Below are 57,671 nucleotides of genomic sequence, written 5' to 3' on the forward strand. Positions count from 1 at the left end.
GGCATCGATATCGAAGGCAAACGGATCGACCTGATACCGCTGCTGCGCCAGCTCATCGCCGATCCCGCATTTCCGCTCGCGCCGAAAAAACGCGAAGCCGAAAATGCCACCTGGCCGGTGCGCATCGACGCCGAGCGCCACACCGAGATTCCGTTGGCGTCATTGCGCGCGCTGATCGAACCCCTGCTGGAATGGCTCAGCACCGAGCCGCACGGCAAGCCGCGCGTGCACGGCAGCGACATTGCCGCGCTGGAATCCAGCGGCCTGCCGTGGCACGGCGGCGAAGCGCTACGCGCGCGGCTGGCCGAACTACGCCAGCGCCGGCCGAACCCGCTGCCCAAAGGGCTCAAGGCCAGCCTGCGGCCGTACCAGAAAGACGGCCTCGCGTGGCTCGATTTTCTCGGCGCCGCCGGCCTGGGCGGCATCCTGGCCGACGACATGGGCCTGGGCAAAACCGTGCAGGTGCTGGCGCACATCGTGGGCGCAAAAGAACACGGCGAGCTCGCCGGCCCGGTGCTGGTGGTGGCGCCCACCACGCTGGTCGGCAACTGGCAGGCGGAAACCGCGCGCTTTGCGCCAGGCCTCAAGGTGCTGGTGCTGCACGGCGCCGACCGCGCCACGCGCTTTGCGCAAATCGACAGCCACGACGTGGTCATCACCACCTACCCGCTGCTGCCGCGCGACGAGAACGCGCTGACCAAAGCGCACTTTGCGCTGCTGGTGCTGGATGAGGCGCAGGCGATCAAGAACGCCGCCAGCGTCACCGCCAAGGCAGTGCGCAAACTGCACGCCACGCGCCGCCTCGCCATGACCGGGACGCCACTGGAAAACCATCTCGGCGAGCTGTGGGCGCAGTTCGACGCAGTGGAGCCGGGTCTGCTCGGCAGCGCACGGCAGTTTGCCAAGTACTACCGCACGCCGATCGAAAAACACGGCGACACCGAGCGCTCCGCGCGCCTCAACCGCAAGCTCGCGCCGCTGCTGCTGCGCCGGCGCAAGAACGACGTGCTCACCGACCTGCCGGCCAAGACCGAAATCGTGCAGCAGGTGGAACTCGAAGGCGCGCAACGCGCGCTGTACGAAACCCTGCGCGCCGCGCAGCACGAACGGGTGAAACAGGCCATCGCCGAACGCGGGCTGGCGCAAAGCGGCATCGTCGTCATCGACGCCCTGCTCAAGCTGCGCCAAGCCTGCTGTGACCCACGCCTGGTGAAACTGCCCAGCGCCGCCAAGGTCAAGGCCAGCGCCAAACTCGACGCGCTGCTTGAGCTACTGGAAAGCCTCATCAGCGACGGCCGCCGCGTGCTGCTGTTCTCCCAGTTCACCGCGATGCTCGCCCTGATCGAAACCGCGCTCGACCAGCGCCAGCTGCGCTACCAGACCCTCACCGGCGATACCCCGAGCGAGCAGCGCAGCGCCCTGGTCAAGCGCTTCCAGCAAGGCGACGTGCCGCTGTTTCTCATCAGCCTCAAAGCCGGCGGCACCGGCTTGAACCTCACCGCCGCCGACACCGTCATCCACTACGACCCCTGGTGGAACCCTGCCGCCGAAGCGCAAGCCAGCGACCGCGCCCGCCGCATCGGCCAGATCAAACCCGTCTTCGTCTACCGCCTCATCTGCACCGGCACCGTCGAAGAAAAGATCCAGGCCATGCAAACCCGCAAAGCCGCCCTCGCCCGCGCCGTCCTCGAAGGCGGCGGCAGCAGCGCAAAGTTGCGCTTCGACGAGGGGGATTTGGAGGCGTTGTTTGGGGGGAAGTAACGCCCTGGGCCTTTGCTCGGGCTTCGGCTTCGAGGTCGGTACGCGACAAGCGGGCACCGCGCAAAATCTCGACATATGAGACCAGCCTGTGGCACAACAAGAACGGCGGACCCGTCATACGGGTCTGCACCAGCTACAGGGGATGCACATGGACAGGCTCGTTCAACCGAATCTCACACGTGCCGACCCTCGGTCGGACATGCCGCGCCACTGTGCGCCCAAGCCGCCGTCACGGGCGCCAGCGAAAACTTTCTATTCATCCACTCGCCGTCACGGCCTTTGATTCCGCGACGACGAATGCCGCTGCATGGGAAACTCATATGGACTTTGAAACTTTCTTTGGCAACGCACTCGCCTTACCTGGCGGCAACATCTCGCCCTATGCCTTCCAGCAAGCATTGGCCGCCAACCCCTGGCCGGACGTGGTGGATGTGCCCACCGGCATGGGCAAGACCGGTGCCGTGACGCTCGCTTGGTTGTGGAAGCGCGGCTGGCGGCTTGGTGATCGCTCTGTACCGGCCGATTCAGGCACGCCGCGGCGCTTGGTCTGGTGCCTGCCCATGCGGGTACTGGTGGAACAGACCCGCGACAGCATCGAGCGCTGGCTGACTCGTCTCGGCATCCTCGGCAAGACCGGTGAAGGCAAGGTTTCCGTCCATGTGCTCATGGGCGGCGAGGACGACCTCGCTAGCTGGGCCGAACACCCAGAAGAGGACATGATCCTCATCGGCACCCAGGACATGCTGCTATCCCGCGCGTTGATGCGTGGCTACGGCATGAGCCGCTACCAATGGCCAATCCACTTCGCGCTGCTGCACAACGACTGCCTGTGGGTGTACGACGAAGTGCAGTTGATGGGGGCGGGTCTCGCCACCTCGGCCCAGCTCGAAGCCTTTCGGCGCACTGCGTTCCCCTTGGCAAAAAGCAGCCGTTCGCTGTGGGTATCCGCCACGCTGCGCACCGCATGGCTGGACACGGTCGACCTGCGCCCACACCTCGGCACCCTGAAGCGCCACACCCTAGGCGATACCGACCGCGCTCAGGCTTGCGCACGCCTGCAGGCGGCCAAAGCCTTGCAAGCCGCCGTCACGCGACTCGACAAGGACAACAGCAAGCAAAACGCCAAGGCGTACATCGACGCGCTGTGCGCGGAGGTGCTCGCGCAACATGACCCAGCGGCGCAAACCATCGTCATTCTCAACAACGTCGGTCGCGCGCAACAGCTTTTCCAGTCGATCAAAAAGCGGCGCGGTGGCTGCGACGACCTGCTGATCCACGCCCGCTTCCGCCCCGCCGAGCGCAGCGAGCTGACGCGAAAACTGCGCGAAGGGCCAGGTGTCGATCGCATCGTCGTCGCCACCCAGGCCATCGAGGCCGGCGTGGATATTTCCTCCAAAGTCATGTTCACCGAGCTGGCGCCATGGGCGTCCCTGGTGCAGCGCTTCGGCCGCTGCAACCGCGATGGCAGGCACAACGCAGCAGGTGCACGCGTCTTCTGGGTCGACATCGAGGCCGATAAAACTCTGGCGCTGCCCTACACCGCCGAGGCGCTCGATACCGCCCGCGCCACTCTGGCCGGGCTGACCAGCGCCAGCCCCGGTGACCTGCCGGCCACCGATGAAGCCCGCCCGCTCACGCCCGTCCTGCGGCGCAAGGATTTTCTCGACCTCTTCAACACCGACGCCGATCTGTCCGGCTTCGACGTCGACGTTTCCGACTACATCCGCGACAGCGGCGCGCCCGGCGTGCAGCTGTTCTGGCGCGACTTCAAGGACGACCCCAATACGCCCGACACGCAACTGCAGCCCGCACGCGACGAGCTCTGCCCCGTATCGATAGGCCAGATCGCCGCCTTCGCCAAGCGCAAGGACATCGTGCTCTGGCACTGGGACACGCTGGACGGCCAATGGACCAAGCTGTCGCACGACCGCAAGCTGCGCCCCGGCATGACCCTACTGGCACGCAGCCAGGATGGCGGCTACAGCCCGGACATTGGCTTCGACGGCATCGCCAAGCCCCCCGTACCGATTGGCCCTGAAGTCGCCAGCAGCGCCAGCCGCCGCGACTACGCCGACGACTGGCGCTCGCAGCAGCCGCGCCCTGTGGCGCTCGCCAACCATCTGGCGCACGTGGCCGCGCACGCCGCCCGGCTTTGCGATGCCGTGGGCGAAACCACGCATTTGGTCAACGTCGTGCGCGCCGGGCGCTGGCACGACCTGGGCAAGCTGCACGAGGTCTTCCAGCAGTCCATGTACCGCTGCCACCTGCCTGCCGACCCGGCGCAACCGCTGGCGAAGTCCAGTTGCACGGGGCCGATGCGGCACAGCCGTGCATTCTTCCGGCATGAGCTGGCTTCCATGCTTGGCTGGCTGGCGCAGCATAACGGCGAGCCACACGCCGACCTCATCGCTTATTTGATACTCGCCCACCACGGCAAGGTGCGCATGAGTCTGCGCGCCATGCCGACTGAAAAGGCCGAACCCACCGTCAAACGCTTCGCGCGCGGCATCCACGAAGGTGACGTACTGCCCGCACTCGATTTCGATGGCGAACACAGCGCCGTAGCCACGCTCAAGCTCGCCCTGATGGAGATGGGTCTCGGCGAACAGGGCGCCTCCTGGGGCGAGCGGGCGTTGCGCCTGCTGGAGCAACACGGCCCGTTCCAACTCGCGTGGCTGGAAACGCTGGTACGCCTGGCCGACTGGCGCGCCTCGGCGGCCGAACAAGAGGGGAATGCGGAATGAACGAACTCCTGCTCGAAGGCTGCACGGCCACGCCGCTGGCCAGCTACCTCAAGGCGCTGGGCGTGCTGCGACTGTTGTCGGCCCGTTATCCCGAAACACGCGGTAGCTGGCGCGGCGACCGTTTTGTGCTGATGACGTCGCTGGATCGCGAAGGCATCGAGCGGTTTTTTCTGCGCGAGTACGCGCCGACGCCGATCATGTCGCCGTGGAACGCGGGGAGCGGGTTTTATTATCAGGAGAGGAAATCAAAAGAGGTCGACCCAGCAACAGGCAAAAAAGCGAAACTCGGTGTGTTCGATCAAAAAACCACTGCTACCGAGATCGTAGCCGTCATCATTCAGAGCAAAGATCACCGGCTCGCACCTTATCGACACGCCCTCCTTCAGGCACAAGAGGTCGTGAGACACCAAAAGCTCACGACGGCCCCCGAAAGCGGTGAAGCAAAGGATCAATTCATACTCTCGCTCCGTGCCAACCTGCCCGATGAATGTGTCGTCGCGATGGACGCTGGGCTTGTTGTCTCTGGCGGCTCAACGGACTTTCCGCCTTTGCTCGGCACGGGATGGAACGATGGGAACCTCGACTTCACCAACAACTTCATGCAGCGCATCCTCGACGTGCTCCCATCGGATGACGAAGGCGCGGTGCAGGCGTCCCTGGGCTGGCTGCAAACCTCGCTGTTTGCCGAACCGGCACCCGGGCTGACCAAAAGCGCCATCGGCCAGTTTGCTCCCGGCCAAGCGGGCGGCCCGAATGCCAGCACGGGCTTCGATGCCGACGCGTCCATCAACCCCTGGGATTTCGTGTTGATGATCGAAGGCGCGTTGCTGTTCGCCGCGGCAACAGTGCGGCGCAACGCCGACGATCCTTTCGGCGTGCTGAGCTACCCCTTTACCGTACGTGCCATCAGTGCGGGCGCGGGCAGCCTTGGCGAAGGCGATGCAGGTAATGCGCGCGGCGAACTCTGGATGCCCCTGTGGCCGCAGTTCGCAACGCATGCGGAGGTGCGTGCATTGATGAGCGAAGGCCGCGTGGCGCTGGGCCGGAAACCGGCGCGGGATGCGTTCGATTTCGTTCGCGCCGTGCAACATCTTGGCGGCTACCGCGGCGTACGAAGCTTTCAGCGTTACGGACTGCTGATGCGTTCGGGCAAAGCCTATCTGGCGACGCCACTCGCGCGAGTCGATGTCAGCGAATCGCCGGCTCCATCATGGCTGGACGAACTGGACACCCACGGCTGGCTGGAAAAATTCCGCCGCTTCGCCAACGACGGCAACACCGCCACCCGCTTCAAGACCCTGCGCAAGCGCCTCGAAGATGCGCTGTTCGCACTCTCCGGCAAAACCCCAAGCATGGCAGAGGCGCAAGCGCTGCTGATCCTGCTTGGCCAGATCCAATCCGCTCTCGCAGCGAGCAGCAAGGCACGCGAGGCCGTGCGGCCGGTTCCACGCCTGTCCGAACGCTGGATCATCGCCGCCGATGACGGCACCCCCGCCTTGCGTATCGCCAAAGCCCTGGCCGGCCTGCGCGGCGTGGACGAAGTACCGCTACCCATCCGCGCCCAGCTCTTTCCGGTCGAGCGCCGCTTGGCCAAATGGATCACGCCAGAATCCGACGAAAGCCATCGTCTCTGCGACGGATTCGAAGGCCGCCTGGCCGATACGCTACCCACGCTGCTTGCCCGGCGACTGTGGCTGGCCGAGCGCTTCGGCATGGACGACAAGCCGCTGGAAAGCCCGGCGGGCGCGACGCTGGCCGACCTCGCCGCCTTCCTGCGCGACGACGGCATGGATGCCCGCATTGCCGATCTGCTGCCGGGCCTCGCGCTGTGCGAAATCCCGCAGGAGATCGACCGCAGCGGCGGCGAGGGCGGCGTACCAGCGGCCTTTGCGCTGATGAAACTGGCGCTAACCCCCGAACGCACCTTGTGCTCGCTCGGTGCGCTGGCCGATGGACAAAGCCCGCCGGTACCCGCCGGCATGCTGGCCCAGCTCGCCGCCGGCAATCACGGCAACCGTGCCGTAGCCATCGCGTGGCGTCGCTTGCGCGCCTCCGGCTTGTCGCCGCGATTCACGCCCGACGCGCTGCCCACACTGGCCGGTATCGACCCCAAACGCGCCGCCACTGCCCTGCTGATCCCGCTGCGCCACGGAGCCACCGCAACGCTGGCGCGCAGCATCACGAAACAGCCCGAACCAGACTTCGCCTGACCACGGATACCAAGGAGAACACCCATGAGTCTCGACCTGTCCGCCCTCGCCCATGCCCCGCGCCTGCTGCTGCGCGCCAAGCTCAAGCCCTTGCAGGGCACGCGCTTCCAACCCACCGGCTTTCCCGAGATCGGCGCCGCCCAATACGAAGGCCCGGACGGCACGCCCACGCTGCTGGTGGAGTCCGCGCAGAGCATGGCCAACCGCCTGGAAGCCGTGTGCTGGGACAAGGTGGCCGACGACTGGGTGGCTCCGCTCCGGGGGCTCTCCGTCATCAAGGTCAAGGACAAGGACGACAAGCCGCTGACCAACTCGGTGCTTGAGGCGCACCGGATCAATTCGCCGTACATCCTCGAAGCATCCGATGGCGACGTCGTTCGCCTTCTGCAGGCCGATTTACACGCCCTGGAAGATCGGCCCATCGACTACCAAACCGCGGCCAAGACGCTCCTGCGCTACGACATCGGAAGCGTTATTCACGGGGTCTTCCTCGTAAAGAAAGGCGACAAGTGGAAGACCCTTTCCGAAGGAAGAATTCGTACTCCGCGAGCACTGTCCGCGTTTATAGAAGCAACGAGCGTAAGGGTTGCCGCAAGCGGTGGCGTAAAAAACGACCATATCAAGTCAAGCAAGGGCGAAGAAGGGAAAACGTCAAAAGAAGGCTTCGGCAACGTCCCCTTCTCCCGTGACGAATTCGTCTCGCCCGATATTGCCGCCTACTTCAACCTCGACCTCGCCCAACTGCGTGGCTACGGCTTCACGCCGGCCGTGCTCGACCTGCTGGTCGCGCTGGCGCTCTACAAGATTCGCGCCTTCCTCGAAACCGGCTTGCGTCTGCGCACCGCTTGCGATCTGGAGTGCGTGGCCCTCGACGTGCAACGACCAAGCGGATTCCAGATTCCCACGCTGGAAGCGCTCACGCAGGCGCTTCCCAGCCTCATCAAGGCCGCTGCCGCTGATGCCCATTTCCAGTCCACCACGGTGACTTATACCGGCGGCGGTAAGGCAACGAAAGACAAGAAGGGCAAAGATGCTGCGGAACCTTCCAACGGCGCAGGGGATTGAGCCATGCTCGCGCTTGCCTTCACCTTTCCCGCCGGGCGCTATCACGCCACGCCGTGGGACCGCCACGTCAACGAGGGCGCGGTGGCCTGGCCGCCCGAGCCGTGGCGCATCCTGCGCGCGTTGATCGCCACCTGGCACCACAAGCTCAAGCACGATGGCAGGCACAGCGACGCCACGCTCCAGGCGCTGATTGAATCCCTGTCCACCGAGCTGCCCGAGTACAGCCTGCCAGCGGCCAGCCATAGCCATACCCGGCACTACCTGCCGCAGTTTGCGGCGGGCAAGACCTCACTGGTTTTCGATGCCTTCACCGCTGTGGATCGCAACGAGCCCTTGGGCGTCGTCTGGCCCCAACTGACACTTCCCACTGATCAGCGCGCCCTGCTGGACGACTTGCTCGCCGTCATGGGCTATCTCGGCCGCGCCGAATCCTGGGTGGAAGCCAGGACACTCGAAACGGCCCCACCGGTCAATTGCCTGCCCGGCGACTGCGCGCTCGACACGCAAACCGGCGAGGTCAAGGGCGAGCTGGTGACGCTGTATGCGCCTCTGCCCCGCGCCGATTACCAAGCGCTGCGCGGACGCTTTCTGGTCGACAAGAAAGCACAGAAGAAACTGGGCGCCACGCTGCCGGAATCCCTGCTCGATGCGCTCAGCGTCGAGACCGGCGACCTGCGCAAGCTTGGCTGGAGCCAACCGCCGGCTGCGCGCAAGGTGAATTACCTGCGTCCCGTCGATGCGCTGCGCCCACGGCCAACCATCCGTCGTGCCGCGACGCCTGCAGTGACGGCCGTCAGCTTCATCCTCGACGGCAAACCGCTGCCTCGCGTCGAAGACACTTTACGCATCGGCGAGCTGATGCGTGTCGCCGCCATGAGCCAATGCAAGCGCGTCTTTGGCGAAAACCACATACCGCCGATTTTTTCCGGCCACGATGTGCCTACTGACCACCTCTACCGGCATGCGTCCTATCTGCCATGGGACAGCAACGGGGACGGTCGCCTCGACCGTATCCTGGTGTTTGTCCCTGATGGTATGGATCACGGCCAACAACAGGCACTCACCGGCGTCACCAGACTCTGGGATCGGGACGGCAGCGAATGGCGCTTGGCGCTGGAAGCCAGTGGATCGGCTGACATTGCCCCGGCACTAACGGACTGCGACGCGGACGGCTGCACCACGTGGGAGTCCGTCACACCGTATCTGCATCCGTGGTACGTCAAGCGCCGCTTTGGCGTAGAGGATCAGCTTCGCCGCGAATGCCATAAGCGTGGCCTGCCTGAGCTCGTCAGGATGGAAGCGCTCAACGAAGTGGATGTCGGTAGAAATCGCAAACGCCGCCCCATCCATTTCCATCGCTTCCGCAGCCGCCGCGGGATCACGCAACCCGATCGCCTCGGCAGTTTCTGGCGATTGGTATTTGCGGAGCCGGTGACGGGCCCACTGGCCCTTGGATTCACCTGCCATTACGGACTGGGATTGTTCAAACCCATCCATTCCGACTAACTCCTTTATTGAGGAAAAACTCGAACCACCTCTCCCGCCCCAAACAAGTTCGACTTGCCCCCACCGGCGTCCCTTGCTAGAACGGGCACCAGCGCCGGCGCAGGGGGCCGGCGAGGGGCTGCCATGGATACGGGGAAGATCGCGACAGACGCGCGGGTGCGCGTGGCGCTTGAGGTGCCGTTGCTTGATCGCCTGGCCCAGGACGCCAGGGTGGCGCTGATGGGGGTGCAGCGCGCGGCGCCCGAGCCGGAGGCCGTGCGGCGGCAATTGCTCGGGCGGGCGGTGCGGCTCACCGCGACGATGGCGCCCGCCGCCACAGCTGCCGCGAACGAGGTTCGCGATGCATTCGGCTTGCAGGCCGCCGTGGAGATTTACCAATCGGCCGGGCAGGAAAACGCGGCAATGCACTTGCTGCGCGAACCGATATTGATGGAGATTCAGGGGCGCCTGCTTTCCCTGCTCGACGATGGCGCACTGCATGCCGTGATCGGCCACGAATTCGGGCATTTCATTGCGCATGGGCCGGATTCCCCGCACGCACAAATCGGCGCGCTGTCGAACTCTCTCGCGGTGGCGGAAGGGGTTCCCGCGGAAATCGCGCTGCTCGCCTCCACGCTATCAATGGCACATGAGCTGACGGCCGACCGTTACGCCCTGCTCGCCACCCGCGATCTCGATGCGCTGCTGCGCCTCGAAATGGTGGCGACCACGGGCCTGCCGGCCGAAGCCCTTGGCGACGATACGGCGGGATACCTCGCGCAGTGCCGCGAGCTGGTGGAAAGCTGCCTGGCCGATGGTGACGGCGCGCAGGGTGTCACGCATCCCGAGCATGGCGTGCGCGCCTGGGCGGCGTGGCTATTCAGCGAATCGGACCTGTACCACGAACTGACCGGATGCGGCCCCGCCACGCGCGCCATGGCCGACGTCGATGCGTTGATCGAGCGCGTATTGCGCCGGCCCGGGCTCGACGGCACGTTCCAATATCTCGAACCGCCGCCAGCGGAGTTGCACGAACTGGCGCTGGCGGCGGCCGTGCTGGTCGCCATGGCCGACGAAACGCTGAGCGACGACGAGGCGGAGATTCTGGAAAGAACCTTTGCGCCGCTGGTTCCCGATTGGCGTCGCCTGCTCGATCCGCAAGAAGCGGCGCGACGCGTCGAGGCGCTTGCGCCCATCGCGAAGGCCTGGGGGCCGGCTTTCCTGCGGCCGCTGTTCAATCTCCTGCATCACGTGTTGATGGCCGACGGCGTCGCGGACGCGCGGGAACTCGCGCGCGTGATCGAGATCGGCCGCCTGCTCGACGGCGAGGAACTGTTCGGCACGCTGATGCGTCCGGTCATGCGCCATATCACCATCGAACGGCGCGAGGAAACCGCGGCAAAGCCCCTGCCTGTCCGCACGCAGGACGCGGTGCCGGCGCTGGACGCCTACCTCACCGCAATCGCACGCCGCCGCGGGGCGCAAACCACGCTGCGCCGTCTGCTGCGCATGCTCGGCGGCAGCAGCCGCAGCGACGGCGTGGTGGCCCAGATCGCCACGGCGCTGGATCGCGCTGCGCTCGGAACCGAGGCCAATCTCTCCACGATCGACCTGGACGACGCGTTCACCCTGACACCCATGCACGCCGCGCCGGCGGCACCGGAGCCACCGCCGCCGACACGCGACGCATTGCGCCGGGCGATCCGCCGCCTGCGCGACGAGCTGGTCAGCGGCGACGGGCACAGCCCTTCCGTGCGTCTGCGCGAAACCCGCATCGGCCGCGCTTTCGACCTCGCCGCGCTGTCGCGCGTCATGGTCGGGCACGGCGATCGTTGTCTCGTACTCGCGCAAGAGGGGCACCGCGTCATGCTCCTGCGCGGCGAACAGGCCGGCCAATCGAAGGACGCGGCCGCGCTGCTCCGCCAGCTCGTCGAACTGCGGCGCGAGCACCTTGCCCGACGCGAGGAAACCGGCGCGCGCGACCTGCATCTGGGCACGGGCTTCGTGCGCGGCGCGGTCGAAGGCTACGTGGTCCGCGCGCCGCTGTTGCTGTACCCGGTGGAACTGGAACCCGAGGGCGACGGCGGCATGGCGCTGGTGCCCGTGCGCGACGAACCACCCGCCGCCAACCAGGCGCTGTTTCGGCTTATCCATCTCAAGGCCAACCTGCCGTTTCCCGACGAGCTGGCACACCGGCTCGATGCCCTCGCAGCGGATGCGGGCGCGGGCGCCCTGGCGCTGGCCGAGCACCTGCGCCAGATCGGCGTGGATTTGTTCGAGGTCGATGCCGACCTGCATCCGCTCGATCCGCTCGACGACGACGTGCCGACCTGGACAGGACGCCGGCTGGAACTCGAAGCCTGCGCCGTCGTCGGCCTGTTCCCGCAATCCCGCTCGGAGCTGCTGTACGACTACGAGCAATTGCTGGCTGATCTCGACCGGCCGCACGCGGACGTCGGCGCCTTGCTCGGCTGCGCGAACGAACTCCTGCCGACTTCGCTGCGGCAAGCCGGCGCAACGGTGCCTTCCGCAACCGAGACGCGGCCGCCCGCCTTGGTGATCGGCGCCGACCCGTCGCAGGTCGAGGTGGTGCGCATGGCCCGCGCCTTGCCGGCCCTGGTCATCGACGGGCCGCCCGGCACCGGCAAGAGCCAGGTGATCGTGAACCTGGTCGCGGATGCCTTGTCCCGCGGCGAGCGCGTCGCTGTGGTGTCGGAGAAACGCGCCGCGCTGGACGTGGTGGCGAACCGCCTGGCCGGCATCGGTTTCGACAAGCTCGTCGGCGTCGTCCACGACGTGGTGGACGACCGCAAGGCGCTGTTCCGCAAGATTCACGCGCGACTGGAACCGCAGGCGGAAGAAGCCGCTCCGGCACCGGCCGTGGCGGCGGACGACCCCGCGCCGCACGCGGCACAGCTGCGCCCACGCATCGCCCATGTGCGCTTCGCACCCGTGGGCGAACCGACGCTGGGGCAGCTTGCGACCTGCGCGGCGGGTATCACGGCCATGGTGCCGCCGGGCATGCCGTCGCTGGTCGATATGCCCGCCGCATCCGCATTGAAGCTGGCGCACGCAGTGGCGGCCTGTCGCCCGTGGGCGGATCTGCTGGCACCGGGCAGTCCATGGCGCCTAAGCGGAGACAAGACGCGCTCGTCATTGGCTGCGACCTCGCGCGAGACCCGCGCCACGTTCGCGCAAGCACTGGGGCGCGCCGCGCAAACGGCCGCATCCGTGGAAGCGCTCACTGCACGCCAGCATGTCGACCCGGCATCGAGCGAGCGGCACGTCGACGCCATCCTGGCCAGCAACAAGGCCTTGCAGTCGCTGAAACGGATCGATGCGCTGCGCACGGCACTGCTGGAGGCCCGCGACGATCTGTGCGAACCGCTGCTCACCCTGCATGCAGCATGGATGAGCGAATCCACTGCCTGGCAAGCACACACCGCGCCGGTACGCACGAACGCCGGCCCGGCATTCGTGCAAGGCGTGCACACGCTGCTGGCGCGCAGCACTTCGCCACTGCGCTTCCTGTCGCCGGCATGGTGGAAGGCACGCGGCACCGTCGTGCGGCAACTGCCCAGCGTGTGGCCCGATGCCCTGGGCCGGCGCGTCGATGCCTCCCTGCTACGTGATCTGCATCAGCGCTTGCGGCTCGCCCAGCTATGGGCGCGCGCCGATGCCGTGCTGACCGAGACCGGACTGGGCCATCAGCTCGGTGGCGACGCGAAGCGGATCGCGCAGTCGCTGCAGGACGTGGCCGACACCACCGATGCCCTGCGTGCCCTGCGCCACGCGCGCAGCGCGCTGGAATCGCTGGGCGCGTGGCTGCCGCAGGACGCGGGCGCATGGCAAAAAGCCGTGCTTGAACGCTTCGCCGCCGTGCAGGCCTGGCGCAAGCATGTCGCCGCCATCAGGGATGCCGCCCGGGTCTTCCATCACCTTGATGCCCGCACCCCGGCAGCCGAGTTGCACGACCTGCATCGCTGCTTCGTCGAACAATCCGACCGCGTGGCCGCGCTTGACGGATGCCTGGCCGAGGCCTGCGCGATCGACAGCCGAGGCGGGCCGATCGCCATCGCCTGCGCCAACACGGGTACGACCCAATGGGCGGATCTCGTGCTGAAGGCATGGGCAAGCCAGCGTGTGCGGGCCGCCGAGGAGGCGTTCCCCCCACATCTGCAAGGCGGCCACATCGACGACAACGCAACGGCGCGCCTGAGCGAGGCGCTCGAAGCGCAAGCCCTTGTCACCCGCCAGCGCGTGCTGGAGCGCGCGGACGCGACACCGCTGCTCAAGGTGGCCGCGGCCGGAAAGTACGCCCGCCGGACGCCGGAACAGGTTGCCCGCGAAAAGCTGCAACACGAAACCTCGCGGCAACGCGGCCTACCGCCGCTGCGCACCTTCGTGCGCAACCACGCCGAGCAAGGCCTGTTCGATGCGATCCCCGTCTGGCTGCTGTCGCCGGAAACGCTGGCGGTGCTGTTTCCGCGCAAGCCCGTGTTCGACATCGTCATCTTCGACGAGGCTTCGCAGTGCACCGTCGCCAACGGTTTCCCTGCCTTGCTGCGCGCGCGCCGCGTGGCCATTGCGGGTGACGACCGGCAGATGCCGCCGACGGCCTTTTTCAAAGCCGCACGCAACGACGGCGAGATCGAAGCGGACACGCAGGACGCGCCCGCCGACTTCCTGGAATCCGAATCGCTGCTTACCCTGGCGCGACAACGCATGCCGGCACGGCGTCTCGGCTGGCACTACCGCTGCCGCGACGAGGATCTCATCGCCTTTTCCAACCACGCCATGTATGGCGGCACGCTGATGACCTGCCCCGCCTCAGCCAGGCCGCCGGTGCCGCCAGCCCTGCGCTGGGTAGCCGTGCCGGACGCACATTACGAGGACGGGCGCAACGAGGTGGAGGCCGAGAAAGTAGTCGACCTCGTCCACGAACTGCTGGGCAGGCCGCAGCCGCCGACCATCGGCATCGTCACCTTCAACCTGTCGCAGCGCCTCGCCGTGCTCGACGCCATCGACCGGCGCCGCGCCGCGGACGACGAGTTCACCCGCCGCTATGCCGCCGCGGAGTCGCACGAGCGGCTCGACGACCGCCCCTTCGTCAAGAACATCGAGAGCGTACAGGGCGACGAACGCGACGTGATCATGTTCTCGCTCGGCCATGCACCAGTCGAACGCGTACACAAGACGCGCGGCGTGCAGCGCTACGTGCCGGCGCGGTTCGGTCCGCTCGGGCAACGCGGCGGCGAGCGGCGATTGAATGTCGCCGTGTCGCGGGCACGCGAGGAAGCCATCGTCGTCGCCTCGTTCCACCCGGATCAGCTGAGCGTGGCGCGCGCCAAGAACGACGGGCCGCGACTGTTCAAGGCCTATCTCGAATACGTGCACCAGCTGTCTTCCGGCGCGCGCACACTCGCGACCCGCACACTCGACCTCGTGCGCTCGGCGTCGGACACCCCGGCAGTGGCGAATGCCGCTTTTCCCTTCCCTGGTTACGTACCACTGGCCGGACAAGTGGCCGAGGCGCTCCTGGCACGCAGCATCGAAGCATCCGTGCACGTTGGCGCCTCGCGCTTCAAGGTGGACGTGGCACTTGAAGGCAGCCTCGACGGCAAGCCGTACCGCGTCGCCATCCTGTGCGACGAGGGCAGCGAGGACGATGGCGCCTACCGTCGCACGCAACGCGCCACGGCACTCCGACAGCGCGACTGGCGCGTCGTGCACGTCGACGGCATCGAATGGCTGTCCGACCGCGAGGCCGTGCTAGCCAGGATCGAGAGGGCAATGTCATAACCAGCGATGGGGCGGGTAATGCCCTGTAACCAGTGGAGAAGCGCAAATGGAGCCGAAACAGGGGGATCTCGAGCTTCCGTTCCCGGATCTGGGTGGTGACCAGCCACCGATCCCGATCCGCATGCTCAACGAGCACGTCTACTGCCCGCGCCTCGCTTATCTGGAATGGGTGCAGGGAGAATGGGCCGATTCCGCCGACACCGTGGACGGCCGCTACAAACATCGCCGTGTGGACAAACCGGCAGGCGATTTGCCTGACGCGGAAACAGCCGCCGAGCAACAAATCGAGATCCACGCGCGCTCGATCATGCTGTCCTCCAACCAGCTCGGCCTGATCGGCAAACTCGATTTGATCGAAGGTGAAGGCGACATCGTCACTCCAGTCGATTACAAGCGCGGTAGCCGACCGCACATTGCCCGTGGCGTTTACGATCCCGAACGCGTGCAACTGTGTGCGCAGGGCCTGCTGCTGCGCGAGCACGGTTACACCTGCGATGGGGGCACCATCTACTACGTGGCCAGCAAGGAGCGCGTCGCCGTGCCGTTCGACGACGAACTCCTCGCCATGACGCGCAACGCCATTGCGGAACTGCGCGCCATGGCGGCCGGCGGCCGCATCCCGGCGCCGCTGGTGGACAGCCCAAAATGTGCGGGCTGTTCGCTGGTCACCATCTGCCTGCCGGACGAAGTGCAGTTCCTGCATCGTGGCGAATCGACTCCGCGTCCGCTCGCCGTGCCGTACCACGAGGCGCTGCCGCTCTACATCCAGCATTACAGTGCCAAGCTGGCGAAGAAAGGCGAGGTGTTGGAAGTAACCGACAAGGATGGCCACCTGCTCGCCAGTGCTCGTCTGCGCGAAGTGTCACAAGTCGTCATCCAGGGCAACGTCTACATCACCACACCGTGCCTGCAGGAGTTGATGCAACGCGACATCCCTGTTACCTGGCACAGCTACGGCGGTTTCTTTTTCGGCCACACCGCCGGCAACGGCCACAAGAACGTGGAGCTACGCACTGCGCAATACCGGGCCAGCTTCAACGAACACACCTGCCTGCACATCGCACGCGGCATCGTCGCCGCCAAGATCAGCAACTGCCGCACGCAATTGCGCCGCAACTGGAAACCCGAAGAAAAGCCCGAACGGCTGATAGCCGACCTCAAGCACGTGCGCGAACAGGCCGAGCACGCCGAAAGCCTGGAAACCCTGCTCGGCATCGAAGGCCACGCTGCCGCGCTCTACTTCGGCCAGTTCAGGCAAACGCTGAAACCCGCCACTCCCGACGACGACGCACTGTCAGCGTTTGACTTTACCAAGCGCAATCGACGGCCGCCGACCGACCCAGTCAACGCCCTGCTCTCGTTCGCCTATACCATGCTCGCCCGCACGTGGACGACCACGCTCTCCGCCGTGGGCTTCGACGCCTTCCGCGGTTTCTATCACCAGCCCCGCTACGGCCGCCCGGCGTTGGCGCTGGACATGATGGAACCCTTCCGCCCGCTACTGGCCGACTCCGTGGTGATGCAGGTCATCAACAACGGTGAAGTTCACCCCAGTGATTTCGTCAACGCCGCCGGCAGCGTCAATCTCGACGCCAGCGGCCGCAAACGCTTCATCGCTGCCTTCGAACGCCGGCTCAATCACGAAATCACTCACCCACTGTTCGGCTACCGACTGAGTTATCGTCGACTACTCGAACTGCAAGCCCGCCTTCTAGGTCGCTTTCTGCTCGGCGAGCTGGACGAATACCCCAACTTCACGACGCGCTGAGCGTCGCAGGCCACGAGACCAATATGGACGAGCATCTATACCTAGTGACCTACGATATCCGCGACGAAAAACGCTGGCGCCGTGTATTCAAACTTATGAAAGGCTTCGGCGAATGGCTGCAGTTATCCGTATTCCAGTGTCGCCTGAGCCGCCGCGGCCACGCCGAGCTAATCCAACTGCTGGACAGCGCCATCAACCACAAGGTCGACGCTCTGCTAATCATCGATCTCGGCCCTGCCGACAAGGTACAACCCCGCGTCGTCAGTCTCGGCGACAAGTTCGATCCCGTCGCCCGCGAACCAGTCATCGTATAGTCACCACGCTACATGCGGCCTTTGCCGCGCCGTCGCGAGCGCTCCACTGGTGCCACAAACCCCGGCCAGCACCCGCATCCAAGCGTTCTTTGAAAAACAGTAACTTGCAGGCACATCACACACAGGAACCTCACGTGTGGCAACGGGTCCGTGCTAGCATTCGCCAGCGCTCGCAACAACGGCCCAAATCGCTTGCCACTCAGCCACTTGCGAGGGGACTGTTATCCGCAGCACTACGCTGCGGCCTCATTGAAGCCCTTGCCGCTGCGGACGCCCCGGTTTCCACTCGTTGGGGTTATCCGCAGCACTACGCTGCGGCCTCATTGAAGCACCGATGGCGACATGGACGGCATGCACGGCTTGCTGGCCGTTATCCGCAGCACTACGCTGCGGCCTCATTGAAGCGTGGAGGAGGGCACCACGTCGCTCGACGTCGTGCCGGTTATCCGCAGCACTACGCTGCGGCCTCATTGAAGCGCGCCGCTGATGGCCTGCCCCGGCTCGTACCAGCCGTGTTATCCGCAGCACTACGCTGCGGCCTCATTGAAGCGGCACCAAGTACCAGACGACCGTCACCGGCACCGCGGTTATCCGCAGCACTACGCTGCGGCCTCATTGAAGCGTGCCGAGCCGCACCACGCGGGCGGTGAGCACGTTGGTTATCCGCAGCACTACGCTGCGGCCTCATTGAAGCACCTCGGCATCGCCGATGATCGTGGTCAGGTTGCGTGTTATCCGCAGCACTACGCTGCGGCCTCATTGAAGCTTGCCAGGCTGCGGAATGGATAGCCAGACCAGCCAGGTTATCCGCAGCACTACGCTGCGGCCTCATTGAAGCGCCCCACGTCGCGGTGCTCAGCACCGAAGGCGTGAAGTTATCCGCAGCACTACGCTGCGGCCTCATTGAAGCAAACGTGATCTAAGGCAATCCAACACTGCTATCAAAGGTTATCCGCAGCACTACGCTGCGGCCTCATTGAAGCGGCGACGGCGTGGCCGTGGCCACGAAGCGGAAGCGGTTATCCGCAGCACTACGCTGCGGCCTCATTGAAGCGAGGGTTCGCGCACCGTTCCGTACCGGGACGTCGGCGGTTATCCGCAGCACTACGCTGCGGCCTCATTGAAGCGCATCGAAGCGCCCCGTGCCGACGCTCGAAAGCTTGTTATCCGCAGCACTACGCTGCGGCCTCATTGAAGCCATTCCAGCGATTCGGTGAAGTCGTTGCTCCACGTCGTTATCCGCAGCACTACGCTGCGGCCTCATTGAAGCTACGTGTACTTCACCGTCACCTGTTCCAGATTGGCCGGTTATCCGCAGCACTACGCTGCGGCCTCATTGAAGCATTTTGTCGCCGCGCATGTGACGCGCATAGATCGCCTGTTATCCGCAGCACTACGCTGCGGCCTCATTGAAGCACCTCAAGGCCATCCAGGTTATACATCGGCACCAGGCGTTATCCGCAGCACTACGCTGCGGCCTCATTGAAGCCGGTGTTCCGGCGTCACGGCGTCCATGCCGTCCCAGTGTTATCCGCAGCACTACGCTGCGGCCTCATTGAAGCATGGCGACACCGCCACGTCCCCCCAGCTCTCCAAGCTGGTTATCCGCAGCACTACGCTGCGGCCTCATTGAAGCTGCCCCGGCACCTGCTGTGAAAACACGTCATCTTCGTAGGTTATCCGCAGCACTACGCTGCGGCCTCATTGAAGCATCCCGGCGGGCACCACGCAGAAGAACGGCTACACGGTTATCCGCAGCACTACGCTGCGGCCTCATTGAAGCTACGTGATGGCGCGCTCGAACAGGGCTACGGGAACGTTATCCGCAGCACTACGCTGCGGCCTCATTGAAGCGCTGCCTACAACGCGGCCATCGAGGCCAACCGCATCGTTATCCGCAGCACTACGCTGCGGCCTCATTGAAGCAGCCCGATCGCACTCGCATTGCGCGTCGGAGAGTAGGTTATCCGCAGCACTACGCTGCGGCCTCATTGAAGCCCGGCCGGCGGTGGCATCGGCAGCGTGCGCAAGGTCGTTATCCGCAGCACTACGCTGCGGCCTCATTGAAGCGGCGTGTCGGCCACCACTGCCCTGAGCGCGATTTTGTTATCCGCAGCACTACGCTGCGGCCTCATTGAAGCAAGCTTGGCTACGCGCGCTTCCATGTCGCCATCATGTTATCCGCAGCACTACGCTGCGGCCTCATTGAAGCCAGCAGGTCGTCGTAGGTACCGAACGACAGCTCGCCCGTTATCCGCAGCACTACGCTGCGGCCTCATTGAAGCCGGCGTGGCGTGGCATGGAAGGAGTTGGACGTCGACGTTATCCGCAGCACTACGCTGCGGCCTCATTGAAGCGGCTGGATCAGCGCGAGCAGGTTGCGCTCGGCATCGGTTATCCGCAGCACTACGCTGCGGCCTCATTGAAGCTTCCTCCGGTCGGTTGAGCATGTCAGCGGCGGCGGCGGTTATCCGCAGCACTACGCTGCGGCCTCATTGAAGCAAGTGCGCCAGATCGAGCAGCGGCGCGCGGCCCACCAGTTATCCGCAGCACTACGCTGCGGCCTCATTGAAGCTAGCTCTCCGTGTACATCTGGCCCCAGCAAGACCGGTTATCCGCAGCACTACGCTGCGGCCTCATTGAAGCCACGGCCTGTACGTCGAGATGAAGCGCCGCGACGGTGGTTATCCGCAGCACTACGCTGCGGCCTCATTGAAGCCGGCCAGCGGTTGGCGTGTGCGTGCTGGTACTGCGCTTGTTATCCGCAGCACTACGCTGCGGCCTCATTGAAGCAGCATCGGCAACGAAGCCGCGGACGAAATCGAACAAGTTATCCGCAGCACTACGCTGCGGCCTCATTGAAGCCAACCCTTCGCGATGCGAACGAAATCGATCCAGGGGTTATCCGCAGCACTACGCTGCGGCCTCATTGAAGCATTTGCATCACGCGCCGCCCGGTTGACACGCCGCGAGTGTTATCCGCAGCACTACGCTGCGGCCTCATTGAAGCCTTGTAGTACTCACCAAACTGAACTCGCCACTCAGGATGTTATCCGCAGCACTACGCTGCGGCCTCATTGAAGCTTCTGGGGCACGAGGATGGACGGATGGTTCGTATTACGTTATCCGCAGCACTACGCTGCGGCCTCATTGAAGCGACGTTGGTCGGGTCAGCATCGGCGCGCACGGCGACGTGTTATCCGCAGCACTACGCTGCGGCCTCATTGAAGCATCGGCCACGACGGCGCCGCTCGGTTGTACGCGGAGGTTATCCGCAGCACTACGCTGCGGCCTCATTGAAGCTGAGCAAGCGGCCAAGCGTCGCGCCGGTCGCGCTGGCGTTATCCGCAGCACTACGCTGCGGCCTCATTGAAGCTCTTTCGTTCTTGAGGTGTAACCCATGGCTGTCCCTTGTTATCCGCAGCACTACGCTGCGGCCTCATTGAAGCACTGACAGGTGGTCATCGTCGAATACGTCGTGCACACCAGTTATCCGCAGCACTACGCTGCGGCCTCATTGAAGCGCCACGACGAGGCTGTCCGCCGCCGTCCGCGCGCTGTGGGTTATCCGCAGCACTACGCTGCGGCCTCATTGAAGCGGAAGTAGCTCATCCGCGCTTCATCGCCAGCGGCGAGCCGGTTATCCGCAGCACTACGCTGCGGCCTCATTGAAGCGCTTGCGCTCGCGACCGTCTTGTACTGCCTGCTGCTGTTATCCGCAGCACTACGCTGCGGCCTCATTGAAGCAAGGCGACGCCGGTGCACGACTGGGCGTCACACGGTGGTTATCCGCAGCACTACGCTGCGGCCTCATTGAAGCCGCGTAAGCGTTGCCGTGGATCAGCGCCTGCAACTGTTATCCGCAGCACTACGCTGCGGCCTCATTGAAGCAACCCGACCCTGCGCGTGGTCGGCCTGACCGCGACGTTATCCGCAGCACTACGCTGCGGCCTCATTGAAGCCCGTCAGCAACGCCCGGCTGCAAGCGCAGCGCATCAGTTATCCGCAGCACTACGCTGCGGCCTCATTGAAGCAAGATTGCGGACATGGTGGACCGGGTGCTGAACGTCCGGTTATCCGCAGCACTACGCTGCGGCCTCATTGAAGCATGGAATTGGCGAAGCGCAACGACGATACCGTCCTGAGTTATCCGCAGCACTACGCTGCGGCCTCATTGAAGCAAGTGGGCGCTGAGCAGCCGCAAGGTGTTCGAGTGGGTTATCCGCAGCACTACGCTGCGGCCTCATTGAAGCAATGTCGGTTGATCAAACACCGCTCCAGACGTTGTTGGTTATCCGCAGCACTACGCTGCGGCCTCATTGAAGCTGGTTCCAATGGTGGAACCATCAACGTCGTCCTCAGCTGTTATCCGCAGCACTACGCTGCGGCCTCATTGAAGCCGGGCGATCCGAACAGCTCACCGGTCAACTTCACGCGTTATCCGCAGCACTACGCTGCGGCCTCATTGAAGCTCTGCCACCTATGCGGGATGCTTCGCCTCACGGCGAGTTATCCGCAGCACTACGCTGCGGCCTCATTGAAGCTGTGGGGTGCTGCGTGGATCGGGAGCCTCACGGCGCGTTATCCGCAGCACTACGCTGCGGCCTCATTGAAGCGTGATGCCGACGCTGAACGATCTGAAGAAGAACGTCCGTTATCCGCAGCACTACGCTGCGGCCTCATTGAAGCATGACCAGCGATACGGCGATCGTCGGCAGCATCGGGTTATCCGCAGCACTACGCTGCGGCCTCATTGAAGCATGGGTTGACTCCCTTGGCCCGGCGAGCAGCTGCTCGGTTATCCGCAGCACTACGCTGCGGCCTCATTGAAGCGGGAACGCTTCCGCAATGATCGGCGAGTGTGTGACCGGGTTATCCGCAGCACTACGCTGCGGCCTCATTGAAGCGCTGCGCTGGGCTCCAACGGCACCGGGATCGAGGCGGTTATCCGCAGCACTACGCTGCGGCCTCATTGAAGCGCACGTATCACGGCGACCTCAAACGGCGCGCTCCCTATGTTATCCGCAGCACTACGCTGCGGCCTCATTGAAGCAGGCCGGGGCTGCGCGCCTCGAAGCGCGTCTTGCTCGTTATCCGCAGCACTACGCTGCGGCCTCATTGAAGCGATGGCGACCGCATTGTGGTCGATCATGCACTCGATGGCTATCCGCGGCACTATGCTGAGGCCCCATTGTAGCCGAGGGCGCCGAGGCCACCATTGTGAAACCTAGAAGCTAATCAAATCCGAATAACATTCGCCGCCCCCGGGTAACTCAAGGTTCTATGCGCCGCTTACCCAATTACATGGCCCTTGATACATACTTAACAGACAAACGCCGCCCATTACCCCTCAGCCAAAAAACCAATAGCACACGGCGATGGCGGCGAGGACGCCGGCGAGGTCGGCGAGCAGGGCGCAGCCGATGGTGTGGCGCACGCGGGTGATGCCGACGGCGCCGTAATAGACGGCGACGACGTAGAAGGTGGTTTCGGTGCTGCCTTGCACGGTGGCGGCGAGCAGTGCGGGGAAGCTGTCCACGCCGTAGTGGTGCATGGTCTCGATCAGCATGGCGCGCGCGGCGCTGCCGGAAAACGGCTTGATCAGGGCGGTGGGCAGCGCGTCCACGAAACGGGTGTCGAGGTGGGCGTGCACCGCGCTCCAGCGGATGCCTTCGAGCACGAAGTCGAGCGCGCCGGAGGCACGCAGCGCGCCGACCGCGCACAACATCGCCACCAGATACGGCAGCAGGTTTTTCGACACCTCGAAACCCTGTTTCGCGCCGTCGACGAAGCTGTCGAACAGCGGCACGCGCTTGTACGCGCCGGCGCACAGAAACAGCACGATCACGCCGAACAGCATGAGGTTGCCGAGCAGGCCGGAAAGCGCCGCCAGCGCGGCGGCGGAGAGCGAGGCCAGCAGCGCCATGAAACTGCCGAGCACCAGCGCGGCGCCGCCGAGCCAGGCAAGCACCACCGGGTCGCGCACGCGCAGGCGCTGCATGAATGCCACGCTCAGGAACCCGGCCAGGGTCGAGGCGCTGGTGGCCAACAGGATCGGCAGGAACACCAGCGTGGGGTCGTGCGCGCCAGCCTGTGCGCGGTACATGAAGATGGTCACCGGCAACAGCGTCAGCGACGAGGCGTTGAGCACCAGAAACAGAATCTGCGCATTGCTGGCGGTGTCTGCGGATGGATTGAGCGTCTGCAATTCGCGCATCGCGCGCAGACCGATCGGCGTGGCCGCATTGTCCATGCCCAGCGCGTTGGCGGCGAAGTTGAGCGTGATGAGGCCGATCGCCGGATGCCCGCGCGGCACCTCGGGCATCAGGCGCGCAAACAGCGGGCCGAGCCACACTGCCAGCCGTTCGACCAGCCCGGCCTGTTCGGCAATGCGCAGAAAACCCAGCCACAGCGTGAGCGTGCCGAACAAGAGCAGCATCACCTTGACGCTGAGGTCGGCCATGTCGAACAGCGCGCCGACGATGGCGGCGAACACGCCGGCGTCGCCGCCGACGAGCCAGCGCGCGAGCGCTGCCACCGCCGCGGCGAGAAAAAAGCCGTACCAGAGCCGATTGAGCATGCGCCTCGCGCCGCCGGGGAACCCACGCATTGTGCGTGATCGCGGCCAGTGTGGCGCGCACCATCGACTCGCCGCGGGTGCCCGGCTCGGCGATAATCCGCGCATGCTGCGCCAACCCCTCGCCTTCCCCATGCCGCTTCTCGTCAGCCTGCTGTTGGCGGCCACGTTGACCGCGCTCCCGGTGCAAGCGCGCCAGGACAAGGCGCAAACCGAACAGGCGACGGCCAAACAAAAACTCGGCAGCGTGCAACAGCAGCTGAAAACGCTGGGCAAGCAGCAGGCGGAAACCGCCAGCAAACGCACGCAGCTCAACGCCGAGCTGACCAAGCAGACCACCGCGCTGGCCGCTGCCGCGCGCGCCTTGCGCGACACCGACGCGCAGATCGCCGCCAAGCAGCGCCAGCTGGACGACCTGCAGCAGCAACGCGCCGACCTCAAGCAAAGACTGGACAGCCAGAAGGCTGCCATCGCCGACCTCTTGCGCGCCAGCTACGCGCTGGGCCACGGTTCGGACCTGCGCACGCTGCTCGACGGCGCCGACACCAGCCGCATCGCCCGGGCTCTCACCTACTCGAAGTATTTCCAGGCCGATCGCGTGCAGAAGGTGCAGCAGCTGGTGGCCGATCTCGCACAACTGCAAGCGCTGGAAGCGCAGATCACCACCGAGCAGCAAGCCTTGCAGGCCGCACGCGCGGAACGCGAGCAGCAAAACCGGCAACTTGCCGCGCAACGCGCCGTGCAGCAAAAGCTGGCGGCGGAAACCGACGCCACCTACCAGAACCAGGCCCAACGCCTTGCCGCGCTCAAGCAGGACGAGCAAGCGCTGAACAATCTGGTGGATCGGCTGCAAAAGCAGATTGACCAGGCCATGCGCGAAGCCGCCGCGCGCGAGGCCGCAAGGCAAGCCGCAGCCCGCAGGCACGGCGGCAAGGCACCGCCGCCGCTGGCCGTGGGGGCCGCCGGGCAGAACATCCGCGGCAACCTGCCGTGGCCGGCGGCCGGCGAGGTGCACAGCTACGGCAACGGCGTGCTGATCCGCGCGCCGGGCGGCAGCGAGGTGCGCGCGGTGGCTGGCGGCCGTGTGGTGTACGCCGGCTTCCTGCGCGGCTACGGCATGCTGCTCATCGTCAACCACGGCAATGGCTGGATGAGCATGTACGGCAACAACGAAACCCTGCTGCATGGCGTGGGCGACGCGGTCAAGGCCGGCGAGGCGGTGGGCACGGCGGCCGGCGCGACCGGGGTCAACACCGGTGCGTATTTCGAGCTGCGCCACGACGGCAAACCGGTCGACCCGCGCAGTTGGCTGGGCAAGCGCGGCGGCGCGTGAGCCGTGCCGGTGCGCGTACGGGCGGCGATCCAAGCGTGAGGCAAGACCGTAGTCGGACGGCAACGACGCACGCGGTCAGCCGTGGCCTGGTGCCGGCAGCTGTTGCCGAATCCCGCATCCCGTATTCCCTATCCCGGCCGCTCAGGCCAAAGCGCGACGCCCATGACTGCCGGATTTCCGAGCCGTCACAGGCATGACTGCCGGCCGTTGACGGCCGCACGCGGACGTCGCACGCTGGACATTGTCGGCCTGACCGCGCCTCGCGGTATGCGCCCCTGCCCCTGCGGAGTTGCTGCATGCGGTTTTCCACTTTGAGTCTGTGTTCGCTGCTGCTGGCGGCGCCGTTGGTGTATGCGCAAACCGCGCCGGCACCCGCCACCAGTGCGCCCGAACCGCCGACCGACCTTGCTCCCGCCCACGTGCGCGCCGATGCCCCCAAGGCCAAAGACCAGCCGATTGATCTGCAGGACATCCGCCGTTTCAGCCGCGTGGTGGACATCGTGCGCCAGGCCTATGTGGAGCCGGTCTCGAACCACGACCTGATGAAAGACGCAATCACCGGCATGCTCGCCGGGCTCGACCCGCACAGCGAGTACCTGGACAAGGACGGCCTGGCTCAGCTCAACGAAGACACCACCGGGCAATACAGCGGCCTGGGCATCGAAGTGCTGCAACAGGATGGCGGCCTCCTGATCGTCACCCCGATCGACGACACACCCGCGTCGCGCGCCGGCGTCAAACCCGGCGACAGCATCGTCAAGATCAACGGCACCCTGGTCGATCCGCAAAACGTCGATACGATGTTCAAGCAACTGCGCGGCAAGCCCGGCACCAAGATCACGTTGACCGTGCTGCACAAGGGCAGCGACACCCCGGTGGATATGCCGCTGACGCGCGAGAACATCGCCATCACCAGCGTCAAGGTGCGCCAGCTCGAACCCGGCTACGACTACATTCGCATCACCCAGTTCCAGAGCGACACCGCGGCCGATCTTGAGCACAAGCTCGCCACGCTGATCACCAAGAACGGCGCGCCGAAAGGCGCCGTGCTCGACCTGCGCAACAACCCCGGCGGCCTGCTGACGGCGGCAGTCGCGGTAAGCGACGACCTGCTCGATGCCGGCACCATCGTCACCACCCGCGGTCGCCTGCCGGACGCCAACATGAGCTTTGCCGCACACCCCGGCGATCTTCTGAACGGTGCGCCGCTGGTCGTGCTGGTGAACCACGGCACGGCATCCGCCGCGGAGATCGTCTCCGGCGCGCTGAAAGACAACCACCGGGCACTGCTGATGGGCCAGCGCACGTTCGGCAAGGGCGTGGTGCAAACCGTGCTGCCGCTGGACGCCGACCACGCGGTGAAACTCACCACGGCCCGTTATTACACGCCCAACGGCACCTCGATCCAGGCCGAAGGCATCAAGCCCGACATCCCGCTCGCCGACCTCACGGTGCACAAAGCCGACCAAGCCCCGGCGCTGATCAACTCGGAAGCCGACCTGCCGCACCACCTCGCCAACGAAAACACGAAAACCAGCGGCAGCATCGACAACGACGGCAGCGCCGCCGAAGGCGCCCTCGCCACCCGCGACTACGCGCTGGCGCAGGCCCTCAACGTGCTGAAAGGCATGGCGCTGCGGCCAAGCGCAAAGTAGCCCGCGGCCACCGGCCTCGGCGCCTCATGTCCTGTGGGTGGGGCTTCAGCCCCACCCACAAAGCGGGTGTCTCGCCACGGCCCGCTCTTCCGATTCCCGCATCCCCAATCCCGAATCCCGGCCCCTACAACCGCCCGCCCTGGTCGGCAGCGAGCAGCTCGACCGGCAGTGGCAGGGCATCCAGCCCGCGGGCCAGCACCATCGCCTGGAACCGCTCGCCCATCTGGTCGGGCAGGGTGAGGCGTTTCACTTCCTGCGCGATGCGGTAGCGCATCGCCTCGTCGCCGGCGGCGGCGTGCGCGGCGGCGAAAATGTCCTGCAAGCCGCTGGCGATCAGGAATTGCGCCTGCGGCACGTAGGCGGCCATGCCAAACCCGGCGTGGTTGCCGGCTTCCGCCAGCGCGGTGAAATCGACCGAGGCGGTGAGGTCGTTGAGGCCCGGCAGCCACAGCGGGTCGTTGTGCGCGAGGTGGCGGTAGTGCGCCATCAGCGTGCCGTCGCGGCGCTCGGGCAGGTAGAACTCGCGGCGCACGTAACCGTAGTCGACGAACAGCAGCACGCCGACTTCGAGCGCGCCGGCCACCGCCTGCATCCAGTACGGCAATTGCGGCAGCACCTCGGAGCGATAGCCCTCGGCAAACGGCTGGCCGAGGTCGTGTTCGAGATGGCGCACGGCGCCGGACACCAGCGGGTCGGCCGGACGATCGGTGCGCATGAGGTTGCCGGCGCCATCGAGCGCCACATACTCCTCGTACACTTCGCCGCCCTTGAGCGCAAAGCGCGTGGTGGGCAGCGCGTCGAGCACTTCGTTGGCAAACAGCACGCCGCGCCATGCCGTTTCGGGTGGGCGATCGAGCCAGGCGACGCGCGCGTTCAAATCCGCCGGCAAGGCGGCGGCCAGGCGTTCGCGCTGACGCTCGCGCAGGTCGGCGCTGGGTTCGAGGATGAGATAGCGGCGTGGCAAGGTGCCGGCCTGCGCCAGCGCCTTGAGCGCCACCTCGGCAAATGCGCCGCTGCCGCCGCCAAGCTCGAGAAAATCCGCTTCGGCGCCCAGCATGCCGAGCACCGGCGCGATGGCGTTGACGACGCAGCGCGCGAAGATTTCGCCCAGCTCCGGTGCAGTGATGAAATCGCCGGCGGGGCCGAACTTGGTCTTGCCGGCGCTGTAGTAGCCAAGCCCCGGCGCGTACAGGCACTGGTGCATGTATTGCGAAAACGGCAACGGCCCGTGCGTCACCAGTTGGGCGCGCAGGTGCTGCAGCAGCAAGTCGGAGTGGGCGCGTTCTTCGGCGCTGGGTTCGGGCAGGCGGGCGACCATGGAGGCGTTCGATTCGGCAAGGCGATCAGGATAGCCGATCGCCCGCCTGCGGCCGCAGCTCAGAAGTCCTTTTGCACGCTGAGATACAGCCCGCGGCGCGGGCCGAATTGCGGCGCGCCGACGCCCACGCCGGTGCCGTCGCGCAGCTCGTACCCGCGGTCGAACGCGTTGACCAAGGCCAGTTGCGTGTGCAGCTTGCCGAAGCGGTCCCAGCTGAAGTCGTGCGACACGCTGAGGTTCAGCTGGAAATACGCCGGCAGGTGCGCGCCGTTCGGCACCGCGCCGTCGCGGCGCAGGCCGCTGCCGAACAGGTAGTCGGCGCCGAGCCTGGTGCCGTCGTCCAGCGTGTAGCCGATGCCGGCGGAGGAGGTGTACTTCTGGTCGTGATCGAGATGGATGTAATGGCCGGCGATCCAGGCCAGGTCATCCGGGGCGAAGTTGTACTGGCTGGTGATCACGTCCTTGCCCATCGCCTTGCTCCAGGCAAAGTTGAACCACCCCGTCCACGGGCCATTGTCGTAGTTGGTGGTGAACTCCACGCCGCGGACGCGGCCGCGCCGGTAGTTGAAGGTGGAGTAGACCAGCGCGGTGCCGAACTGGCCCTCGTCCTGCAGGCGCTGCACGTCGCGGTAATAGGTGTCCAACCCCAGCGTCCAGGCCTTGCCGAGGTTCTGCGAGATGCCCAGGCGTAGTAGTCGGCGCGCTCGGCCAGCGGCTGCGCGTTGCCGGGGTTGGCCACCGCGTTGGTGGTGCCGTCGAACTTGGCGATGTTCGAGACCGCGATCATCTCGGTGGCCGGCGGCGTGAAGTAGCGCGCGTAGCCCGCATGCACGGTGGTGCTGTCGGTGGCCTGCCAGACTGCGCCGAGGCGCGGGCTGAGTTGGCTGCTGGTGGTGCCGGCCAGAGTGTAGCGGTCGCCGCGCAGGCCGTAGTTCAGCGTCCAGTCCTCGCCGAGGCTCCACTCGTCCTGCACGTAGGCGGACCAGGTCTTCGCAGTGAGCCGGCTGTTGTCGACGATGGTGATCGGCGTGGTGCTGGTCTGCTCGCCATCCGCATCGGCCGGGAACACCCAGGCGTCGTTGCCACTGGCGGCGCGCTCGAAACTGCCGTACACGCCGTAGCGCAGCGTGTGCGTGTCGTCGACCGGGGTGGAGAAGTCCGCCTGCAGCGTGCTGGCGCGGTTGCTGCGGCCGACCTTGCCGGCGAGGCCGTTGAACATCAGGTCGCCGACCAGGTCGGGGCGGAAGGCCAGGCTGGTGTAGCGCTGCCCCAGCGACACCTGGTAATCGGTGCGGCCAAGCTTGCCCTGCAGCGAGAGCACGCCGAAGCGAGTGTTCTCGCGTTGCTGCTCGTTGAGGTCGGCGGAGTTGAAGGCGGTGCGATCCAGATAGCCGAACTGCGGCGTCTGGCCGGGGTTGTTCGGGATCTGGAAACGGTTGTTGGCCATCCCGAACATGAAGTCGAGCCGGGTATCGTCGTCGATCAGATAGTCGATGTCGCCAAACGCCTTGAGCTGGTTGGTGTGGTCGTGGATCGGCTTGCGGCTGGCCGTGGGGTTCTCGATGCCCACGTCGTTTTCCAGATAGTTCGCGGTGAAGAACGCGCTCCACGGCCCGCTCGTGCCCCACAGCGAGGCATGCGGGTTGAACGTGCCCAGCGAGCCGCCGGTGACGCCGACGCTGCCACCATCGCCCAGCGCGCTGCCGTCCTTGGTGGTGAGGTTCACCACCGCCGCGGTGCGCAGGCCGTACTGCGCGGGCAGCGCGCCGTCGAGCAGATTCATGCTCTGGATCGTGCGCGTATCCAGCGTCTGGCCAAAGCCGGAAATCGACTCGGGCACGATCACGCCGTTGATGCGGTACTGCAGGTTGGCGTGGTCGCCGCGCACGTGCAGGCCGCCGTAGGAATCCTGCACCACGCCCGGCGCCTGCAGCAGCACCTGGTTCAGCGGGGTGGAGGCGCCGAGCGGCAGCGCCTGGATCGCCTGCTCGTCGATCACGTACATGCTGCTGCCGGTGCTCGGCGACAGCGCATTGCGCGCCTGGTCGAGCGCGGCGCTGACGCTGACGGCCGCGAGGTCATGTACCTTGGGCGCGCGCTCGTTGCGCGTGGCCAGCGTGGTGGCGGGTGCTTGCGTGACCTCGTCCGCGCTGGCGCGGGGCGTACCGCCAGCGCACAACGCGGCAGCCACGGCGGCAGCAAGCAGCGGGGAAGATTTCATCCAGTGATCCCAATCATGACGACCGGCAAGCCCGGTCGGGCCGACATAGTAACGTTATATTGTTACGTCCGCTGAATCCATCCAAAATTCGCGACGGTCCGCGCATGCCACGGCGACGGGTGGCGGCCACCACCCGGGCAACTCGGCATACTTGGCGGGTCACCGCCGAGCCGAGCCCATGTCCACCCCCGAAGCCAACCAGGGCCGCACCCTGCCGACCGTGCCGGGCAGTCACCCGGAAACCGACCGGGTGACCCGCGCCATCCTGGACTTCATTGCCGCCGTCCCGGCCAGCGGCGAGCGCGCCGACCATGCGCCCCGTGCGCGCGCCCATGCGCTGACGACGGCTGCCGCACGCCACGCCGCGCTCACCGCCGGCACGCTGGCCTTGCCGCCGGGGCCGCTGGGCTGGCTGACCCTGCTGCCCGAGCTGGTGACGATCTGGAAAATCCAGGCGCAGCTGGTGAGCGACGTCGCCGCGGCGCATGGCCGTCACGTCGAGCTGGGCCGCGAGCAAATGATGTATTGCCTGTTTCGCCATACGGCGGCGCAAGCCTTGCGCGATCTCGCCGTGCGCATGGGCGACCGGGTGTTGTTTCAGCCCCTGTCGCAAAGGCTGGCCGAGCAGATTGCCCGCCAACTCGGGGTACGCCTCAGCCGGCGGCTGCTCGGCGCCGGGGCTGCGCGCTGGCTGCCGGTGGTGGGCGCCGCGGGCGTCGGCGCGTATGCGTACTACGACACCGTGCAGGTGGGCAAAACCGCGCTGACGTTGTTCGCCGGCAGCATCGAACCTTTGCAGCGCGGCGTGACGCACGCGGAGCAATCGGCGAAGCTGTAGCCTTTGCCGCTCACCGGTACCGCCATGCCGCCACGCCATGCCCGCCCCGTCGCCCTCGTTACCGGCGCCGGCAAGCGCGTGGGCGCGGTCATTGCGCGCACGCTGCACGCGGCCGGCTACGACCTGGTGATGCACTGCCGGCACTCGGTGGCGGAAGCCAGCGAACTGGCCGCCCAGTTGGCCGCCACGCGCGAAGGCAGCACGCTGGTGCTGCAGGCCGAACTGGCCGAACCGACGACACCGGGCGAACTGGTGGCGGCCGCCCTGGCGCGCTACGGCCGACTCGACGCGCTGGTCAACAACGCCTCGGCCTACTACGCGACACCGCTGGGCGCGATCACGCCGGCGCAGTGGGACGAACTCCTCGGCACCAATGCGCGGGTACCGTTTTTCCTGTGCCAGGCCGCGGCCGATGCCTTGCGTGCCGCGCGCGGCACGGTCGTCAACATTGCCGACATCTACGCCGAACGGCCGCTGCGCGGCTATCCGGTGTACAGCATCAGCAAGGCGGCGCTGGTGATGGTAACCAAGGTGCTGGCCCTCGAGCTCGGCCCCGAGATCCGCGTCAACGCGGTGGCCCCGGGCAACATGCTGTGGTCGACCAACCCGGTCAAGGCCGAGACCGCGCAAACCGTGCACGAACGCACCGCGCTCGGCCGCCAGGGTTCGCCGCAGGACGTGGCCGATGCCGTGCTCTACCTCCTGCGCGACGCGCACTACACCAGCGGCATCGTGTTGCCCACCGACGGCGGACGCCTGCTGCACATCTGAAGGCCGCTCTCGGGTTTCAACCCGACGAGCTTTTCGCGGGAATCCCCCCGCTCGCGCGATGCCATCACCCGCCGCGCTGGATCTTCCCCACGCCCGCCAACGCCAGCAGGCTGCGCGTGGTCGGGTGATCGAGGTCGCCTTTCGCCAGCGCGTGCGCATCGGCCTGCCAGCCGCAACCGTCATCACTGGCGAGGATGTCCAGATCGATCGCGACCTCACCCGGCACGTCGCGGCGGCGCCCGAGGTGCGCCTCGATGGCACGCAACTGCGCGTGCAGGGCCGCGCGACCTTGCGCGTTTTCCAGCACCGCCAGCGCATTGAAGTACCACCGCCCCGGCTCGCCGGTGTAGGACGGAAACCGCTGCACCGGCGTGACCGCACGCACCACACCCAAGGCGCCCAGCGCCACCAGCGCGCGCTGCACACCGGCATCGGTGGGCAAGCTCGAACCCAGCAACAGCAGCCAGCGTTGCCGTGGCGGATCGGTCGCTGTCAACGCGGCCGCTCCCCGCGCTCGATGCACACGCCCACGGCACGCGCGGTGACCACGGCGCCGGGCTTGGAAAGCTTCAGGCGCAGCCACGGCACGTGGAACTCCTGGCGGAGCAACACCGCGCAACGTTCGGCCAGGGTTTCCAACAGCCGGAAATGCGTCTCGCCGGCGTACGCCGTGATGCGCTCGGCCACCGTCGCGTAGTCCACGGTGTGCGCGACCTCGTCGGTCGCGGCCGGCACGGTGTTGTCGAACGCCATTTCGATGTCGAACCACAGCGTGCGGCGGGTGCCGCGCTCCCACGCGTACACGCCGATTTCGGCTTGGACTTCGAGGTGTTCGATGAAAACGGTATCCATGGCGGCTCGTCAGGCAGGCAGGCGCGTGAGCGTGGGCGAATGCGCCGCCGAGTGCAAGCGGCCACCGCCCATTCCGCCCGGCACGTCGCACGCCACGCCATACCCGCCGGTGTGCCGGCCTCGACCGCGGCAACGCGCCACGCAAGCACGAAAAAACCGCGGCCCGAAGCGTGTGCCCCGGGCCGCGGGCCGTGGCGAAACGCGCCACGGCCATCCACGACAAATCGTTAGAACGTCATGCTCCACCCATTGAGCGTGCCCGCATCGCCGCTGTACCACGGATCGTTGTCGATCACGCGCAGCTGCCAGGTGCCGTCGGCAACCACCGAGGAGGCATCCACGGTGTACGTGGTGTTGATGTTGCCGTCGTCGTTGTAATCGGGCGATTGCAGCACCGCGTAGCGGCCATCCGGCGCCACCAGGTCGATCTCCAGGTCACCCGACCAGTTGTGGGTGATGTCCACATGCACCGAGAGCGTCGCCGGCGCGTTGCCGGATTCGCCGGACACCGGAATGCTGCTGGTGATCGTCGCATTGTCACCAATGGTCACCGGCGTGTTGTTGCTGAAGGTGCCGGTCGGCGCGGTCGACTGCACCGTCACCGCCGCGCTCTTGCTGCTGGTCGCACCGTTGTTGTCGGTGACCGTCAGGTTGACGGTGTAGGTGCCGGCGGTGGCGTAGGTGTGGCTCGGGCTGGCCGCGGTCGAGGTGGCGCCATCGCCGAACGTCCACGCGTAACCGGTGATGCTGCCGCCGGTGTCGGTCGAGCTGTTGCTGAAGGTGACCGTGAGGCCGTTCACGCTGTCGCTGAAGCTGGCGACCGGGGTGCTGGTCGGCGGCGGCGTGCTGCCGCTGCCGGCCACGTTGGCGACGAAGTTGGCAATGTCGATCGAGCCGAAGCCGGTGGGGTAATCCCAGCCCACCGCGGCCGTCTCGCCGCTGTTGTTGCCCGACGTGACGTCATGGAAGTCGGTCGCGTAATGGCTGGCGGCATCCTGGTAGATCACCGGTGCGGCAAACCCGAGCGACGGCTTCGCCGCCAGCGCGCGCGCCCACACGCCGACGAACAGCGGCGAGGCGAGGCTGGTGCCGCCGATGGTCTGGCTGGCGCCGTCCACGATCACGTTGGCGCCGGAGTACGGGCTGGCGTCGAACGCGACGTCGGGCACGCCGCGCGTGGTGTGGCCGGCGTTCTGGCCGACGTTCTGCTGCCAGGTCGGCATCGGTTCGAAGGTGCTCGGACTGCCGCCGGTCGCGCCGGAATTGCTCGCCAGATCGTTCCACACCGTCTCGTTGGTCCACGTGGTGCCGCTGGTGAACAGCGTGGTGCCGCCCACGGCCACCACGTACTGCGAGTCCGCCGGCCAGCTCGGGATAACGCCACCGTTGCTGCACTCGTCCGCGCCGCTGTCGCCGGAGGACACCGAGAACGTCTGCCCCTGCGCGTCGGCCTGCTCGAAGATGTTGTCGCCGGTGGCCGCACCGTTGGTCTCCGAGCCGGTTTCGCAACCGCCGATGGAGACGTTGATGATGCGCACCGTGTTGTCGGTCACCGCCTGGTTGAAGTCGTCGATCAGCGGCTGGGTGTTGAGGCTGGAGGTGGCGTACAGGGTGAGTGACTTGACGCCGCCGGAAATGCCGGCGATGTCCTGGCTGTCCAGATCCCACTCGCCGTCGCCACTGGTGTCGGTGCTGCCGCCGTCGACGGTCACCACGTTCATCGGGATGCTGCCCAGGCTCGGGTTCTGGCCGAGGAACGAGCTGAAGTCGCTCTGCACGTTGGTCATGCTGCCTTCGGTGATGATGCCCACCGGCACCGTCGAACCGGTTGCCGTGCTGCCCGCGTCATAGATCGCGGCGAAATCGGCCGGGTTGTGTGCCGTCTCCGAGCCGCCAGTGGCCAGCGTGTGCGCCAAGAGGTGGAACGTCTGCACGGTCTGCAGGCCGAGCACCTCTTGCACGGTGCCCTGCAATGCCGCGGGAATCTTCACGTCGGTGGTATTGGCGTAGGCAAGGCGGCCGCTGTGCGTCACCACGTGCGACAGCGAGGTGTGGAACGCGCGGGCGACGGTGGCGGCCCGGCCGTCGGCCACCACCAACTGCCGATTCGGCGCAATGGTGACCTGGGTGAAACCGGATTGCCGCAGGAACTTCGCCACCGCCTGCGCCTGCGCCTGGGTCGGCGCGTAGCTCGCCGCAAATTGCGCCGGCGTGAGGGACGCATGGTGCGGATTGGCCACGAAGGCGTCGAGCTGAGCCTTGTTGCGCAATTTCAACGACACCGCTACCCGCATCGGGTGCGTGGCCTCCAACAGGCTGGTGACGCGGTCACCGGCATGCAGCGCAGTGGCGTGATGCACCACCGCGAGCGCAGTGGCCGCAGCCGGCATTGCCGGCGTCGCGCCAATGGATGCGGATACCGCCATGGCAATGGCGGCAGCCAGCGTTTTCAAATAAACGTGTTGCATGCAAATACTCCCCAATGATTATTCGGGACGAGCGCCGCCTACGCGGCCATGCAGCCCCGTGACAAGGTTTCGTCGCACGATGTGCGACCCCGTTTACTGCGTGCCGGACATAGCCGGCGTATTCACCGCGGCCGTTCTTCGAGCGGGCGCTCCGGCCCTGCGCGGCAATGCGGTTACTGCTTCATGGCGCCGCTCCCGACGGCGCCACTGCGAGTTCGTCCGCCACCCGTCCAAGTGTGCGAACCCAGTGAAATTACGCAGCGGCATTGGCGTCCGTCAACACCGAAAACGACAAATGGGGATACCGGTCAAACGCCGCGTTTATATCGGCTTCACGAATCTCTGCATTGCACAATCATGTCGCAATATCCTGCATATGCGGGCGTAATGGATTCCGATTTTCGATAAAACCGTTCTTCTCCCATTTCCGGCATCTGGCGCAGCGTGTGCCTTGCTGCGCATCCACCCCATTCATGGTGTCCCCCGCAACTCTTTGCACATGCCGCGCGGCGGGTGCCATTGACAGCGGTGGCGCCAGCGCTGTCAGTCCGCCGCGATCGCAGGAAAACGCGTTATGGTGGCGCGACCACCCTGCCCCGGGACAACCATGCGCGGACCGTCATCGATCCTGTTCGCCGGCCTGCTCGCCGCGAGCCTGCCGGCGCTGGCCGCCGAACCACCGGCAACACCACGCGAACAGCCCGCGCTGCACGCGTTGGCCACGGCACCGAGCGAAGCCGAGCTGCACGCCACGATCAGCGCACTGGTCGGCTTCGGCACCCGCCACACGCTATCCGACACCCGCTCGAACACGCGTGGCATCGGCGCCGCGCGGCGCTGGGTGCAGGCGCGCTTCGCGGCGATTTCGCGCGATTGCGGCGGCTGCCTGGAAGTGGTCACACCGGCGCAGAGCTTCACCGGCAAGCGCATCCCGCAGCCCACCGAAGTGATGGACGTGGTGGCGATCAAGCGCGGCAGCAGCGACCCGCAGCGGGTAATCGCCATCACCGGGCATCTCGACTCGCGCGCCAGCGACGTGATGGACGCCAAGATCGCCGCGCCGGGCGCGAACGACGACGCCTCGGGCGTGGCCGCGCTGATCGAGACCGCGCGCCTGCTGGCGCACTTCGACAACCGCGCGACGCTGGTGTTCGCCGCACTCAGCGGCGAAGAGCAAGGCCTGTACGGCGGCAAGGTGCTGGCCGACTACGCGGTGGCGCACGGCTGGCGGATCGAGGCCGAGCTCAACAACGACATGGTCGGCAACAGCCGCGGCCAGAACGGCGTGCGCGACAACACCGTGGTGCGGGTGTTTTCCGAAGGCACGAAAACCAACGAGACGCCAGCGCAGGCCGCGTACCGGCGCTTCCACGGCGGCGAGCTGGATTCGCCCTCGCGCAACCTCGCACGCTACCTGGCCGTCATGGCCGTGCAATACCTGCCGGAGCTGCGCGTGCGCATGGTGTACCGCACCGACCGCTACGGTCGCGGCGGCGACCAGTTGCCGTTCCTCGAAGCCGGCTTTCCCGCCGTGCGCGTCACCGAGGCGCACGAGGACTACACCCGCCAGCACCAGACCCTGCGCACCGAGAACGGCGTGCATTACGGCGACACCCTCGACGACATCGACTTCCACTATCTCGCGCGCATCACCGCACTGAACGTGGTGACGATGGCCGCGCTCAGCCGCGCGCCGGCGCCGCCGGAGGGCGTGCGCATCGGCGGCGCGGTGACCACCGACACCACGCTCGACTGGAAGCCGTCGGCCGGTGCCGCCGGCTACCGCGTGCACTGGCGCGACACCACGGCGCCGCAATGGCAATCCGCGCGCGCCGTGGGCGATGCCACGCACCACGTGCTGCGCGATGTGGTGATCGACGACTGGTTCTTCGGCGTCTCCGCGGTTTCCGCCGACGGCTACGAAAGCCCGGTGGTGTTCCCGGGGGACGCCGGCAGTTTCAGCCGTTCGCCGCCAGCCGCGTCGCCGTAACGGCAACGCCCTGCAGCGTCGCCGCATCCACGCCCCAGCGTGCGAACGCGGCGACGCCGGCGGCGCATGGCAGCAGTGCCCGGCCATGGGCGGCCCGCCAGAACCAGCCGGCATCCAGCATGGCGGTGGTGATCGCCACGCCGAGCGGGCCGCCGAGATGCGGCTGGCGCAGCGTCCAGTCGCGGCAGTCGCGACCGGTCATCGCCGGCGTCACCGGCAAACCGCAGGCGCCGAGCGCGGCGACGCCGGCCGGCGTCAACCGCCATGTCGGTGCCGTACCCTGCAGCCATCCGTGTTCCCGCATGGCCGCGTACAGCGCCACGCCGAAGGCGCCGGCGAGATGGTGGTAGCAGGTGCGCGCCAGGCGCAGTGCCGGCGTGCTCCCCGGCGGCACGACCAACGGCGCGACCGGCATCGCAGCGCGCGCAGCGCCGCGTCCGGCCAGCGCGTAATACGTGTGCGCACCCTCGCGCAGCGCCTGCAGTCGGCCTGCGGCCACCTGCGCCTGCAGCAACGTGCGAACGACGATGACCGGCGCGCGCGCACCCCGTGCCAACTCGTCCGCGGGGCGCGCGCTGCCGTCGGCCAGCAAGGCGCGCAGGCGGGAGAGCATGGCATTCGCGGCAGAATCGGGTTGGTGCATCGGCGCGGCCACCGGCGTCAGCGTGGAAAACCCGATTGTGGCGCGGCACCCGGCACGTGGCGCGTCAACGCGGCCGCGGCTTGGCGCGATGCGTGGGCGTGGCCGTCCACGGATCTTCCGGCCACGGGTGTTTCGGGTAGCGCCCCTTGAGCTCCTTGCGCACCTCCGGGTAGGTGCGCTCCCAGAAACTGCGCAGGTCCTGGGTGACCTGCATCGGCCGCCCGGCGGGCGACTGCAAGTGCAAGGTGACGGCGACGCGGCCGTCGGCAACGCGCGGGGTGTCGGCGAGGCCGAACAGCTCCTGCAGCTTCACCGCCAGCACCGGCGCGCCTTCAGCGGCGTAGTCGATGCGGTGCGCGCGGCCGCTGGGCACGACGAGGTGATCGGGCGCGAGGCGATCCAGCGCCTGCTGCTGTGCACGGTCGAGCAGCGTATGCAGCGCCTGGCCGAGCAGGCCGGTATCCAGCGCGTCCAGCCGATGCAGGCCATCAAGAAACGGCGCCAGCCAGGTTTCCAGGGTGGCGAGCAATGCCGCGTCGGAGACATCGGGCAGGCCCAGCTCCGGCATCCAGCCGCGCAGCGCCTGCACCCGCGCGCGCCAGCGCGGAGCGTCTTCGCCCCATGGCAGGATGCCCGGGCCTTGCGCGCGAATCGCGGCCAGCATCGCCGGCAAAGCGTCCTCGGCCCGCACCGGCACGCTGCGGCGGTCGAGCACGATCGCCGCAAAGCGGTGCTCCTCGAACGCTTCGGCGGCATGCCGTGCGGGGTTCCAGTGCAGCACGCGCTCGCGCACGAAGCGTGCGGGGAAATCGCGTTCGAGGCACGCCGGGTCGAACGGTGCCGCGGCGAGGATCAAGCTGTCGCGCGCATCCAGCCGCAGATCGAGCGCCACCAGCCACGGCTCGCCGCGCAAGGCGGTTTCCTCGTGCAGGCGTGCGCCACGGCCGTTGGCCAGGGTGTAGCGCATGGGGTTGCCGCGGTCGGCGTGCGCAATGCGGTCGGGAAACGCCGGCAACAGCAAGTCGCCGAGCGCATGCGCACCGGGCGTGCCGCTGGCCGGGCCGCGCACGCCCAGCCGCTTGCGCCAGCCGCGGCTCGCCTGCTCGATCGCGGCCAGCGCGCCACTGCTGCCGCCATGGACACGGCGGTCGCGCCAGGCGTGCAGCGCGGCCAGGCGCACCCGAAAATCATCACTGCGGGCCTGCTCCCCGCGCAGCGGTGAGCGGGCTTCCAGCAAGGCCAGCAGGTCGGCCACCAGTGGCCGCAGCGCCTCGGGTGCGCGCAGCGCGGCCGCCGCCAGCCGGGGAGACGCGCCCAGCGCCAGCATGCGCCGGCCCAGCGACGTGATGCGGCCGCGCGCATCCAGCGCGTCGAGCGCGCCAAGCAGCGCGCGCGCCTGGGCCAGCGCGCCGCTCGGCGGTGCATCCAGCCATGACAACGCGTTGCTGCCCCAGGCGGCGAGTTCCAGTGCGAGCGCCGAAAGTTCCACCTGGGCGATTTCCGGCGTACGCGCCGGCTCCAGGCGTTTGCTTTGCGGCCACAGGCGGTAGGCCGCGCCCGCGGCCACGCGTCCGGCGCGCCCGGCACGCTGATCGGCCGAGGCCTGCGAAATCGCCACGGTATCCAACCGGGTAAACCCGGAGTTCGGATCGAACCGCGGCTCGCGCGCGAGGCCGCTGTCGATCACCGCGCGGATGCCCGGCGCGGTGACGCTGGATTCCGCCACGTTGGTGGCGAGCACGATGCGCCGCGTGCCGGGTTCCGCCGGCGCCAGCGCCCGCTGCTGCTCGGCGAGCGCGAGCTCGCCATGCAGCGGCACGATCTCGAGCGTGCCGCCTGCCTCCGGCAAGTGCTGCAGCATGGCCTGCGCGCGGGCGATTTCGCGCCGGCCGGGCAGGAACACCAGCACGTCGCCCGGGTTTTCGGCGAGCGCGAGCGCTGCCACGCGCAGCAAGTGCTGATCCAGGGTTTCCTGCACGCGTGCCGGCGGGTAGCAGATGCGCACCGGAAAACTGCGCCCCGGGCTGGAGATCCGCGGCGCATCGAACCAGCGGGCGATGCGCTCGCCATCCAGCGTGGCCGACATCACCACCAGCCGCAGGTCGTCGCGCAGGCCCGCCTGCACGTCCAGCGCCAGTGCGGCGCCGAGATCGCCCGCCAGGTGGCGCTCGTGGAATTCGTCGAACAGGATCGCGCCGACGCCCGGCAGCTCCGGATCGTCCTGCAGCAGGCGCGTCAGGATGCCCTCGGTCACCACCTCGACGCGCGTGGCTGCGCTGATGCGCGACTCGAAACGGATGCGGTAGCCGACGGTCGCACCCACTTCCTCGCCCAGCTGGCGCGCCATGAACCCGGCCGCCGCGCGCGCCGCGATGCGCCGCGGTTCGAGCACCAGCACCTTGCGCCCGCCGAGCCACGCGGCATCCAGCAACGCCAGCGGCACCTGGGTGGTCTTGCCGGCGCCCGGCGGCGCCTCCAGCACCAGCCGCGGCGTCGCCGCCAGCGACGCCAGGATCTCGGGCAACAGCGGGGTGATGGGGAAAGCGGGGAGCGCGGCACGCATGCGCAAATGGTAGCCGGGAGACGCTGCGGCCTGCGGCAGTTCCCCCGGCTTCGGCGGGACAGGACGGAGAGCTGACCCCGGCCCGCGCGCCCCGCCTACGGTTGCCGCGGGGCCGGCTTCGACACCGCTGGCGCGGCACCGGAGGCGGCCGGCGGCAGCGGATAGGTGCTGGCCTGCGGCGCGGCGGCCGGCGTCGTGCGCAAGGGGCGCAGCGACTCGAACGCACGCTGGTAATCGTCGGTCACCTGGCGCGCTTCCTCGCTGCTGCGGATGACGCGCGGCGTGATGAGCACGATCAACTCGGTGCGGCTGCGGTTGCGGCTGGTGGTGCCAAACAGGCGGCCGAGAATGGGGATGCGGTTCAAGCCCGGCACGCCGGTGTCGTCGATGCCCTCGTTCTGCTGGATCAGGCCACCCAGCAGCACGGTCTGCCCGCTTTGCACCGCCACCTGGGTCTGCATGCTGCGGTCGGCAATGGTGTAGTTGCCGTTCTGGTCCCGGGTGGTGGGGTTGCTCACCTCCTGGTCGATGTCGAGATACACCAGGCCACCGGGATTGACCCGCGGCACCACCTTGAGGATCACGCCGGTATTGAGGTACTGCACCTGCCCCACGGCGCCGAAACCGCCAGTGCCGTTGCCGATGCCGGTGGTGATGTAGTTCTGGTTGATCGGCACCTGGTTGCCCACCTGGATCTGCGCCGGCTGGTTGTTCATCACCACCAGCGAGGGTGCGGACAAGGTCTTGGTGTTGCCGTTGTCCTCCAGCGCGCGCACCGCGACCTGCATGTGGTTGTTGAGGAACGAGTAGAAGAACGGCTCACCGCCATAGGTGTTGCCGCCGCCGCCAAGCGCGCCTTGCCGCGGGTTGGACGGATGCCCCGGGGTGATGACCGTGCCGCCGCTGGCGTTGGTGCTGGAGGTGGCGCCGGCCAGGCCCTGCAAATACCACTGCACGCCGAACTGGAACTGCCCGGTGAGGTTCACTTCGAGAATGCGGGTTTCGATCTGCACCTGCAGCGGGATGGTGTCCAGGCGCTTGATGGCGGCTTCGATCTCGGTCCACTGCGAGGGCCGCGCGCGCACCATGAGCTGGTTGTTCGCGTCCACCGAGCTGATGCGGATGCTGCCGTCGCCGGAGACGAATTGCTGGTCCTGGCTGGCGGCGTTGGCGTTGCCATAGCGGGTGCTCGACACCGGCCCGCCACTGACGCCGCCACCGATGCCGCCGGTCACCCCGCCGGTGGTACCGCCCAGGCCGCCGACGTTGCCCAACCCGCCGCTGCTGGCGCTGCCCAGCCGGGAGCCCATGCCGGCGGCGCCCGCGGTGTTGCTGCTGCCGAAACTGCCGGCCATGCTGCCCATGCCGCTGGCACTGCCGCGCGCATTTTCCGCACTGCCCAGCGTGCCGGCGGTCAGGCCCGGTCCGACTTCACCGCCGCCGGCCCCGCCGCTGCCGCCGTTGGGCGCGTAGATCTGCGCCAGGTAGCGCGCCAGGTCGGAGGCCTTGATATTGCGCACGTCGTACACGTACAACTGCGGCTGGTTGCCGCCGCCCTGGTCGATGCGCGCGATCCAGCGGCCCACCTCGTCCACATAGTTGGGCTGGGTGCTGATGACCACCAGCGCGTTGGTGCGCTTGATCGGAATGAAGCGCAGCATGCCCGCCATCGGGGTGTCGCCCTTGGGGCCGAACATTTCGTCCAGCTTGGACATCAACTGGTCGACGTCCGCGTGCTGCAGGTTGAACACGCCCACCGACATGCCGCGCAACCAGTCCACGTCGAAGGTGCGGATGGTGCGCGCGTAGTTGTCCAGCTCCTGCGGGGTGCCGGACAGCGCGATCAGATTGCGCGTGGGGTCCACCAGCAGGATGGATTCCGGCCGCGCAAACGGCTTCAGCAGCTTTTGCATCTCCACCGCGGAGATGTAGTGCAGCGGAAACAGCCGCGCCTGCAGCCCGCCGGCCGGCGCAATCGCGCCCAGGCTGGGCACCAGGTTGCCGCCCACCGCGTCCTTGGCCGGCAGCACCACGTAGCTGCCGCTGCGCTCGACCAGCGCATTGCCGGTCCACGCCAACAGGGTTTCGAGGATCGGCAGCGCCTGGTCGGTCGCCACCGGCTCGGAGGTGGAGAACGAGATGTTGCCCTGCACGCCGGGCACGATGGTGTAGTTCTTGTGCAGCAGGTCGCCGAGGATGGCCTTGACCACCGCCTGCACCGGCTGGTTTTCGAAATTGAAGGTGACCGCATTGCTGCCGGAGGCCGCCTTGTGCGGCGTGGCGCCGCCCACTGCACGCACGAACTGGCCGCTGCCCAGGCTCACCTGCGGCAACCCCGCCGCACCCGAGGCGGTGGTCTTGTCGTTGGCCAGCGGCAACGGTGCCGGCACCGGCGCATGGGTGCCGGCCATCGCCTCGCGTTGCAGCGAGGCGTCGTCGGCCTGCGGCGCCACGCTTGCGCAACCGGTCATGCCCAGCGCAAGCAACAGGGCCAGCGCCACTCGTGGCAGCCGGGTACGCGGGCGGGAAACTACGGAAAACCGGGTGGACTGGCGGGACATGAATCACTGAGCTCCTTCGGGAGTCGTGGCCGCGTCGGCGGCACGGCGCTGCAAAACGGCAGCCTTGAGTTTGCGCAGGCGTTCCAGCTGTTGGGCGCTGTAGGCGGGCGGCGGTGACGGACGCGGCGCATCCTGGCCGATCGCCGGCGTCACGCGCTGCATGCTGGCGGCGCCCGGCACGGAGGGTGCGGACGACGACGGTGCCGGTGGCGGCGGTGCGCCACGCGCATCCGGCGCGCCCTTGGCGACGTCGATCGGCGCGCCCGCCGGCAATTTCAGCTCGGTGCGCCCCTGCGCGGAGTCGATGATCACCGACCGCGGCAGCACCTCGACCACCGTCACATCCACCCCCGGCATGCGCTCGCCCTGGTGCAGGCGCAGCTCGCGGCCGCTGGTCTTGTCGTGCAACAGCGCCATGTGCCAGCGCGGGGTGATGATGACGCCAGTGAGCTGCAGATCACCCAGGGCGGAACCACCGTTCGCCGCGTGCGCCTCGGGCTTGCGGTTGGGGCTGAAGAGGGACTGTTGCCACACTGGCGCGAATTCGGCCACCGGATGCACGGTAGGCGCGGCGGCCAACGTGCGTGCCGCCGGCAACGATGCCGGGGTGCGCGGCGCATGCCAGCGCACGCCCTGCCCGAAACCCGCCAGCAACGCGAACCACACTGCCGTCAGGACCAGCGCCAGCACCACCAGTGCCGGGGTCAGACGATGCTGGGCCTTCGCGTTCATCGTGTGGCCTCCGGCATGGCGTTGGCGGCTGGCGCAGCCACCGGGCGCAGATAGCCGGAAAGGCTGAACTGCACCTCGAGCGAAGGCGTGCTGGCCTGCTGCGCCGCGACCGGGTTGCGATAAATGCTGAGGTTGTCCACGAACAGATACGGCGTGCCCTGCTCCAGCGCCTGCAGCACGCCCACCAGGGGCTCGATGTCGCAGCGCAGGCTGATGTTGGCGGTGGCCTTGCGATACGGCTCGCCGTCGGCACGGTCGGTACCCGGCACCGGCATCTTCTGGGTGACTTCGCAGCTGCCGCCCGCGGCGTGCGCGCCCACCGCATCCACCACCCGTTGCATGAGGTCGGCGGCCGCCGTGTTGGGATCGTTCTCGGGCAGGAACGCGCTGCTTGCCGCGCGCCCGCTGCCCAACGCCGCCAGCCTGCGTGCCAGCTGCGGCTTCTCCGCAATGATGCCGGCATAGCGCGCCTGGGTATCGCGCAACTCGCTCATCTGGGCGTCCACCGCGGCCAGCGGCGCGACAAACCACCAATGCAGCAGCAGGAAATACGCCAGCACCAGCGCCAACGCCAACAAGCCGATGGCGGCGATGCGCTGGCCGCGCGCATTGAGCCGGGGCGCCTTCACCGCGTACTCCCCGCGTCCGCCGGCGCGGCGCGCCCGGCCGCACTCGGATCATGCAGCTGGGCCACCATGTAGAACCGCTCCTTGCCCGAGGCAGGGTCAGCCTGGATGCTGCCCTGGAAACTCGCGTTGTCGATCAGCGCCGAACCCTTCAGCCGGTCGAGCAGCCCGGCGGCCTGCGGGCTCTGGCCCTGAAAGCCGATCTGGCCGCCATCGTCGAGCGAGAAGCGTTCGAGCCACGCGCTTGCCGGCAGGCGTTTGGTGAGGTCGAGCAGCACCGCCAGCACGCTCGGCCGCCGGGCCTTGCGCTGGGCGAGGAAACCTGCCGCGCCGACGTCGTCCTGCCACTGTTTGCGCAGTGCCGCCACCTGCGCGGCTGCGCCGTGCATCGCATCCACCTGGGTCTGCATCTGCGCCAGTGCGGCCTCGCGGTTGTGCCGCCACGCGCCCATGAGCAGCCCCAGCAACAGCACGCAAGCCGCGCCGAGCGCAAGGTTCAGCCGCAGGCGCGGCCGGGTGCGCCGCAGCGTGCGATCCGCCGGCAGCAGGTTGATGCCAGTGCGCGCATCGCCGGCCGGCACATCCACCGCATCGATGCCGATGCCCAGCGTCGCCAGACGCGCCAGCAAGGGGTCGAGCGTGTCGCGGCGCACGACAAACAGCTCGACGGCGAGCTGCCCGGCCGGCGCCGGTTGGGTGGTTTCACGCACGGTGCAATACACCTGCGCCGCGGTGAACGGCGTCTGTCGATCCAGCTCGTAGCCCACCACCTGTTGCAGCCGTGGCCGCGCCGCCAGCGGTACCTGCAGCACGCGGCGCAACACCTCGTCCGGCGGCAGCAACACGGCCAGCCGGCGATCGACGGCATCCACGCCCTGCCAAGCCGCTGCCAGCGTCGCCTGCGGCGTCGGCACCGGATCATCGTCGCGCCAGCGCGCCAGCACCGGCGCCGCACCGGCGCGGTTCACGCGCCACTCGGCGCCCTCGGCGCGCAGCAGGTACCAAGTGGCGCCGCTGCCGAATGCGGCGCGCCAGCGCGCCGGCAGGCACGCGGCCAGCTCGCCCCCCCACCAGGCGAAAAACGCCGGCGCCGGCGATGCCCGCCAGGCCACCTGCGCGCGATCCATCCACTGCCGCAGCGACGTCGTTGCAGCGCTCATTCGCGGTCTCCCTCCTGCCAGCGCAGCACCGTATACGGTTGCGCGCCCGTGGCGCCCGGCCGCAAGCGGATGGTGGCCACTACCGTCGCGCGTGCCCCATCGGGCAGCTCGGCCCGAGCGTGAATACTATGCGTGATTCCCCCGGCAATGAGTGTGCCGCCGGTGCGCGCGTTTTTTTTTCGTGAAGCCAGCACCGCCGCCAGCTGCGCCGGATTCAGCCCCGGAATCGCCGCCAGCGCCAGCGGCGGCGCGGCATTCGGGTCGGGCACCGCGCGCCCGGACCAGATGGTGAGGGCCGGTGCCAGTTTGGCGTACAGCGCCGGCGTCACGCCGAGCACCTGCTGGAATTCCTCCAGCGTGGCGAACGGGCCGTGGCGTGGGCCGTAGCTGCGTCCGGCCGCCACGTATGCCGCGCGGTCGTGCTGCGCCTGGCTGGTGCTGCCGAGGAAACCGCGCCAGGCCACCACGTTGGCGGTCAGTGCCTGCGCAGCCGGCAGGTCCATGCCCGCGGCGCGAAACAGGCCGGTCAGCACTTCCGGCGAGGCCGCGTTCAAATCCACCTTGCCGCCTTCGTCGACGATGCGCACATCGACCCTGGCGCCGGCAAACGCGAACGGATAATCGCGCCCATCGGCGGCCCAGCGCCGCTGGGGGTTGCCATCCTGCAGCGCCTGGATGGCGCGCATCAGGCCGGCCTCGGCGGCGTAATGCGCCTGCGTCTGCGCAAACTGGTAGCGCACTTGCAGCGCCTGCGTGCGCGCCAGCACGGCGTAGCTGCCGAGCACCACCGCCAGCAGGGTGCAGGCCCACAACACCAGCAGCAGCGCGACCCCACGCTGGCGACGCGGCGCGCTCACCGCACCGCCCCCGACGGCAGACCGACCCGGCCCACCGCGGCGCCGGCGTCCACCCGCAGCGGCACGTCGAGGTCGGGCCAGTCATGAGCTCCCTGCAGCACCAGCCGCACGCTCACCAGCTGCGGCAGGCGGCTGCCATCCGGCCAGTCGTCGCCCCAGGCCACGTCGGCGCCGCTGGCATCCCGGCCGCGATAGCGAAAACCGCCCTGCTTGATGTGGTCGAGCAGCACCTGCGGCTTGCCCAGCGCGGTCGGTGCACTGCCGTCGGGCGGCAGCATGGCAAGCTGATATTCGAGGCGCTGACCGTCCTGGCCGCCAGCGACGAGTTTCAACACCTGCAGCTGCGGGCCGAGCGTGCCGAGGTAACCCGGCAGTGGCGCGACGAACCGCATCTCGTGCGCGCTGCCGGCGAAAAACACCGGTTGCCCGTGGTCGTCCGTCCCGATCGGCTGCGCCAGCGCTTGCGCCAGTTCGCGCCGCAAAAAGCCCTGCGCCGCGCTGATCGCGTCCATGCGTTCGATCGCCGCGGTGCCGCTGCGTGCACCGTGGGTTGCGCTGCGGATGCCACCGTACACGCCCACCAGCAGCAGCGCCAGCAAGGCGAGCGCCCCGAGCACTTCGAGCAGGGTGAAACCGCGCGCGTGGTTCATGGCGTGTCCGCCTGCGCCGGGCCCAGGCGCAACGTCTCGAAGTGCGCCACCTGCGGATGCGCGGCGCTGCCCCACCGCACCGCCAGGTCGAGCCGGTACAGGCCCAGCGCGTTCTCCCCCGGCTGGCTGCCCGGCGGTTGCCATGCCGTGGTGGTCAGCGTCCAGCGATACCGCGCGTTGAACTTGCCGCTGCGGCTGCCCGGCGTGACCGCCTCAGTGACGTAGGCGCTATCGAGCGCACTGCGCGCCCACAACGCGGCTTCGTCGTGCGCCGCCGCGTTGCGCGACAACGCCATCGCCCCGCCCGCCACCTTGAGCAGCGCCGCAAACGCGATGCCGAGCAACATGATCGCGGCGATGACTTCGAGCAGGGTGAAGCCTTGTTGCCGGGATTGGGGATTCGGGATTCGGGATTTGGCAGAGCGCAGCGCGCAAGTGCGCACCGTGGCGGGGGCTTGCGCCCCGAATCCCGAATCCCGTCTCCCCAATCCCGGCCTCACCGTCGTGCCACCTCGTCGACCACCGCGACGCCGCCGGTCAGCCATGACACGTTGATGCGCCAGGTACGCTGGCCGCTGGACAACGTGATGTGGCCGCCGGTGGAGCTGCCGTCGGGGAAAAAGCGGATGCGGCCGGTGTGCGCATCCGGGCGGTCTTCGAGCGCGCTGGTGACCGACAGCTTGAGGCCCTTCGGCAGGCGTACGTCGCGCCGTTTCGCGCCGCTCCAGGTGTCGGTCTGCACGTTGACGTCAAAGGTTTCCTCGCGCTGCCGCACGATCGCCTGCGTGCGCGTGGCCCGCAGCGCCGCCGCGATCTCGCCACTCGCCGCATTCACCCGCGCACTCGCCAGCCCCTGCGTCACCGACACCGACACCGCTGCCGCGGCGATGCCGATCAGCAGGATGACGGCGAGCATTTCCAGCAAGGTGAAACCTTGCTGGCGGGATTCGGGATGGGGGATACGGGATTCGGGGCGCGAGCCCACGCAGCATCGCACGCTTGCGCGCAACGCTCGGCCGAATCCCCAGTCCCGTATCCCGAATCCCTGCCTCACTGCCAATTCCCCACGTCCTTGCTGTATCCCTCGCCGCCCGGCTTGCCGTCCTGGCCGTAGAAGATCAGGTCGTAGGTGCCGTGGTCACCGGGATATTTGTAGCCAAACGCATGGCCCCACGGATCCTTCAACTCGGATTCCTTGGCGTAGGGCCCCTGCCAATTCGGCGCGTTCGCCGGTTTGGTGACCAGTTCCGTCAATTGCTGCGGCGGGGTGCCGTTGTCCACCACGTAGTTGTCGATCTTCTGCGACAGTATGGTGAGCTGCGTCTTGCCGGCACCGTACTTGCCCTTGTCCAGGTTCTTAATCACTTGCGGCGCCACCACCGTGGCGATCACGCCGATCAGCACGATCACCGCAAGCATTTCGAGCAGGGTGAAGCCCGCCGCGCGTGCGCGGCGCGCATGGCCGGGATTCGGGATACGGGATTGGGGATTGGAAACAGCAGGCCGTACAGTCATCCGATTATCTCCGTCAAAATTGGCAATAAAGAACAGCCGAGTTCTCGCCGCACACCCGCTTTTACGAATCCCGAATCTCCAGTCCCCAATCCCGGCTCTACTGGATACTGCTGGTCAAGCTGAGCAGCGGCAGCAGTATCGCGGCCATGATGAAGCCGACCATGACGGTCATGACGATCGTCAGCGCGGGCACGAGGGCGGCGAGCAGGCGGTCGATCGCGCGGCGGCTTTCCAGTTCGAAGGTGTCGGCGATCTTGAGCAGCATGCCGTCGAGGTCGCCGGCCTCTTCGCCGACCTGCACCATCTGCAGCGCGAGGCGCGGAAACACCTTGGTCTGGCCGAGCGCGAGGCCAAGGCCCGAGCCTTCCTTGACCTGTTCGTGGGCCTGCGCCAGCGCGGCGTCGAGCGCGCGGTTGGCGGTGACCTGGCGCGCGATGGCCAGTGCCGCCAACAACGGCACGCCGTTCTTGAGCAAGGTGCCGAGCGTGCGCGCAATGCGCGCGGTCTGCACCTTGAGCAGCAGCGGGCCGGCCACGCGCAGGCGCAGCAGGCGTGCATCCCAGGCCAGCCGCGCCGCCGGATCGCGCAGGCGCGCCCGGAGCGCAAACCCGCCGCCGATCGCGACCAGCAGCATCAGCCACCACCACGCCTGCAGCGCATTGCCGATCGCCAGCACGACGCGGGTGATCAGCGGTATCGGCACCTGCATGTCGGCAAAGATCGGCACGAACTGCGGCACCACGTAGGCCAGCAGCAAAATCAGCGAGCCCAGCACGCCGACCAACAGGAACGCCGGATAGATCAGTGCATTGACGATGCTGCCGCGCAGCTGCTGCGAGCGTTCGAGATAGTCGGCCAACCGCCGCAGCGTGGCTTCGAGCGAACCGCCGGCCTCGCCGGCGCGCACCAGCGCGACGTACAGCTTGGGGAAAACCCCGTGCTCCTCGTCCAGCGCCTGCGACAGCGGCATGCCGCCGCGCACGCGGTCGCGCACGTGTTCCACCAGCTTGCGCGCGCGCTCGCTCTCGGGCAGGTCCATCAGCACGCCCAGCGCGCGGTCCAGCGGTTGTCCGGCGCCGAGCAGCGTCGCCAGCTCGTGGGTGAATTGCGCCAGCTGGTCGCCGGTGAACGGCCCGCGCTTGAACAGCGCCGCCAGCGCCGATGCCCCGCCGCCGGCATCCGCAAGCGCGGCTTCGAGCGGCGTGTGGCCCTGATCCTGCAGCCGCGCCACTACCTCGTCGACGCTCGCCGCCTCCATCTGCCCGGCCAGCATCTCGCCGCTTTCGGTGACGGCCTTGTAGCGGTATTGGCTCATGGGCGGCGATCCGCCGCCGGAGATTGGGGATTCGAGATTCGGGATTCGAAACAGCCGAAAGCTCGCGAGTCCCCGCTTTGTCGAATCCCCAATCCCCAATCCCGATTCTCAGCTCTCCTGCGTAACACGCAGCACCTCCTCCAGCGTGGTGATGCCGGCGAGGGATTTGACAATGCCGTCTTCGTACATGGTGCGCATGCCTTCGGCGCGCGCGGCGCGCTCGATGGCGCCTTCGTCGGCATGCTGCATGACGAGGCGGCGCAGGGCGTCGCTCATCACGAAAAACTCCATGATCGCCTGCCGGCCGTGGTAGCCGGTCGGGTTGGCGGCGCTGGTGCCCGGTTTCCACAACCGGATCGGCTTGCCCTCGGCATATTTTTCCAGCTCGAACTGGGCGATGACTTCGGGCGAGGGCTCGTACGGCACCGCGGTTTCCGGGTCGAGCCGGCGCACCAGGCGCTGGGCCAGGATGCCGTTGACCGTGGAACCCAGGAGGTAGTCCTCCACCCCCATGTCCAGCATGCGGGTGATGCCGCCGGCAGCGGAGTTGGTGTGCAGCGTGGACAACACCAGGTGGCCGGTGAGCGCGGACTGGATCGCGATGCGGCAGGTTTCCAGATCGCGCATCTCGCCGATCATGATGACGTCCGGATCCTGGCGCACGATCGAGCGCAGGGCGGCGGCGAAATCCAGCCCGATCTGCGGCTTGGCCTGGATCTGGTTGATGCCTTCGATCTGGTATTCGACCGGGTCCTCGACGGTGATGATCTTGACGTCGGCGGTGTTGATGCGCGACAGCGCGGTGTACAGCGTGGTGGTCTTGCCCGAGCCGGTCGGGCCGGTCACCAGCAAAATGCCGTGCGGGCGCTTGAGCACCTCGACAAAGCGCGACTGGAACGCCTCGGTGAAGCCCAGCGTGGCGAAATCGAACACCACCGATTCGCGGTCCAATATGCGCATCACCACCGACTCGCCAAAACTGGTGGGCACGGTGGACACGCGCAGATCCAGCTCCTTGCCCTGCACGCGCAGCTGGATGCGCCCGTCCTGCGGCAACCGGCGCTCGGCAATGTTGAGCCGCGCCATGATCTTGACCCGCGAAATCACCGCCGCGGTGGAACTCGCCGGCGGCGCCTCCACCTCGTGCAGCACGCCGTCGATGCGGTAGCGCACCTTGAGCCGGCTCTCGAACGGCTCGATGTGCACGTCCGAAGCGCGCTGCTCGACCGCCCGCTGCAGGATCAGGTTCACCAGCCGGATCACTGGCGCCTCGCTGGCGAGGTCGCGCAGGTGTTCGACGTCGTCGTCCTCGCTGACGGCGCCGTCGATGTTCTCCACGATCGCGCCCATCGCCGAGCGCCCGGCGCCGTAGTAGCGCTCGATCAGGTCGTCGATTTCCGAGCGCAGGCCGACGCGCAGCGCCACCGGGCGCCCGGCGGCAAGCCGCACCGCATCGAGCGGATACAGATCGGCCGGATCGGCCACCACCAGCGCCAAGGCGCCATCCGGGGTGTTGACCGGCACCACATGCTGTTGCTTCAGGAACCGTACTGACAGTTCGACATCCGGCGGCGCCAGCGGCGGCGCGTCGCGCGTCGCCAGCAACGGCACCCCAAGCAGCGCGCACCACGCCTCGGCCAAGTCGCGTTCGTTGACCAGCCCGAGCCGTACCAGCAGCGCGGTCAGCGTGCCGCTGCCGGTTTCCTCATGCAGCCGCCGTGCGCGGCCGAGGTCGCTGTCTTTCAGCTGCCCGCGCGCCACCAGCAACGCGCATACCTGCGCCTCGCGATCATCCACCTGCGCCGACCCCACCACCGCAGACATCGTCCACCCCGCTTCGACCAGACTGCCGCCGGCGCCCCCCGACGCCTATCGACCGGCCGCCATTGGTAACACATCCACCGACCCGCACAAAAGCGTTACTCGCCGCTGCCGCTGCGGGCGGCGACGCTGCGAGCGCTGACTTGCTGCCCTTCCAGCCAGCCGGGAAAAGGATCCCGCCAGGCTGGCGGGATCCGTGGGTGCGCCTCCGCACGGCGCCTGCGGGATGTCAGTCCTTGCCGCTGGCGGAATGTCCCGCACCCAGACCCCAGGCGTTGAACTGATCGCGCGTCTCCGCCGGGTTCAGGCAGGCATCCAGGCGCGTCGCCTCATGCCTGCTCAGCAGCCCGTCGGCGGCCAGCTCGCTGGCATAGTTGTGAATGGCCGCGCGGTACTCGCCCAGCGAGGCGGCGGCCCCTGCCAGCAACTTGGCATGGGCCAGGACGTTGGCGCCAACGATCAGCCCGCCCGGCACGAAGGTGGGAATACCGGTGTCGCAACGCAGCAGTTGTTGATGATCCTCGTTGAGCTTCCAGCCCTCGTCCTTGAACAGCGCGGGGGTAAGGTCGAGGGTGAACTGACTGATCAGGTCCGGGTTGATCGCGTATTCCATCAACGCGTTCGGCGTCAGCCGCGTGTCGTAGTGCGAGAACGACGAGCCCTGCGCCAAGACGCTTGGTGCGTACAACTGCACGTTGCCCGCCGCATCGGCACCGGCCAGTGACGAGCCCAGCGCCAGGCCGCCAGTGAGCCCGGCGAGATGGGCGCGCAGCGTGTTGCCGTCGGCCTGGCTCACCGACACCACCGGGATGTTGACCGGGTTGGCCGGGGTACCGCCGGGCACGATCGTGCCGGGCTGGTTGTTGGCGATGATCACGCCGGTGGCACCCGCGTTCTGCGCGTTTTCCACCTTGACGGTGAAGGCACAGGTCCCGCGCACGACCAGCGCCAGATGGCCGGCCACCGCCGCGGCGTTGTCGAACGGCACGCAGCCTTCTGCGGTGGCGCCGGTCACCGCCGCGACAATGCCGCCGCTGAAGTTGGCAACACTTGCCGTCGGACCGAACGCGGCCTGGTTGATCGCGTAGTCACCCACGGCCGGCGCCGGCGCGCTGATGCGCAACATCAATGTCGGGGTAAGCCACAAGGGCGCCTCTGCCCTCACGTTGGCGCCGGTAAATACCAGCTGGCCGTCGTTCACCGCCGCGGCGACGCGCTCGACGGGCGTCATCGCGTACCAGTTCTGCTGCCGGCTGTTGTCGAAGACGAAAGTGCTGTAGATGTCCGGTAGCCCCGCCAACGGCCGACCGGTGATGAGGTTGCCGAAGCCGGAAAAGCCCAGCCCGTGCGCCATCTCGTGCAGCACCACGTTGAGGAAGTTGATCGAACCCGCCGGTTGCTTGCCGTCCAGGCCGAAGTACCAGGACGCGCCATCGAGGCAGCCCGGGGAGCCCAGCGCGCCGTTGAAACGCGCGCGGATGTCTGCCGCGCCAGACGCCGCATCCTCGCCGACCAAGGCGTCGAACAACGCCGAGTGGTACCAGGTGTTGGACAGCGCACCGGCAGGTGCCGGGTCTCCGAACCCGAAGATGTAGGTGGCACCGGCCGAGCCGAGCGTGCCCGCATTTGCGGTGCAGGCGAGCTTGGCGAAGCTGGCGCTGACGGTGACCGGCACCTCGCTCTGCAGCACCGCCCCCCACAGGTCGGCAGCGAACTGGAAGACGATGCGCGCCTGCTCGCCACGGGTGGCGCCGGGGTTGCCGCCGACCGGGCTGGCCGGAGTCGAGTCATCCAGACCCTGGCCGGTGCCCACATCCTGGTTGGCGATCTTGATCTCGGCGGCGGAAACGTAGCCCGCCAAGCCCAGCAAACCAACGCCCAGCAGGGCGCGGAACAGCACCTTGTGGCGGATCATTGGGTCACCTCCGCCGCGGGCTGCTGGCTGTCGCCCGCGTGATGGATGTTCAGGCTGCCATCGGTGCGGCGCTCGGCTACCAGGCTGTTCATCAGCGACTCGGGCACCGCCATGCCCAGCGCCGCGCCACCGTTCTGCAGACGGATCGCGTGCAGGGTTTGCCGCGCCTCCGCTTCGTCGCGCGGGCCCGCATCCGCGCGTCGCGCACCACGCGCCGCCGGCGCGGCGGCAGCTTGTTCGCGCATGGCGCGGGACAAGGCCGCGCGCTGCTCGGCGGTGGGTGCCACCAATTGCCCGGTCGCCGGATCGATGGCCACCTGCACCCCCTGCACTGTTACCGGCGCACCTTGCGTGGCTGCTTGTGGTGCGGCCGCGCTGGCCGCTGCCGCCATGAGAAGCCCGGCCACTGCCAGACTCGAATTGCGCATTGCCCGTTTCGTATCCATGCAACCCTCCCGTTGATGAAATGCACGCCCCGTGCAAGGCGCGCAATTGGCCACGCGCGCCTCGCGGCGTACGTCGTCATGGTGTTTCGGCACGACTTCGATCAGGCCGTGGGGCCCCCGCCCCTCCCGATCGGCGATGGCGTCAAAAATCCGGCACCTTCGGGCGAACCTATCGAAAGTTCTTGCGCCGGTCAATACGACTTTTTCTGGTGTTTGCTGCGTTGCAGGCAGGGCCGCTGGCCGCTGCTGAATCCGGCACCAGCCACTCCCTGACGCGGGCCGCGCGGAGTGAGGTGGGCAGCCAAAACCGGCGTCGACAATCTTTCGCTACGGCGCCGTGTGGTGGTTGCTGTCCTGCAGCGCGGCGACACGGCTGGATCCGTCGCGCTTGCCACCCTGCCGACGGCGCCCGCAGCGGTTCTGCGAGAATGCCCGATGGTTTTTCGGAAAGCCCCATGCCCCTGATCGATATCGGCGCCAATCTCACCCACGAATCGTTTGCCGACGACTTGCCCACGGTGTTGCGGCGCGCGGCAGACGCAGGGGTGACGCGCATGCTTGTCACCGGCGCCTCGCGCACCGGCAGTGACAAGGCGGTGGCGCTGGCACGGGCGTACCCGGGCGTGCTGTGGGCCACCGCTGGGGTGCACCCGCATGCGGCGGCGGAATACGACGACGAAGTGGATGCCCACTTGCGCGACTTGGCCCACGACCCCGTGGTGCGCGCGGTGGGCGAGGCGGGGCTGGATTACTTTCGCCATCTCTCGCCACGCGACACACAGCTTGCAGCGTTCGAGCGCCAGCTCGCGATTGCCGCCGACGTCGGCAAGCCGCTGTTCCTGCACCAGCGCGACGCCCACGCGGATTTCCTGCGCCTGCTGCGGCAATGGCGCGGGCGGGTGCCCGCGGTGGTGGTGCACTGCTTCACCGACGGCGGCGAAGCGCTGCGCGATTACCTCGCGCTGGATTGCCACATCGGCATCACCGGCTGGATCTGCGACGAGCGCCGCGGCACCCATCTGCGCACGTTGGTGCGCGAAATCCCCGCCACCCGGCTGATGCTCGAGACCGACGCGCCATACCTCCTGCCGCGCACGCTGCACCCGCTGCCGAAGGACCGCCGCAACGAGCCGATGTACCTCCCCCACGTCTGCGCCGAAGTCGCCCGCTGCCGCGGCGAGCCGGCGGAAGTCACCGCAGCGAACAGCACGGCCACGGCGGAGAACTTCTTTGATTTGAAAGGCTCAGGCTGATTCTGTACCTGTCAAAAGTGGAGTTGTCATGGCGCAATTTCCGCGACCCAGCACACCCCGGAGGTCAAAGGAACGGAATCAACTATCTCGGACGAGGCTTCCTCGCAGTCGGCACTCCAGCAACGGCACAAAATATCAGGCCCGATAGCACCCCAACAACCGATCCTGCCAAAAGCTTTTGGATCACACCATTTATTTCAATATGGTCATTACTTCCAATCAACGTCGAGAATGCCGTGAATGCAACCATGCCCATAAGGCATGCTCCGCCACATATATAACCGACGGTCAGTTTCCCCCATTGGATCAGCTTGGCTACCCATGGCCATCCCAAGACACCGATTGTCAGATATCCCACTGGAATCCCAAAGGCATACATGAATACCAACGATCCAATCCATGAGAGGCCCGGTCGGTTATAGCCCATGACCATGACGTACGCAGCATAGACAAAAAAGAACGCCAATGGCGTCAGTAACGGGGTGATAACGAACGCCAACCATATTGGGCGGCGAGAGACATTCATGGATGGCATGCAGGCCCCGTGCACCAGTTCGCGAGAATGTTGCTACCTGGGAGGTCACCGCCGAATACTGGAATTCCCCAAGAGGACTTGGTCCCACCAGCGATATCTTGGAATATCCGATTGTGAAAACTGGCGATTGACTTTTCGCTTACCATCACAGGATTGGTTGGAGACGCTCCTGCTGCATCCAATTGAGCCACCCTCGCAGCAGCTAGCGCCTTTCGAATCTGTTCCATTTTTTGTCTGACGATCGTCTCGTTTTCGGCACAGGTCTTTCCGCGGGGAAGGTGATCGGTAATCAAGGAAGCGAGACGATGATTAGTCACGCCCGAGAGGAAGCCAATGTTGTTAGCGACATTACTTGCTTCGCGAGCGTAGGTATCACCATTTGCTCCTGCCGCGGCGTAGTAGTCCTTCCAATCACCTTCCTGAACGTAAGCCCGTTCCTGAGGTGTGTTCCAGCAACCCTGACTGTTGCAAGCTAGGCCATTGGAGTCAGTCCAAGCTATTGGGTTGCCACCTACATAGACGTAGGTCCCCAGTTGACCGCCATACAACCCCAGCGGGTCGCTCTCGGCGTATCGCCCCGTCGCAGAGTCGTAGTCACGGTTGACGTTGTAGCTGAGCCCCGTCTCTGCATCGAAATACTGCCCCGGGAACCGTGGGTTATACGTATACCCGTTGCTCGTCGGCATCTGCTCCCCCCACGCATTGCCCTGATAAGCCCAGCGCCAGATCACGGCGCCAGTTCCGTTGCTGATGGCCCGCGGCGTGCCCAGTTGATCGGCCACCACGTAGGTCACGGTGCTGAAGCCGCGGGTATCCACGTTCGCCACCGGGATGTCGTCCAGCCACACATAGTCACGGCTCGCCTTCCCGTGTTCGGCCAGTAGCTGGCTGCCCTCGTCGTACGCGAACCGTTCGATGCCGCGCCCGCCGCCCTGCCCTCGGGGACCGTGCATGTTGCCGTGCCCACCCTGTCCGCCATGGGGGTTGCGACCGCTGAGGTCCTTGACGATGCGCTCGCCCAGCGCGTTGTAGGCATAGGCCGCCACCGTATTGCCATTCAGCTGCGCTACGCTCAGCCGGTTGCGGTTGTCGTAACCGAGCCCATAGGCGACACCGGCCTCCCTGACCGCGGTGGTATTGCCGTTGGCATCTGCCGCCCGCGTCGCATTGCCGGTAGAGACGAGCTGGTGGGTACCCGGCTTGTAGCGGTACGCACCCGTGGCCAAGCCGCTGCCGCGCTTGCTGAGCCGGTCGCCGGTCTGGTTGTAGGTGACGCTTTCCAGTGCGCTGCCGTTGGCCTGGGTGATCGCGGTGAGGCGGTACAGCGGATCGTAGCTGTAGGTTTCGGTCGCCGGATTCGCGCCGGGAGCGTTGCCGATGGCCGTAATGTTGCCCATCGTATTCCCCGACACCGTTGGTCTCGACGCAGCGATAAGCCACGTCCTGTGTATTGTCCGAATAGCTAGCACCAGCCGAATCGAGTTGGGCTCAATTATTGGTTATTTGTCCTTAGGAAGTGAACTTGACATTGTCTTCGGCTACCAAATTATTCGTTCACTACCTGTGTCGCCGAAAGCCACTTGGCAACTTTGCGACTAAGCAAAAAGTGACACCGACGACAAACCCTATAAATGCCCCAGTAGGAATAGTGCTCATGAATGGCGGTGAATGGGGACTCAACTGCCAGTAACCAGACCATATGGTCGAACCAAAGACGATGGAGCCAATACAAACAAATACCCATGTCAACTGTTTTTTTGAGCGAAGCCATATCAGGTAGGGTAGGCCCAGAAAGAGCATCACACCATAACTAATGGGCAATCCGAAAAGAAAAACCAGAAACATGGTAGCCGGCAAATCTCGGAGCCCGGGGATACCATCATTCAAAACTGACTCAACAGCTACCA

At 67.0% G+C, this 57,671-nt stretch carries 36 protein-coding genes, 1 pseudogene and 1 CRISPR repeat array (1 of these 38 cut by a window edge); of the genes and pseudogenes, 14 read left to right on the forward strand and 23 right to left on the reverse strand.

Going from position 1 to position 57,671, the window contains the following annotated elements; all coding sequences use genetic code 11:
• The 8 genes from AC3WP6_RS14830 to cas2 all read left to right on the forward strand — a co-directional run.
• Window positions 1-1,761: the 3' portion of a DEAD/DEAH box helicase gene (locus tag AC3WP6_RS14830; RefSeq protein WP_492628381.1), read on the forward strand. 474 nt of this gene lie to the left of the window's left edge; 1,761 of the gene's 2,235 nt are visible here — the last part of the coding sequence; its start codon lies off the left edge, out of view; it ends in the stop codon at window positions 1,759-1,761.
• A 320-nt stretch (window positions 1,762-2,081) separates the two neighbouring features.
• On the forward strand, window positions 2,082-4,505 hold the full coding sequence (gene cas3g, locus AC3WP6_RS14835) for a type I-G CRISPR-associated helicase/endonuclease Cas3g (RefSeq protein ID WP_492628382.1): 2,424 nt from the start codon (window positions 2,082-2,084) through the stop codon (window positions 4,503-4,505).
• Entirely contained in the window at window positions 4,502-6,715 is a 2,214-nt protein-coding gene (gene cas8g1 / locus AC3WP6_RS14840; RefSeq protein ID WP_492628383.1) for a type I-G CRISPR-associated protein Cas8g1/Csx17, read from the forward strand. The genes cas3g and cas8g1 overlap by 4 nt, the downstream gene beginning before the upstream one ends.
• A gap of 24 nt (window positions 6,716-6,739) precedes the next feature.
• Window positions 6,740-7,780, forward strand: coding sequence for a type I-G CRISPR-associated RAMP protein Csb1/Cas7g (cas7g, locus tag AC3WP6_RS14845; protein ID WP_492628384.1), 1,041 nt, complete (start codon window positions 6,740-6,742; stop codon window positions 7,778-7,780).
• Window positions 7,781-7,783: 3 nt separating this feature from the next.
• Complete coding sequence (gene csb2 / locus AC3WP6_RS14850) at window positions 7,784-9,286, forward strand: type I-G CRISPR-associated protein Csb2 (RefSeq protein ID WP_492628385.1); 1,503 nt, start codon at window positions 7,784-7,786, stop codon at window positions 9,284-9,286.
• Between the two features lie 123 nt (window positions 9,287-9,409).
• A complete protein-coding gene (locus AC3WP6_RS14855; protein WP_492628386.1) occupies window positions 9,410-15,067 on the forward strand; it encodes an AAA domain-containing protein in 5,658 nt (1,885 codons plus the stop codon).
• Between the two features lie 46 nt (window positions 15,068-15,113).
• Window positions 15,114-16,835 carry a CRISPR-associated endonuclease Cas4g/Cas1g gene (gene cas4g/cas1g, locus AC3WP6_RS14860; protein WP_492628387.1) on the forward strand — a complete coding sequence of 574 codons (1,722 nt, stop codon included), beginning with the start codon at window positions 15,114-15,116 and terminating at the stop codon, window positions 16,833-16,835.
• Window positions 16,836-16,858: 23 nt separating this feature from the next.
• Window positions 16,859-17,149 carry a CRISPR-associated endonuclease Cas2 gene (gene cas2 / locus AC3WP6_RS14865; RefSeq protein ID WP_492628388.1) on the forward strand — a complete coding sequence of 97 codons (291 nt, stop codon included), beginning with the start codon at window positions 16,859-16,861 and terminating at the stop codon, window positions 17,147-17,149.
• 220 nt (window positions 17,150-17,369) lie between these two features.
• A CRISPR array of direct repeats spans window positions 17,370-22,347; the repeat unit is 36 nt; unit sequence GTTATCCGCAGCACTACGCTGCGGCCTCATTGAAGC.
• A 152-nt stretch (window positions 22,348-22,499) separates the two neighbouring features.
• On the opposite strand, the gene AC3WP6_RS14870 is transcribed toward cas2, so the two are convergent.
• Window positions 22,500-23,729 carry a nucleoside recognition domain-containing protein gene (locus AC3WP6_RS14870; RefSeq protein WP_492628389.1) on the reverse strand — a complete coding sequence of 410 codons (1,230 nt, stop codon included), beginning with the start codon at window positions 23,727-23,729 and terminating at the stop codon, window positions 22,500-22,502.
• Window positions 23,730-23,832: 103 nt separating this feature from the next.
• On the opposite strand from AC3WP6_RS14870, the gene AC3WP6_RS14875 reads away from it, so the two are divergent.
• Together AC3WP6_RS14875 and AC3WP6_RS14880 are read left to right on the forward strand one after the other, a co-directional pair.
• On the forward strand, window positions 23,833-25,059 hold the full coding sequence (locus AC3WP6_RS14875; RefSeq protein ID WP_492628390.1) for a murein hydrolase activator EnvC family protein: 1,227 nt from the start codon (window positions 23,833-23,835) through the stop codon (window positions 25,057-25,059).
• A gap of 296 nt (window positions 25,060-25,355) precedes the next feature.
• Entirely contained in the window at window positions 25,356-26,714 is a 1,359-nt protein-coding gene (locus AC3WP6_RS14880; protein ID WP_492628391.1) for a S41 family peptidase, read from the forward strand.
• A gap of 124 nt (window positions 26,715-26,838) precedes the next feature.
• Here AC3WP6_RS14880 and AC3WP6_RS14885 read toward each other — a convergent pair whose 3' ends face one another.
• Together AC3WP6_RS14885 and AC3WP6_RS14890 are read right to left on the reverse strand one after the other, a co-directional pair.
• Entirely contained in the window at window positions 26,839-28,032 is a 1,194-nt protein-coding gene (locus tag AC3WP6_RS14885) for a class I SAM-dependent methyltransferase (protein WP_492628392.1), read from the reverse strand.
• A 59-nt stretch (window positions 28,033-28,091) separates the two neighbouring features.
• A pseudogene (locus AC3WP6_RS14890) lies at window positions 28,092-30,253 on the reverse strand (TonB-dependent receptor).
• A 178-nt stretch (window positions 30,254-30,431) separates the two neighbouring features.
• On the opposite strand from AC3WP6_RS14890, the gene AC3WP6_RS14895 reads away from it, so the two are divergent.
• Together AC3WP6_RS14895 and AC3WP6_RS14900 are read left to right on the forward strand one after the other, a co-directional pair.
• A complete protein-coding gene (locus AC3WP6_RS14895; protein WP_492628393.1) occupies window positions 30,432-31,091 on the forward strand; it encodes a hypothetical protein in 660 nt (219 codons plus the stop codon).
• A gap of 24 nt (window positions 31,092-31,115) precedes the next feature.
• Window positions 31,116-31,862 (forward strand): pteridine reductase, encoded by a 747-nt coding sequence (locus AC3WP6_RS14900; protein ID WP_492628394.1) that lies wholly within the window; start codon window positions 31,116-31,118, stop codon window positions 31,860-31,862.
• A 64-nt stretch (window positions 31,863-31,926) separates the two neighbouring features.
• Here the strand turns inward: AC3WP6_RS14900 and AC3WP6_RS14905 are convergent, their stop codons facing one another.
• From AC3WP6_RS14905 to AC3WP6_RS14915, 3 genes are all read right to left on the reverse strand, one after another.
• Window positions 31,927-32,358, reverse strand: coding sequence for a 2-amino-4-hydroxy-6-hydroxymethyldihydropteridine diphosphokinase (locus tag AC3WP6_RS14905; protein WP_492628395.1), 432 nt, complete (start codon window positions 32,356-32,358; stop codon window positions 31,927-31,929).
• Window positions 32,355-32,714 carry a dihydroneopterin aldolase gene (folB, locus tag AC3WP6_RS14910; RefSeq protein ID WP_492628396.1) on the reverse strand — a complete coding sequence of 120 codons (360 nt, stop codon included), beginning with the start codon at window positions 32,712-32,714 and terminating at the stop codon, window positions 32,355-32,357. Before folB ends, AC3WP6_RS14905 begins: the two co-directional genes overlap by 4 nt.
• Before the next feature lie 227 nt (window positions 32,715-32,941).
• Window positions 32,942-35,182 (reverse strand): protease pro-enzyme activation domain-containing protein, encoded by a 2,241-nt coding sequence (locus tag AC3WP6_RS14915; RefSeq protein WP_492628397.1) that lies wholly within the window; start codon window positions 35,180-35,182, stop codon window positions 32,942-32,944.
• Window positions 35,183-35,789: 607 nt separating this feature from the next.
• Here AC3WP6_RS14915 and AC3WP6_RS14920 point away from each other — a divergent pair.
• On the forward strand, window positions 35,790-37,172 hold the full coding sequence (locus tag AC3WP6_RS14920) for a M20/M25/M40 family metallo-hydrolase (RefSeq protein WP_492628398.1): 1,383 nt from the start codon (window positions 35,790-35,792) through the stop codon (window positions 37,170-37,172).
• On the opposite strand, the gene AC3WP6_RS14925 is transcribed toward AC3WP6_RS14920, so the two are convergent.
• The 15 genes from AC3WP6_RS14925 to AC3WP6_RS14995 form a co-directional block, all read right to left on the reverse strand.
• On the reverse strand, window positions 37,141-37,815 hold the full coding sequence (locus AC3WP6_RS14925; RefSeq protein ID WP_492628399.1) for an ArsR/SmtB family transcription factor: 675 nt from the start codon (window positions 37,813-37,815) through the stop codon (window positions 37,141-37,143). The two genes, AC3WP6_RS14920 and AC3WP6_RS14925, sit on opposite strands and share 32 nt — an antisense overlap.
• A 64-nt stretch (window positions 37,816-37,879) precedes the next feature.
• Entirely contained in the window at window positions 37,880-40,378 is a 2,499-nt protein-coding gene (hrpB, locus tag AC3WP6_RS14930) for an ATP-dependent helicase HrpB (RefSeq protein ID WP_492628400.1), read from the reverse strand.
• Between the two features lie 95 nt (window positions 40,379-40,473).
• Window positions 40,474-42,939 (reverse strand): type II secretion system secretin GspD, encoded by a 2,466-nt coding sequence (gene gspD / locus AC3WP6_RS14935; protein WP_492628401.1) that lies wholly within the window; start codon window positions 42,937-42,939, stop codon window positions 40,474-40,476.
• 3 nt (window positions 42,940-42,942) lie between these two features.
• Window positions 42,943-43,671 (reverse strand): type II secretion system protein N, encoded by a 729-nt coding sequence (locus tag AC3WP6_RS14940; RefSeq protein ID WP_492628402.1) that lies wholly within the window; start codon window positions 43,669-43,671, stop codon window positions 42,943-42,945.
• Entirely contained in the window at window positions 43,668-44,300 is a 633-nt protein-coding gene (gene gspM / locus AC3WP6_RS14945; RefSeq protein ID WP_492628403.1) for a type II secretion system protein GspM, read from the reverse strand. The genes AC3WP6_RS14940 and gspM overlap by 4 nt, the downstream gene beginning before the upstream one ends.
• The gene (locus AC3WP6_RS14950; RefSeq protein ID WP_492628404.1) at window positions 44,297-45,457 is read right to left on the reverse strand and encodes a PilN domain-containing protein; all 1,161 of its coding nucleotides are present in this window, start codon (window positions 45,455-45,457) and stop codon (window positions 44,297-44,299) included. The genes gspM and AC3WP6_RS14950 overlap by 4 nt, the downstream gene beginning before the upstream one ends.
• Window positions 45,454-46,314 (reverse strand): type II secretion system minor pseudopilin, encoded by an 861-nt coding sequence (locus tag AC3WP6_RS14955; protein WP_492628405.1) that lies wholly within the window; start codon window positions 46,312-46,314, stop codon window positions 45,454-45,456. The genes AC3WP6_RS14950 and AC3WP6_RS14955 overlap by 4 nt, the downstream gene beginning before the upstream one ends.
• Window positions 46,311-46,964, reverse strand: a complete 654-nt coding sequence (locus AC3WP6_RS14960) for a type II secretion system protein GspJ (protein WP_492628406.1) — start codon at window positions 46,962-46,964, stop codon at window positions 46,311-46,313. The genes AC3WP6_RS14955 and AC3WP6_RS14960 overlap by 4 nt, the downstream gene beginning before the upstream one ends.
• The gene (locus AC3WP6_RS14965; RefSeq protein ID WP_492628407.1) at window positions 46,961-47,407 is read right to left on the reverse strand and encodes a type II secretion system protein; all 447 of its coding nucleotides are present in this window, start codon (window positions 47,405-47,407) and stop codon (window positions 46,961-46,963) included. Before AC3WP6_RS14965 ends, AC3WP6_RS14960 begins: the two co-directional genes overlap by 4 nt.
• Before the next feature lie 53 nt (window positions 47,408-47,460).
• Window positions 47,461-47,949 carry a GspH/FimT family pseudopilin gene (locus AC3WP6_RS14970; RefSeq protein ID WP_492628408.1) on the reverse strand — a complete coding sequence of 163 codons (489 nt, stop codon included), beginning with the start codon at window positions 47,947-47,949 and terminating at the stop codon, window positions 47,461-47,463.
• 65 nt (window positions 47,950-48,014) lie between these two features.
• The gene (gene gspG / locus AC3WP6_RS14975) at window positions 48,015-48,479 is read right to left on the reverse strand and encodes a type II secretion system major pseudopilin GspG (protein ID WP_492628409.1); all 465 of its coding nucleotides are present in this window, start codon (window positions 48,477-48,479) and stop codon (window positions 48,015-48,017) included.
• A 97-nt stretch (window positions 48,480-48,576) separates the two neighbouring features.
• The gene (gene gspF / locus AC3WP6_RS14980; protein ID WP_492628410.1) at window positions 48,577-49,794 is read right to left on the reverse strand and encodes a type II secretion system inner membrane protein GspF; all 1,218 of its coding nucleotides are present in this window, start codon (window positions 49,792-49,794) and stop codon (window positions 48,577-48,579) included.
• Window positions 49,795-49,902: 108 nt separating this feature from the next.
• A complete protein-coding gene (gspE, locus tag AC3WP6_RS14985; RefSeq protein WP_492628411.1) occupies window positions 49,903-51,618 on the reverse strand; it encodes a type II secretion system ATPase GspE in 1,716 nt (571 codons plus the stop codon).
• Between the two features lie 226 nt (window positions 51,619-51,844).
• Window positions 51,845-53,530 (reverse strand): PA domain-containing protein, encoded by a 1,686-nt coding sequence (locus AC3WP6_RS14990; RefSeq protein WP_492628412.1) that lies wholly within the window; start codon window positions 53,528-53,530, stop codon window positions 51,845-51,847.
• On the reverse strand, window positions 53,527-53,976 hold the full coding sequence (locus AC3WP6_RS14995; RefSeq protein WP_492628413.1) for a post-PEP-CTERM-1 domain-containing protein: 450 nt from the start codon (window positions 53,974-53,976) through the stop codon (window positions 53,527-53,529). The genes AC3WP6_RS14990 and AC3WP6_RS14995 overlap by 4 nt, the downstream gene beginning before the upstream one ends.
• A 455-nt stretch (window positions 53,977-54,431) precedes the next feature.
• On the opposite strand from AC3WP6_RS14995, the gene AC3WP6_RS15000 reads away from it, so the two are divergent.
• Window positions 54,432-55,229 carry a TatD family hydrolase gene (locus AC3WP6_RS15000; RefSeq protein ID WP_492628414.1) on the forward strand — a complete coding sequence of 266 codons (798 nt, stop codon included), beginning with the start codon at window positions 54,432-54,434 and terminating at the stop codon, window positions 55,227-55,229.
• Window positions 55,230-55,311: 82 nt separating this feature from the next.
• On the opposite strand, the gene AC3WP6_RS15005 is transcribed toward AC3WP6_RS15000, so the two are convergent.
• Window positions 55,312-55,755, reverse strand: coding sequence for a hypothetical protein (locus AC3WP6_RS15005; protein WP_492628415.1), 444 nt, complete (start codon window positions 55,753-55,755; stop codon window positions 55,312-55,314).
• A complete protein-coding gene (locus AC3WP6_RS15010) occupies window positions 55,752-57,161 on the reverse strand; it encodes an RHS repeat-associated core domain-containing protein (RefSeq protein WP_492628416.1) in 1,410 nt (469 codons plus the stop codon). The genes AC3WP6_RS15005 and AC3WP6_RS15010 overlap by 4 nt, the downstream gene beginning before the upstream one ends.
• Window positions 57,162-57,671 lie beyond the last annotated feature (510 nt).

The organism is Rhodanobacter sp. FW106-HT46G03, from assembly GCF_058789895.1.

Coding starts and splice junctions, on each gene's coding strand:
- AC3WP6_RS14870 (WP_492628389.1), bottom strand. CDS start 23,729: ATGCTCAATCGGCTCTGGTACGGCTTTTTTCTCGCCGCGGCGGTGGCA.
- cas2 (WP_492628388.1), top strand. CDS start 16,859: ATGGACGAGCATCTATACCTAGTGACCTACGATATCCGCGACGAAAAA.
- AC3WP6_RS14885 (WP_492628392.1), bottom strand. CDS start 28,032: ATGGTCGCCCGCCTGCCCGAACCCAGCGCCGAAGAACGCGCCCACTCC.
- AC3WP6_RS14915 (WP_492628397.1), bottom strand. CDS start 35,182: ATGCAACACGTTTATTTGAAAACGCTGGCTGCCGCCATTGCCATGGCG.
- folB (WP_492628396.1), bottom strand. CDS start 32,714: ATGGATACCGTTTTCATCGAACACCTCGAAGTCCAAGCCGAAATCGGC.
- AC3WP6_RS14895 (WP_492628393.1), top strand. CDS start 30,432: ATGTCCACCCCCGAAGCCAACCAGGGCCGCACCCTGCCGACCGTGCCG.
- AC3WP6_RS14925 (WP_492628399.1), bottom strand. CDS start 37,815: ATGCACCAACCCGATTCTGCCGCGAATGCCATGCTCTCCCGCCTGCGC.
- hrpB (WP_492628400.1), bottom strand. CDS start 40,378: ATGCGTGCCGCGCTCCCCGCTTTCCCCATCACCCCGCTGTTGCCCGAG.
- AC3WP6_RS14900 (WP_492628394.1), top strand. CDS start 31,116: ATGCCGCCACGCCATGCCCGCCCCGTCGCCCTCGTTACCGGCGCCGGC.
- gspD (WP_492628401.1), bottom strand. CDS start 42,939: ATGTCCCGCCAGTCCACCCGGTTTTCCGTAGTTTCCCGCCCGCGTACC.
- gspE (WP_492628411.1), bottom strand. CDS start 51,618: ATGTCTGCGGTGGTGGGGTCGGCGCAGGTGGATGATCGCGAGGCGCAG.
- AC3WP6_RS14995 (WP_492628413.1), bottom strand. CDS start 53,976: ATGGATACGAAACGGGCAATGCGCAATTCGAGTCTGGCAGTGGCCGGG.
- AC3WP6_RS14990 (WP_492628412.1), bottom strand. CDS start 53,530: ATGATCCGCCACAAGGTGCTGTTCCGCGCCCTGCTGGGCGTTGGTTTG.
- cas7g (WP_492628384.1), top strand. CDS start 6,740: ATGAGTCTCGACCTGTCCGCCCTCGCCCATGCCCCGCGCCTGCTGCTG.
- csb2 (WP_492628385.1), top strand. CDS start 7,784: ATGCTCGCGCTTGCCTTCACCTTTCCCGCCGGGCGCTATCACGCCACG.
- AC3WP6_RS15010 (WP_492628416.1), bottom strand. CDS start 57,161: ATGGGCAACATTACGGCCATCGGCAACGCTCCCGGCGCGAATCCGGCG.
- gspF (WP_492628410.1), bottom strand. CDS start 49,794: ATGAGCCAATACCGCTACAAGGCCGTCACCGAAAGCGGCGAGATGCTG.
- AC3WP6_RS14960 (WP_492628406.1), bottom strand. CDS start 46,964: ATGAACCACGCGCGCGGTTTCACCCTGCTCGAAGTGCTCGGGGCGCTC.
- AC3WP6_RS15005 (WP_492628415.1), bottom strand. CDS start 55,755: ATGAATGTCTCTCGCCGCCCAATATGGTTGGCGTTCGTTATCACCCCG.
- AC3WP6_RS14950 (WP_492628404.1), bottom strand. CDS start 45,457: ATGAGCGCTGCAACGACGTCGCTGCGGCAGTGGATGGATCGCGCGCAG.
- cas8g1 (WP_492628383.1), top strand. CDS start 4,502: ATGAACGAACTCCTGCTCGAAGGCTGCACGGCCACGCCGCTGGCCAGC.
- cas4g/cas1g (WP_492628387.1), top strand. CDS start 15,114: ATGGAGCCGAAACAGGGGGATCTCGAGCTTCCGTTCCCGGATCTGGGT.
- AC3WP6_RS14940 (WP_492628402.1), bottom strand. CDS start 43,671: ATGAACGCGAAGGCCCAGCATCGTCTGACCCCGGCACTGGTGGTGCTG.
- AC3WP6_RS15000 (WP_492628414.1), top strand. CDS start 54,432: ATGCCCCTGATCGATATCGGCGCCAATCTCACCCACGAATCGTTTGCC.
- AC3WP6_RS14920 (WP_492628398.1), top strand. CDS start 35,790: ATGCGCGGACCGTCATCGATCCTGTTCGCCGGCCTGCTCGCCGCGAGC.
- AC3WP6_RS14880 (WP_492628391.1), top strand. CDS start 25,356: ATGCGGTTTTCCACTTTGAGTCTGTGTTCGCTGCTGCTGGCGGCGCCG.
- cas3g (WP_492628382.1), top strand. CDS start 2,082: ATGGACTTTGAAACTTTCTTTGGCAACGCACTCGCCTTACCTGGCGGC.
- AC3WP6_RS14855 (WP_492628386.1), top strand. CDS start 9,410: ATGGATACGGGGAAGATCGCGACAGACGCGCGGGTGCGCGTGGCGCTT.
- AC3WP6_RS14875 (WP_492628390.1), top strand. CDS start 23,833: ATGCTGCGCCAACCCCTCGCCTTCCCCATGCCGCTTCTCGTCAGCCTG.
- gspG (WP_492628409.1), bottom strand. CDS start 48,479: ATGACTGTACGGCCTGCTGTTTCCAATCCCCAATCCCGTATCCCGAAT.